The organism is Kocuria rosea subsp. polaris, assembly GCF_001483755.1.
GTDB lineage: Bacteria > Actinomycetota > Actinomycetes > Actinomycetales > Micrococcaceae > Kocuria > Kocuria cellulosilytica.
Genome location: NZ_LQBK01000039.1, coordinates 1 through 57,267 on the forward strand (window position 1 = coordinate 1; position 57,267 = coordinate 57,267).

At 73.6% G+C, this 57,267-nt stretch carries 45 protein-coding genes (1 of these 45 only partly in view); 28 read left to right on the forward strand and 17 right to left on the reverse strand.

The features are described 5' to 3' along the window. Window positions 1-203: 203 nt before the first annotated feature. Window positions 204-1,559 carry a glucose-6-phosphate dehydrogenase gene (locus AVL61_RS14605; RefSeq protein WP_058875060.1) on the reverse strand — a complete coding sequence of 452 codons (1,356 nt, stop codon included), beginning with the start codon at window positions 1,557-1,559 and terminating at the stop codon, window positions 204-206. Between the two features lie 116 nt (window positions 1,560-1,675). Between AVL61_RS14605 and AVL61_RS14610 the strand changes: the two genes are divergently transcribed. After that, window positions 1,676-3,757, forward strand: coding sequence for a glycoside hydrolase family 15 protein (locus tag AVL61_RS14610; protein WP_231738432.1), 2,082 nt, complete (start codon window positions 1,676-1,678; stop codon window positions 3,755-3,757). A gap of 10 nt (window positions 3,758-3,767) precedes the next feature. Next, window positions 3,768-4,661 (forward strand): fructosamine kinase family protein, encoded by an 894-nt coding sequence (locus tag AVL61_RS14615; protein WP_058875061.1) that lies wholly within the window; start codon window positions 3,768-3,770, stop codon window positions 4,659-4,661. Between the two features lie 40 nt (window positions 4,662-4,701). Here the strand turns inward: AVL61_RS14615 and AVL61_RS14620 are convergent, their stop codons facing one another. Then, on the reverse strand, window positions 4,702-5,628 hold the full coding sequence (locus tag AVL61_RS14620; RefSeq protein WP_058875062.1) for a TspO/MBR family protein: 927 nt from the start codon (window positions 5,626-5,628) through the stop codon (window positions 4,702-4,704). A gap of 212 nt (window positions 5,629-5,840) precedes the next feature. On the opposite strand from AVL61_RS14620, the gene AVL61_RS14625 reads away from it, so the two are divergent. After that, window positions 5,841-7,124: a saccharopine dehydrogenase NADP-binding domain-containing protein gene (locus AVL61_RS14625; RefSeq protein WP_058875063.1), complete on the forward strand. Its 1,284-nt coding sequence runs from the start codon at window positions 5,841-5,843 to the stop codon at window positions 7,122-7,124. 202 nt (window positions 7,125-7,326) lie between these two features. On the opposite strand, the gene AVL61_RS14630 is transcribed toward AVL61_RS14625, so the two are convergent. Next, complete coding sequence (locus AVL61_RS14630; RefSeq protein WP_058875064.1) at window positions 7,327-8,502, reverse strand: zinc-dependent alcohol dehydrogenase; 1,176 nt, start codon at window positions 8,500-8,502, stop codon at window positions 7,327-7,329. Window positions 8,503-8,574: 72 nt separating this feature from the next. Further along, window positions 8,575-9,354 carry a hypothetical protein gene (locus AVL61_RS14635; RefSeq protein ID WP_058875065.1) on the reverse strand — a complete coding sequence of 260 codons (780 nt, stop codon included), beginning with the start codon at window positions 9,352-9,354 and terminating at the stop codon, window positions 8,575-8,577. A 204-nt stretch (window positions 9,355-9,558) separates the two neighbouring features. Here AVL61_RS14635 and AVL61_RS14640 point away from each other — a divergent pair, with 204 nt between their 5' ends. The 7 genes from AVL61_RS14640 to AVL61_RS14670 all read left to right on the forward strand — a co-directional run bounded on the left by AVL61_RS14640 (window position 9,559) and on the right by AVL61_RS14670 (window position 19,488). Further along, the gene (locus tag AVL61_RS14640) at window positions 9,559-11,655 is read left to right on the forward strand and encodes a primary-amine oxidase (RefSeq protein WP_269433320.1); all 2,097 of its coding nucleotides are present in this window, start codon (window positions 9,559-9,561) and stop codon (window positions 11,653-11,655) included. Window positions 11,656-11,658: 3 nt separating this feature from the next. Further along, the gene (locus AVL61_RS14645; RefSeq protein WP_082697196.1) at window positions 11,659-13,257 is read left to right on the forward strand and encodes an APC family permease; all 1,599 of its coding nucleotides are present in this window, start codon (window positions 11,659-11,661) and stop codon (window positions 13,255-13,257) included. Between the two features lie 281 nt (window positions 13,258-13,538). Beyond that, window positions 13,539-13,943: a hypothetical protein gene (locus AVL61_RS18050; protein ID WP_157571454.1), complete on the forward strand. Its 405-nt coding sequence runs from the start codon at window positions 13,539-13,541 to the stop codon at window positions 13,941-13,943. A 79-nt stretch (window positions 13,944-14,022) separates the two neighbouring features. Continuing rightward, on the forward strand, window positions 14,023-15,003 hold the full coding sequence (locus AVL61_RS14655) for an AraC-like ligand-binding domain-containing protein (RefSeq protein ID WP_058875067.1): 981 nt from the start codon (window positions 14,023-14,025) through the stop codon (window positions 15,001-15,003). Between the two features lie 285 nt (window positions 15,004-15,288). Next, window positions 15,289-15,999, forward strand: coding sequence for an alpha/beta hydrolase (locus AVL61_RS14660; protein ID WP_058875068.1), 711 nt, complete (start codon window positions 15,289-15,291; stop codon window positions 15,997-15,999). 64 nt (window positions 16,000-16,063) lie between these two features. Then, complete coding sequence (locus tag AVL61_RS14665; protein WP_058875069.1) at window positions 16,064-16,726, forward strand: TetR/AcrR family transcriptional regulator; 663 nt, start codon at window positions 16,064-16,066, stop codon at window positions 16,724-16,726. 203 nt (window positions 16,727-16,929) lie between these two features. After that, window positions 16,930-19,488: an MMPL family transporter gene (locus tag AVL61_RS14670; protein ID WP_058875070.1), complete on the forward strand. Its 2,559-nt coding sequence runs from the start codon at window positions 16,930-16,932 to the stop codon at window positions 19,486-19,488. Between the two features lie 93 nt (window positions 19,489-19,581). Here the strand turns inward: AVL61_RS14670 and AVL61_RS14675 are convergent, their stop codons facing one another. Further along, window positions 19,582-21,366 (reverse strand): N-acetylglutaminylglutamine amidotransferase, encoded by a 1,785-nt coding sequence (locus AVL61_RS14675; RefSeq protein WP_058875071.1) that lies wholly within the window; start codon window positions 21,364-21,366, stop codon window positions 19,582-19,584. Between the two features lie 134 nt (window positions 21,367-21,500). Here AVL61_RS14675 and AVL61_RS14680 point away from each other — a divergent pair, with 134 nt between their 5' ends. After that, a complete protein-coding gene (locus tag AVL61_RS14680) occupies window positions 21,501-22,988 on the forward strand; it encodes an amidase (protein WP_058875072.1) in 1,488 nt (495 codons plus the stop codon). 151 nt (window positions 22,989-23,139) lie between these two features. Here the strand turns inward: AVL61_RS14680 and AVL61_RS14685 are convergent, their stop codons facing one another. The 5 genes from AVL61_RS14685 to AVL61_RS14705 all read right to left on the reverse strand — a co-directional run bounded on the left by AVL61_RS14685 (window position 23,140) and on the right by AVL61_RS14705 (window position 27,599). Then, on the reverse strand, window positions 23,140-23,784 hold the full coding sequence (locus tag AVL61_RS14685; protein ID WP_082697197.1) for a methylated-DNA--[protein]-cysteine S-methyltransferase: 645 nt from the start codon (window positions 23,782-23,784) through the stop codon (window positions 23,140-23,142). Next, window positions 23,781-24,329 carry an RNA polymerase sigma factor gene (locus tag AVL61_RS14690; RefSeq protein WP_082697198.1) on the reverse strand — a complete coding sequence of 183 codons (549 nt, stop codon included), beginning with the start codon at window positions 24,327-24,329 and terminating at the stop codon, window positions 23,781-23,783. Before AVL61_RS14690 ends, AVL61_RS14685 begins: the two co-directional genes overlap by 4 nt. A 234-nt stretch (window positions 24,330-24,563) precedes the next feature. Continuing rightward, the gene (locus AVL61_RS14695) at window positions 24,564-26,069 is read right to left on the reverse strand and encodes a tripartite tricarboxylate transporter permease (protein ID WP_058875073.1); all 1,506 of its coding nucleotides are present in this window, start codon (window positions 26,067-26,069) and stop codon (window positions 24,564-24,566) included. 1 nt (window position 26,070) lies between these two features. Further along, window positions 26,071-26,643 (reverse strand): tripartite tricarboxylate transporter TctB family protein, encoded by a 573-nt coding sequence (locus AVL61_RS14700; protein ID WP_058875074.1) that lies wholly within the window; start codon window positions 26,641-26,643, stop codon window positions 26,071-26,073. Next, a complete protein-coding gene (locus AVL61_RS14705) occupies window positions 26,643-27,599 on the reverse strand; it encodes a tripartite tricarboxylate transporter substrate binding protein (RefSeq protein WP_058875075.1) in 957 nt (318 codons plus the stop codon). The genes AVL61_RS14700 and AVL61_RS14705 overlap by 1 nt, the downstream gene beginning before the upstream one ends. 319 nt (window positions 27,600-27,918) lie before the next feature. On the opposite strand from AVL61_RS14705, the gene AVL61_RS14710 reads away from it, so the two are divergent. From AVL61_RS14710 to AVL61_RS14725, 4 genes are all read left to right on the forward strand, one after another. Next, on the forward strand, window positions 27,919-28,278 hold the full coding sequence (locus AVL61_RS14710; RefSeq protein WP_058875076.1) for a universal stress protein: 360 nt from the start codon (window positions 27,919-27,921) through the stop codon (window positions 28,276-28,278). Window positions 28,279-28,281: 3 nt separating this feature from the next. Further along, the gene (locus tag AVL61_RS14715; protein ID WP_058875077.1) at window positions 28,282-29,562 is read left to right on the forward strand and encodes an MFS transporter; all 1,281 of its coding nucleotides are present in this window, start codon (window positions 28,282-28,284) and stop codon (window positions 29,560-29,562) included. Between the two features lie 153 nt (window positions 29,563-29,715). After that, window positions 29,716-30,951 (forward strand): heparan-alpha-glucosaminide N-acetyltransferase domain-containing protein, encoded by a 1,236-nt coding sequence (locus tag AVL61_RS14720; RefSeq protein WP_058875078.1) that lies wholly within the window; start codon window positions 29,716-29,718, stop codon window positions 30,949-30,951. Between the two features lie 93 nt (window positions 30,952-31,044). Further along, window positions 31,045-32,676 carry a peptide chain release factor 3 gene (locus AVL61_RS14725; RefSeq protein WP_058875155.1) on the forward strand — a complete coding sequence of 544 codons (1,632 nt, stop codon included), beginning with the start codon at window positions 31,045-31,047 and terminating at the stop codon, window positions 32,674-32,676. Window positions 32,677-32,702: 26 nt separating this feature from the next. Here AVL61_RS14725 and AVL61_RS14730 read toward each other — a convergent pair whose 3' ends face one another. Beyond that, complete coding sequence (locus tag AVL61_RS14730) at window positions 32,703-33,944, reverse strand: glycosyltransferase 87 family protein (protein WP_231738433.1); 1,242 nt, start codon at window positions 33,942-33,944, stop codon at window positions 32,703-32,705. Between the two features lie 46 nt (window positions 33,945-33,990). Then, entirely contained in the window at window positions 33,991-35,298 is a 1,308-nt protein-coding gene (locus AVL61_RS14735; protein WP_082697199.1) for a glycosyltransferase 87 family protein, read from the reverse strand. Window positions 35,299-35,581: 283 nt separating this feature from the next. On the opposite strand from AVL61_RS14735, the gene mptB reads away from it, so the two are divergent. Beyond that, window positions 35,582-37,189, forward strand: coding sequence for a polyprenol phosphomannose-dependent alpha 1,6 mannosyltransferase MptB (gene mptB / locus AVL61_RS14740; RefSeq protein ID WP_157571456.1), 1,608 nt, complete (start codon window positions 35,582-35,584; stop codon window positions 37,187-37,189). Window positions 37,190-37,270: 81 nt separating this feature from the next. Here the strand turns inward: mptB and AVL61_RS14745 are convergent, their stop codons facing one another. Both AVL61_RS14745 and AVL61_RS14750 read right to left on the reverse strand, forming a co-directional pair. After that, window positions 37,271-38,842, reverse strand: coding sequence for a sensor histidine kinase (locus tag AVL61_RS14745; RefSeq protein WP_082697200.1), 1,572 nt, complete (start codon window positions 38,840-38,842; stop codon window positions 37,271-37,273). After that, window positions 38,842-39,591: a response regulator transcription factor gene (locus AVL61_RS14750; protein WP_058875081.1), complete on the reverse strand. Its 750-nt coding sequence runs from the start codon at window positions 39,589-39,591 to the stop codon at window positions 38,842-38,844. The genes AVL61_RS14745 and AVL61_RS14750 overlap by 1 nt, the downstream gene beginning before the upstream one ends. A gap of 330 nt (window positions 39,592-39,921) precedes the next feature. Here AVL61_RS14750 and AVL61_RS14755 point away from each other — a divergent pair, with 330 nt between their 5' ends. After that, window positions 39,922-41,415: a heparan-alpha-glucosaminide N-acetyltransferase domain-containing protein gene (locus AVL61_RS14755; protein ID WP_231738434.1), complete on the forward strand. Its 1,494-nt coding sequence runs from the start codon at window positions 39,922-39,924 to the stop codon at window positions 41,413-41,415. 18 nt (window positions 41,416-41,433) lie between these two features. On the opposite strand, the gene AVL61_RS14760 is transcribed toward AVL61_RS14755, so the two are convergent. Next, window positions 41,434-42,651 (reverse strand): MFS transporter, encoded by a 1,218-nt coding sequence (locus AVL61_RS14760; protein ID WP_082697201.1) that lies wholly within the window; start codon window positions 42,649-42,651, stop codon window positions 41,434-41,436. A gap of 221 nt (window positions 42,652-42,872) precedes the next feature. Beyond that, on the reverse strand, window positions 42,873-44,051 hold the full coding sequence (locus AVL61_RS14765) for an acyl-CoA dehydrogenase family protein (protein WP_058875082.1): 1,179 nt from the start codon (window positions 44,049-44,051) through the stop codon (window positions 42,873-42,875). A 188-nt stretch (window positions 44,052-44,239) separates the two neighbouring features. Here AVL61_RS14765 and AVL61_RS14770 point away from each other — a divergent pair, with 188 nt between their 5' ends. The 9 genes from AVL61_RS14770 to AVL61_RS14810 all read left to right on the forward strand — a co-directional run bounded on the left by AVL61_RS14770 (window position 44,240) and on the right by AVL61_RS14810 (window position 54,808). Continuing rightward, window positions 44,240-45,043, forward strand: coding sequence for an enoyl-CoA hydratase/isomerase family protein (locus AVL61_RS14770; RefSeq protein WP_058875083.1), 804 nt, complete (start codon window positions 44,240-44,242; stop codon window positions 45,041-45,043). Between the two features lie 29 nt (window positions 45,044-45,072). After that, window positions 45,073-46,263, forward strand: coding sequence for a TAXI family TRAP transporter solute-binding subunit (locus AVL61_RS14775; RefSeq protein ID WP_082697203.1), 1,191 nt, complete (start codon window positions 45,073-45,075; stop codon window positions 46,261-46,263). Then, window positions 46,253-48,271: a TRAP transporter permease gene (locus AVL61_RS14780; RefSeq protein ID WP_231738435.1), complete on the forward strand. Its 2,019-nt coding sequence runs from the start codon at window positions 46,253-46,255 to the stop codon at window positions 48,269-48,271. Before AVL61_RS14775 ends, AVL61_RS14780 begins: the two co-directional genes overlap by 11 nt. A 15-nt stretch (window positions 48,272-48,286) precedes the next feature. Continuing rightward, a complete protein-coding gene (locus AVL61_RS14785; protein ID WP_231738436.1) occupies window positions 48,287-49,303 on the forward strand; it encodes an enoyl-CoA hydratase/isomerase family protein in 1,017 nt (338 codons plus the stop codon). Window positions 49,304-49,444: 141 nt separating this feature from the next. Next, a complete protein-coding gene (locus AVL61_RS14790) occupies window positions 49,445-50,326 on the forward strand; it encodes a 3-hydroxyacyl-CoA dehydrogenase family protein (RefSeq protein WP_058875086.1) in 882 nt (293 codons plus the stop codon). Between the two features lie 81 nt (window positions 50,327-50,407). Next, on the forward strand, window positions 50,408-51,622 hold the full coding sequence (locus tag AVL61_RS14795) for a CaiB/BaiF CoA transferase family protein (RefSeq protein WP_058875087.1): 1,215 nt from the start codon (window positions 50,408-50,410) through the stop codon (window positions 51,620-51,622). Then, window positions 51,619-52,122: an acyl-CoA thioesterase gene (locus tag AVL61_RS14800; protein ID WP_058875088.1), complete on the forward strand. Its 504-nt coding sequence runs from the start codon at window positions 51,619-51,621 to the stop codon at window positions 52,120-52,122. Before AVL61_RS14795 ends, AVL61_RS14800 begins: the two co-directional genes overlap by 4 nt. After that, window positions 52,119-53,576, forward strand: a complete 1,458-nt coding sequence (locus AVL61_RS14805) for an MFS transporter (protein WP_058875089.1) — start codon at window positions 52,119-52,121, stop codon at window positions 53,574-53,576. The genes AVL61_RS14800 and AVL61_RS14805 overlap by 4 nt, the downstream gene beginning before the upstream one ends. Then, the gene (locus AVL61_RS14810; RefSeq protein WP_058875090.1) at window positions 53,573-54,808 is read left to right on the forward strand and encodes an acyl-CoA dehydrogenase family protein; all 1,236 of its coding nucleotides are present in this window, start codon (window positions 53,573-53,575) and stop codon (window positions 54,806-54,808) included. Before AVL61_RS14805 ends, AVL61_RS14810 begins: the two co-directional genes overlap by 4 nt. A 189-nt stretch (window positions 54,809-54,997) precedes the next feature. Here the strand turns inward: AVL61_RS14810 and AVL61_RS14815 are convergent, their stop codons facing one another. Beyond that, window positions 54,998-55,927, reverse strand: coding sequence for a LysR family transcriptional regulator (locus AVL61_RS14815; RefSeq protein ID WP_058875091.1), 930 nt, complete (start codon window positions 55,925-55,927; stop codon window positions 54,998-55,000). Between the two features lie 207 nt (window positions 55,928-56,134). On the opposite strand from AVL61_RS14815, the gene AVL61_RS14820 reads away from it, so the two are divergent. Beyond that, window positions 56,135-56,992 carry a hypothetical protein gene (locus AVL61_RS14820; protein ID WP_157571457.1) on the forward strand — a complete coding sequence of 286 codons (858 nt, stop codon included), beginning with the start codon at window positions 56,135-56,137 and terminating at the stop codon, window positions 56,990-56,992. Between the two features lie 244 nt (window positions 56,993-57,236). Further along, window positions 57,237-57,267, forward strand: the start of a protein-coding gene (locus AVL61_RS14825) for a DoxX family protein (RefSeq protein ID WP_058875093.1). Its footprint extends 428 nt past the window's final position; only the first 31 of its 459 coding nucleotides appear in the window; it begins with the start codon at window positions 57,237-57,239; its stop codon lies off the right edge, out of view.

Genomic DNA, 57,267 nt, shown 5'->3' on the forward strand with positions numbered 1-57,267 from the left:
CTTCGAGCCGGTCCGCCTGCTCGGCTCCGCCATCGGCGACCTCTGACCCCTCGGGTGCCGGGGCGTCCCCAGGGCGTCCCGGCACCCCGCGGCCTGTCGCCGGGGACTCCGGCGGAAGTCCCCGGGGGAGACCCCGGCGGGGCGCCCAGCGGGTCCGGGGAGGGATCCCGACGACGGGGAACCGCCGGCCTGCGCGGACCCACTCAGACGGGTCCGGAGCTGCCGGCTGGGTACTCGAGCAGCGGGACCCGGCCGTCCTCGAAGGCGGTCAGCACCTCCTCGACGATGCGCCACCCCTGCTCCGCCGCGTCCCCGCGGACGCTGAAGGTGTGGTCGCCCTCGAGGATGCCCCGCAGCACGCTGCCGTAGGCGGTCAGGCCGGGCCGGGCCATTCCGGACGAGAGCGTCACCCGGGTCATCCCGCGGGAGTCGAAGGGTCCGCCCACGTTGAGCTCCAGGCTCAGCTGCTCCTCCTCGAGACCCATGCGCAGGACGTTCGGCGCCACGTCGCCCGAGTGGGGCAGCTGCTCGTAGTCGTGCGGCGGGCGGCGGAACGTGATGACGATCTCCTGGCGGGGGTTGCCCACCGCCTTGCCCGAGCGCAGGGTGACCGGCACGCCGTTCCAGCGCCACGTGTCGACCTCGAGCACCAGCTGCGCGAACGTCTCCGTCCCGCGCTCCGGGTCCACCCCGTCCTCGCCCGTGTAGTCGGGCAGCTCGCGGCCGTCCACGCTGCCCGCGGTGTAGCGGCCCCGGGCCGCGGCCGCCGCGACGTCGCCCTCCCACAGCTTCGCGGCCCGCAGCACGTGGCTGGTCAGCGTGGGGATCTCCACCTGGTCGAACGAGGAGGGCGGTTCCATCATGACGAGGGCCATGACCTGCAGCAGGTGGGACTGGATCATGTCCCGCAGCGCTCCCGTGGCGTCGTAGAACCCCGCGCGGCCCTCCAGGCCCAGGGTCTCGTCGAAGACGATCTCCACGGACTCCACGTGCTCCCGGCTCATGAGCGGCTCCAGCAGCCGGTTGGCGAAGCGCAGCCCCACGAAGTTGAGCACCGCCGGCATGCCCAGGAAGTGGTCCACCCGGAAGGTCCGCTCCTCCGGGACGAGCCGGCCCACGAGCCGGTTCAGCTCCCGGGCGGTCTCCGTGTCGGAGCCGATCGGCTTCTCGAGGGCCAGCACCAGGTCCTCCGGCAGCTCCATCCCGGCCATGACCTCGCACGCCTGCGCGGTGACCGCAGGCGGCAGGGCGAAGTACAGGCAGACGGGACCCTCCACGCCGTCGAGGAGGCGTTCGAGGTCGCCGGCGTCGGTGACGTCGCCCGGCACGTAGCGGGCGCTGTCCCGCGTGTGCGCGGCGGCGGGTCCGGTCGCGCCGACCGAGTCGAAGGCCTCCGCCACGACCTGCTCCCAGTGCTCCGCGGGCTCCCGGGAGGAGCCGACCACGTCGATCCGCAGCTCCGGCGCCGTGCTCAGGAGCGTGCCCAGGCCCGGCAGGAGCAGGCGGGACGTGAGGTCGCCGGTGGCGCCGAGGATGATCAGGGTCCTGATGCTCGTCATGTCTGCACGGTACCCCGGGAGCCGCGCCTCCCGTGCTGCCGGCCCCGGTCGTCGCCGAGCGACGGTGGCGGGGCCGTGTCCGGCGCACGACGGGCCGCGGCTGGTTGAATGGGTGGATGAGCGACGACGCGACCCTGTCCCCGTCCACCCCCTTGGAGGACTACGCGCTGCTGTCCGACCTGCACACCGGGCCTCTCGTGTCCCGGGACGGCAGCGTCGACTGGCTGTGCTTCCCCCGCTTCGACTCGCCGTCCGTCTTCGCGGCCCTGCTCGGGACGCCCGAGGACGGGCGCTGGAAGATCTCCGCCGTCGACGGCGAGGTCACCTCGCGCCGCTACCTGCCCCGCACCTTCGTGCTCGAGACGACGTGGCGCACCCCCACCGGGACCGTGGTGGTGACCGACTTCCTGCCCCCGGTGGCGGCCCGGGACGACCACCCGGACCACGCCGACCTCGTCCGGCGGGTCGAGTGCGTCTCGGGAACGGTCGAGGTGGAGCACGACCTGCGGATCCGTTTCGACTACGGCCGCGCCCTGCCCTGGACCCGGCGGGTCGACATCGACGGCGAGGGCACGTGCGGACACCTGTCGATCGCCGGTCCGGACGCCCTGCTCCTGACGGGGCCCATGCTGCACCCCGAGGACTTCCCCCGCGCCGACCCGCTCGAGAGGACCGATCCGGAGGAACCGGGGCACGCCGACGACGAGGAGGGCGCTGTCGCCGACCGGCTCGGCGGGCGCTTCCCGCTCTCGGCGGGGGAGTCCCTCGACTGGGTGCTGACCTGGCACGAGTCCCACCACGGGCTGCCCGTCCCCGTGGACCCCGCCGCCGCCCTCGACCGGTCGGTGTCCTTCTGGACCGAGTGGTCCTCCCACGTGAGCACGCACAAGCGCCACGAGCAGGCGGTCCTGCGCTCGCTGCTCGTGCTCCGGGCCCTCACCCACCGGGGCACCGGAGGGATCGTGGCGGCCCCCACCACCTCGCTGCCCGAGGAGTTCGGGGGCAGCCGCAACTGGGACTACCGCTACACCTGGCTCCGGGACGCCGCCCTGACCATCGAGGTGCTCGTCGCCCACGACTTCACCGACGGCGCCCTGCACTGGCGCAACTGGCTGCTGCGGGCCGTGGCCGGGGACCCCGACCAGATCCAGATCATGTACGGCCTGGCGGGGGAGCGGCAGCTGCCCGAGAGCGAGCTGGACCACCTCGGGGGGTACGAGGAGTCGACTCCCGTGCGGATCGGCAACGGCGCCGTGGGCCAGTACCAGGCGGACGTCGTCGGGGAGGTCATGCTGGCGCTCGCCGCCCTCCGGGACGCGGGCGTGGAGGAGGACCGGTGGTCGTGGGGGCTGCAGAAGAACCTGCTGCGCTTCTGCGAGCGCAACTTCGACCGGGCCGGCCACGGGATCTGGGAGATGCGCGGACCCTCCGCGTTCTTCGTGCACGGGCGCGCCATGATGTGGGCGGCCTTCGACCAGGGGGTGCGCGCCGTCGAGGAGCACGGGCTCTCCGGGCCGGTGGAGCGCTGGCGGGAGCTGCGGGAGCGGCTGTGCGCCGAGATCATGGAGCACGGCTTCGACGCGGAGCTGAACACGTTCACGCAGACCTACGAGAACACCGAGGTGGACGCCTCGCTGCTGCAGCTGCCGCACACGGGCTTCGTGGCCTACGACGACCCGCGGATGCTCGGCACCGTGGCCCGGATCGAACGGGACCTGCGGGGCGAGCACGGACTGGTGCACCGCTACCGGACCGCCTCCGGCCTGGACGGTCTCGAGGGCGACGAGTACCCGTTCCTCATCTGCACGTTCTGGCTCGTGGAGCAGTACGCCCGCAGCGGGCGGATGGACGACGCCGGCGAGCTCCTGGAGCAGCTCGTGGGCTACGCCAACGACCTCGGCCTCTACGCGGAGGAGTACGACCCCGCCGGCGGGCGGCTCGCCGGGAACTTCCCGCAGGCCTTCAGCCACCTCGGGTTCATCCGCGCCGTCGACGCCGTGGTGCGGGCGCGGGCCCGCGCCGACGTCGACCCCGGCAGCGCCGCGGAGGAGAACGCGGCGAGGAACCCGGGAGAGAGCGCAGTGAAGGACGCGGTGGAGGACGCGGGGCGTGACGCGGCGAAGGAGACGGCGAAGGACGCGGGGAGGAACGCGCCCCAGGACGCGAGCCACGACCCGCCCCAGACCACAGGGAAGTAGGGCGGACGCCATGAGCACCTCCGACCGGGCGGCCGGCCCGCTGCACGACCTCCCGCACGACCTCGTCGACGGCCTCGGGGTGGAACGGGCGGCGCCTCTCGGCGGCGGCGACACCGCGTCGGCCTTCCGCCTGGAGGCGGCGGGAGGACTCCTGTTCGCCAAGACGATGGCGGACCCGCCCGCCGGGATGATGGCGGCGGAGGTCGCCGGCCTGCACGCGCTGCGGGAGCACGCCCCGGAGTTCCTCGGGGTGCCGGAGGTCGTGCGCTGGACGGACGACGGCATCGTCCTCGAGTGGATCGACGAGGCCCCGGGCCGGCGCCCTCCCGGGACCGAGGAGGAGTGCGGGCGCGGGCTCGCGGCCCTGCACCGTGCGCAGGGCAGGGCCTTCGGCGCCCTGGACCCGGAGCTGCCCGGGCGGATCGGCTCCTTCGGGGTGGACCTGTCCCCCACGCAGGACTGGGCGGGGTTCCTGCTCGAGCGGCGGATCCGCCCGCTGCTGCGGGACGCGCTCGGGGCCGGCCGGATCGACCCGCGCGCCGCGGACCTGCTCGACGAGCTCGCCCCCAGGGCCCAGGAGCTCGCCGGACCGCAGGAGCCGCCCACCCTCGTGCACGGCGACCTGTGGGCCGGGAACCGGCTCGTCGACGCCGCCGGGCGGAACTGGCTGATCGACCCGTCGGCCTACTGGGGGCACCGCGAGGTCGACATCGCGATGATGCTGCTCTTCGGCGGTTTCGACGAGGAGTGCCTGGCCGCCTACGACGCCGAGCACCCGCTCGCGTCCGGCTGGCAGGACCGGGTGCCGTGGTACCAGCTGCCGCCGCTGCTGGTGCACGCCGTCCGGTTCGGCGGCGGCTACGGGGACGCGGCCGTGCGGGCGCTCCTGCGGCTGCGCGGCTGACCGGCGGCGCCAGGACCGGCGGCGTCCCGGAGTGACGGCCTCAGCGCTGCTCGTCCACCGGCCGGGCGGTGTCCGCTCCCCGGTCGGCCCCGTGCTGATCGGCACCGGGCCGGTCTGCTCCCTGCTGGCCGGCATCCTGCGGGAGGTCGGCGCGCCGGCGGAAGTACGCCGTGGCCAGCACCACCAGGATCGCGGCCGCGGCCGCGCCCCAGGCCACGATCATGGACCGCGGCTCGTCCGTGGCCCGGCCGATCGCGATCCAGGACAGCCCCCACGCGGCCGCGGCGGCCACGGCCCAGCGGCCGCCGACCCGCCGCTGGATCGCGGCGACGACCACGGCGAGCACGAGCACGACGGCGACGCCGATCCACTCGGCGCCCCGGCCCTCCTGCGACACGCCCGAGGCCACGAGGGCGGCCGCCACGTTGGCCGCCGTCGCGACGGACACCCAGCCCAGGTACAGACCGAAGGTGCCGTCGACCACCACCAGGTCGAGCGGGCCGCGCCGGCCGGGGACGCGCGTCAGGCGGTCCACCAGCAGGCCCAGGATCAGGACCAGGGCGACGATGACCCCGACGCTCGTCCAGATCCAGCCCTGCTGGGTGACCAGCAGCCAGCCGGCGTTGAGGAGCATGGAGGCCGCCGCGAGCCCGCCCGTGGCCCGCGCGCGGCGGTCCGTGGTCCGGGAGGGCAGCCACTGCCAGACGGTGTAGGCGAACAGCCCCAGATAGATCACCGACCAGATCGAGAACGCCGTGCCGGCCGGCGCGAGCAGGGTGGCGTCCGCGGAGAGGCTGCCGCCGGAGGACTCCTCGACCCGGGTGCCGAAGACCCCGATCCCCACGAGGGTGCCCAGGAGGCACGCGATCTCGCTGACGGTGACCACGACCTGACGGACGCGGTCCGCGGTGGTGGGCCGCGGGTCGGTACGGCGGGTGCCGGCGGGGGAGGCAGGGGTGGCGGTCACGGAAGGGCCTTTCTCGAGTGGCGCCGGTCGAGCGGCGATGGCCGAGGGAGCGCAGGTGGTGGAGCGCAGGTGGGCGGAGTGCGGATCCTTGACCGCCACGGTAGGCCCTGGACCTGACCGCCACCAGGGACGGAGCGGCGCTGGGCGCTCCTGGCGAATGCTCCCGCTCCCGCTCCCGCCCGGCCGCCCAGCCGGTCCCCTAGAGTGGCCGGATGAAACCCCACGAGAACTCCCGGCCCGTCGTGGGCCTGCTCGGCGCCACCGGCATCACCGGTCGCACGGCGCTGGCCCATCTCCTGGCGCGGGCGCCCGAGGCGGGGGTGGACGTCGTCGTCGGCGCCCGGGACCCCGAGCGCGTGCGCGCCCTGTGCGCCGAGCGCGACCTCCCCGTCCCCGAGGTCCTGCACGCCGACATCGCGGACCCCGGCTCCCTGCGTGCGTTCGTCCGCCGGGCCGACGTGCTGGTCGATCTCGCCGGACCCTACACGCGGCTGGCGCCCCCGGTGCTCGCCGCGTGCGTCGCGGAGGGCACCCACTACGTCGACGTGACGGGCGAGTCCCAGCTCGTGCACCGGACGGACCGGGAGCTGCACGGGGCCGCGCGGGCCGCCGGGGTGGCCCTGGTGCACACGGCCGGCTTCGAGGCCCTGCCCGCCGACGTCCTCGTCGACGCCGCCCGCCGGCACGCCGCCGCCCGCGGCGAGACACTGCGCACCGCGGACCTCGTGACCTCCGTGCGCACCCCGCCGGGGACCGGGTTCTCGGAGTCGGTCTCGGGCGGGACCGTGCAGAGCCTCGTCGAGGTGCTGCGTGACCCCGACCCGGCCCGCACCGGGGACGTCGCCGCCCGCCTGCCGGACCCCGCGCCCGGCAGCGGGACCGCCGCGGACCCCGACGCCGTCCGTGCGTTCAGTCCCCTGCGCCTGCGCGCCCGGACCGCCGACGGCCGGGTGCTCGCGGCCATGAGCCCGCTCGCGGCGATCAACCCCCCGGTGGTGCACCGCACCCAGGCCCTCAGCCCCGTCCCGGGGGCCGCCGCCCGCCCCGTGGCCTTCCGCGAGGCCATGGCCGTCGGCCGCTCGGGCGGGCTCCGGGGCGCCGGGCGCCTCGCCGCGGCGCAGGCGGTGGCCGCCTTCCAGGCGCTCGCCGGGCTCGCCACCGGCCTGCCGCACCCGGTGCGCGCGGGGCTCGCCGGCGTCCTGTCGGGAGTCCTGCCCCAGGTCGGCACGGGCCCGGTGGGCGACGTGCTCACCGGCTGGTCCTGGACCACCCGCGGCACGTTCACCACCCACGAGGGGAGCAGCTTCCCCGGCGTGCTGGAGGCGCAGGGCAACCCCGGCTACGGCACCACCCCGTGGCTGACCACGGAGCTCGCCCTGCGCATGGCGGTGCACGGCGTCCCGGACGCGGCCCTCGGCTCGTCCACGCCCGCCCTCGCCCTGGACGGCGACCTCGACGCCCTGCTGCCCGCCCGGGTGCGCATCACGGTGGGCTGAGCAGGTCGAGCTGAACTCGGTGGGCTGAACCGGGCGAACTGGACCCGGTGGGTTGCACGGGTCGGGCTGAACAGGGCGAGCCGAACTCGTGGGCCCGGCGCGGCCGGCCGGGCACTGCCGGTGAGCGCCGGGGGCCGGGCACGCGCCGGCCCCCGTCCTTCGCGAGGAACGGGGGCCGGCGGCACGTCCGCGATGGGCGGGGCTACGGCTTGAGCACCACCTTGATGCAGCCGTCCTCCTTCTTCTGGAACTTCTCGTACATCTCGGGCGCCTGCGCCAGCGGCACCTGGTGGGTCGCCAGGTCGAGCACGCCCAGCGGGTCCGAGGGGTCGTCCACGAGCGGCAGGAGCTCGTCGATCCAGAACTTCACGTTGCACTGGCCCATGCGCATCTGGACCTGCTTGTCGAACAGCGTGAGCATCGGCATGGGGTCCTTCATGCCGCCGTACACGCCGCTGAGCGAGATCGTCCCGCCGCGCCGGACGGCGTCGATGGCGGTGTACAGCGCGTCGAGCTTGTCCACCCCGGCCGTCTCCATCGCCTTACGGCCCAGCGGGGACGGCAGCAGTCCCACCGCCTTGTGCGCCACGCCGGCCACGTGGGAGCCGTGCGCCTCCATCCCGACCGCGTCCACCACGGAGTCCGGACCGCGGCCATCGGTGAGGTCCTTCAGCCGCTCGGCCACGTCGCCCGAGGAATCCAGCGTCTCGATGCCGTGGCGCTCGGCCATCGCCCGGCGCTCGGCGACCGGGTCCACCGCGAGCACGCGGTAGCCCAGGTGCCGGCCGATCCGGGCGGACATCTGGCCGATCGGCCCCAGGCCCAGCACGGCCAGGGAGCCGCCCTCCGGGGGAGCGGCGTACTTCACGGCCTGCCACGCGGTGGGCACCACGTCGGAGAGGTACAGGTACCGCTCGTCCTCACCGGTCTCGGGGACCTTGATGGGCCCGTAGTCGGCGTGCGGCACCCGGAGGTACTCGGCCTGGCCGCCCGGCACCGAGCCGTAGAGCCGCGAGTAGCCGAGGAACGCCGCGCCGCTGTTGTACTCGCGGACCTGCGTGGTCTCGCACTGCGACTGCAGCCCCTGGTTGCACATGAAGCAGTGCCCGCAGGAGACGTTGAACGGGATGACCACACGGTCCCCGGCCTTGATGTGGGTGACGGCCGAGCCGACCTCCTCGACGATGCCCATCGGCTCGTGGCCGATGATGTCGCCCTTGTCCATGAACGGGCCCAGCACCTCGTACAGGTGCAGGTCCGACCCGCAGATCCCGGACGAGGTGATCCGGACGATCGCGTCCGTGGGCTCCTGGATCTGCGGATCCGGGACCTCCTCGACGCTCACGGAGCGCTTTCCCTGCCATGTCAGAGCCTTCATCGATCCTCCTTCTCAGGGCCGTCCCCTCCGGGCCGGATGGACAGCCTGCTGATCTGTTCGGTCGGCCCCAGCCTACTCGGCGCTCTCCCGGCCCGCATAGTGGCCGGTCCCGGACCCCGGTGCGGACCCCGGTCCGGGCTGCGAGGCAGCCTCTGATCCGGCCGCGGCCTCGCCCCGGAGGAAGTACGCCCCGACGGAGCCGGCGAGGGTGGCGAAGACGGCCACCGAGTAGAGCGCCAGCACCACCTCCAGCACGCGGGGGAAGCCGCCCTGCGCCCCGAGCTCCCGGCCCGTGACCGTGGACATCGCCGCGTCGGAGAGCGCCGGGCCGTACTCCGCGTAGTGGCCGAGGACGTACAGCAGCTGGCTGGAGACCAGCACCACGACGCCGGTGACCGCCGCGAGCCAGCCGATCCGGCTGGACAGCAGCTTCCCCGCGGAGCGCGAGCCGCGCACCCCGGCCGAGAGCACGCTCCCCGCCCGGGTGAGCCGGGTCAGCCGGAGCAGCCGGGCGGCCTGCAGCGCGCGGACGAAGCGCAGGAAGGGCAGCAGCAGGAACAGCACCTGCCACCAGTTGCGCTTCCAGAACCGGGCCGAGAACCGGGCCACGTAGGCCCGGAGCAGGAACTCCCCGACGAACACGGCCCAGAAGAGCCAGCCGACCACGTTGAGCAGGGCCACGAGCCCCTCGTCCTCGGCCAGCAGCTGGCCCAGCACCACGAACAGGAACAGGACGCCCAGCACGCCCATCGGCCGGTCGAGCCGGCGTGCGAGCCCCTCCGCCAGCCCGAGCTGCTCCTCCTCGTCGACCGGCCGCCGGTCCGCGCGCCGGGCGCTGTCCTCCCGTTCCACTGCTGTCCTTCCCGTCGCGCCGGCTTTTCCCTGGGCCCACGGTAGGCCACGCCGCCCGGAACGCGGTTCCCTTGACCGCCCGCGCACGCCCGTTGACGGCGCGTGCAGTGAACGCCTCGGGCCCGCTCCCGGGGCTGTGTCCGCGCTCACACTGATCGTGTTCCCACCCGGGGTCGCACCCGTTCCCGCCGAAGGAGTACCACCGTGCAGCAGACCGCTCTCACCACCTCGCCCTCCGAGCTCGGGGTCACCCACCCGCTCGACATGCTGACCGCCGCCGAGATCTCCGCGGCCCGCGCCGTCCTGGAGCAGGCCGGCCTCCTGCGCCCGTCCACCCGGTTCCCCCGGGTGATGCCCGTGGAGCCCCCGAAGTCCGTCGTCCTGGCGCACACGGACGGCGACGACTTCGACCGGTCGCTCGACATCACGCTGCTGGACACCGACACCGCCGAGACGCGGCGCGTGCTCGTCTCCGTGACCGCCGGTGCGGTCCTCTCGGTCGAGACCCTGCGGACGGGGGAGCACCCCTACGGGCAGGCGCAGTACATGTTCGAGGAGTACGACCGCGCCGCGGAGATCGTGATGGCCGATCCGCGCTGGCAGGAGGCCATGGCCCGCCGGGGGATCGAGGACACCACGCACACGTTCGTGGCCCCGCTGGCGCCCGGCTTCTTCCCGCGGGAGGACGAGACGGGCAAGCGGGTCATGCGCTCCCTGACCTTCCACCGCCGCTTCGAGGGCGACAACCCGTGGGGCCACCCCGTCGAGGGGCTCATCGTGCACATCGACCTCACGGCCGGGGAGGTCATCCGGGTCGAGGACGACGGCGACGTGCCCGTGCCCATGGCGGACGCCAACTACACCCCCGAGCACGTCGGCCCGGCCCGGACCACCCTCAAGCCCCTCGACATCGTCCAGCCGGAGGGCCCGTCCTTCCAGGTCGACGGCACCCACGTCACCTGGGAGAACTGGAAGCTGCGCATCGGCTTCAACGCCCAGGAGGGCCTGGTGCTCAACCAGGTCACCTTCCGCGACGACACCGGGGAGCAGCCCGAGGACCGCTCGGTGCTCTACCGCGGCTCCGTGCCGGAGATGGTGGTGCCCTACGGGGACACCACGAACACCCGCTTCTGGATCAGCTACTTCGACGCCGGGGAGTACCTGCTCGGCAAGAACGCCAACTCCCTCAAGCTCGGCTGCGACTGCCTGGGGGTCATCAAGTACTTCGACGCGTTCGTGGCCGACGACGAGGGCCACCCCATGGAGATCCCGCACGCGGTGTGCATGCACGAGGAGGACTACGGCGTGCTCTGGAAGCACACCGAGTTCGGGGAGGCCCCGCAGGTGCGCCGCTCCCGCCGGCTGGTGATCAGCTACTTCGCGACGATCGGCAACTACGAGTACGGCTTCTTCTGGTACTTCTACCTCGACGGCTCCATCCAGGTGGAGGCCAAGGCCACCGGCATCGTCTTCGCCGGCGCGTGCGAGCCCGGGAAGCCGAACCGGCACTCCAACGAGATCGCCCCGGGGATCCAGGCGCCGGTGCACCAGCACATCTTCTGTGCCCGTCTCGACGTCGCCGTCGACGGGACGGAGAACTCCGTGCAGGAGGAGAACCTGGTGCGCATCCCCATGGGCGAGGACAACCCGTACGGCAACGCCTTCACGTGGTCGCGCACCGACGTGACCCGCGAGTCCGAGGGCGTCCGGGACGCGAACGCCGAGACCGGGCGCAAGTGGTTCGTGACCAACCCCAACCGCCGCAACCACGTGGGCGAGCCCACCGCCTACCACCTGATCCCCATGCCGGGCCCGCGGCTGCTCGCCGCCGAGGGCTCCTCGGCCTGGAAGCGGGCCCAGTTCGCCACCCACCACCTGTGGGTGACCCCCTTCGACGAGGACGAGCGCTTCCCCGCGGGCGTGTACCCCAACCAGCACGCCGGCGGGGGCCTCGGCGAGTGGGTGCAGCAGGACCGCTCGCTGGAGAACACCGACGTGGTGCTGTGGCACACCTTCGGGCCCACCCACATCCCGCGCACCGAGGACTGGCCGGTGATGCCCGTGGACTACTACGGCTTCTGGTTCAAGCCCTACGGCTTCCTGGACCGCAACCCGGCGCTCGACCTGCCGGACTGGTCCACCGCCGGCGGCACGTGCTGCGGCACCGAGGTGGGCCACGCCGATCCGGTGCCCGCCACGGAGGGCGCCCACGCCATCACGGGCCACGACCACGGCGGCGTCCACCCGGGCCGGGAGCACGGCAGCGCCCGCCCCGCCCACGACTGCGGCTGCGAGGGCTGAACCGTGAGCACTGACGTGAACCGCAGCGACCGGGCCGCCGAGCACGGCCACCTCACCGAGAGCACGGGCCTGGAGCGCCGGACGCTGACCGTCCCGTCGCTGGTCTTCCTCATCATCGCGGCCTCCGCGCCGCTCACCGTCCTCGCCGGCGGCGTCCCGTCCACGTTCGCCGTGACCGGCTTGCTCGGGGTGCCCCTCGGGTTCCTCGTCCTCGGGGTGATCCTCGCCCTGTTCGCCGTGGGCTACGGGGCGATGTCCTCGCGGATCACCAATGCCGGCGCCTTCTACGCCTACGTGGCCGACGGGCTCGGCGCCCGGCAGGGCATCGGGGCCTCCTGGCTCGCCCTCATCAGCTACAACGCGATGCAGATCGGGCTCTACGGGATTTTCGGCTTCGTCCTGTCCTCCTTCCTGGAGGCGCGCCTCGGGCTCGCGGTGCCGTGGTGGGCGGCCGCCCTCGCCGGGCTCGTCCTCGTGGGGCTGCTGGGGGTCAGTCGGGTCGACCTCTCCGCGAAGGTCATCGCGGTCCTGGTCACCCTCGAGTTCCTCGTGGTGATCGTGGTCGACGTGGTCTCCCTGGGAGTGGCGCCGGAGGGTCTCAGCGCCCAGCCCCTGATGCCGTCCGAGTTCTTCACCTACGGGATCGGCGCCGTGCTGTCCTTCGGCATCGCCGCGTTCATGGGCTTCGAGTCCGCCGCGATCTACAGCGAGGAGGCCAAGGACCCCGCGCGCGCCGTTCCGCGGGCCACGTTCACCGCGGTGGCGATCATCTCGGTGTTCTACGCCGTCTCCGCGTGGGCCCTGGCCGTGGGCGTCGGCCCGGGCGGGATCGTGGCCGCCTCCCAGGAGTACGGGCCGGACCTCGTGTTCGTGTTCCTGGGCGAGCACGGCGGGGTGCTGCTCGCGGACATCGCCCAGGTCCTGTTCATCACCAGCCTGCTGGCCGCGCTCATCGCCTTCCACAACGCGGTGGCCCGGTACTTCTTCTCCCTGGGCCGCGAGAGCGTGCTCCCGCGGTGGCTGGGCGCCGTCGGGCAGCGCAACCACGCCCCGGTGGCGGGCTCCCTCGCGCAGAGCGCGCTCGCCGTGGTGCTCGTGACGGTCTTCGCGATCGCCGGGCAGGGCTCCGAGCTCGGCCCGCTCTTCCCGGTGCTGACCCTGTTCACGTGGCTCGTCAACGCGGGGGCCTTCGGGCTGATCTTCCTGCTGGCCATCACCTCCCTGGCGGTCATCGGGCACTTCCGGCGGGATCCGGACGGGCAGTCCGCCTGGGTGCGCTGGATCACCCCCGGACTGTCCGCGGTGGGACTGGGAACGGTCTTCCTGCTGGTCCTGGTGAACTTCGACGTGCTCATCGGCGCCGAGGGGCCCAGCCTCCTGGCCGTCGTCATGCCGGCGATCATCCTGGCCGCCGGGCTCGCGGGCCTGCTCTGGGGCGAGTACCTCCGCCGCCGCCGGCCCGAGGTGTTCGCCGGGGTCGGCTCGGGCCGCGCCGTGGAGGGCGGCGGGTCCGTGGCACCGCCGGAGACTCCGGGGGAGTCCGCGGCCTCCGAGCAGTCCGGGGCGCCCGAGGCGGCCGGCGTGGCCGGGGACGCGCGGTGACCGTCCTGGAGCCGGCGGGCGGGATGCCGGAAATGCACCGGGCACCGGGTCGGTCGGTCGGGCAGTCCGGGGAAGCGCCCCGTGGGGTCGACCTCCTCCGGGCACCGGACCGGTCGGCCGGACGCTCCGGGGAAGCGCGTGGCGGGGCCGACCTCCTCCGGGCACCGGGCCGGCCGGGCGGGCAGCCCCGGGAGACCCGCCGCGGGACGGACCTCCTCCGGGCACCGGGCCGGTCGGGCGGGCAGCCCCGGGAGACCCGCCGCGGGACGGACCTCCTCCGGGTGCTGCTCGTGCTGGGCGTGGCCACCTCCGTCGCCCTGCACGCGCAGATGGCCCTCGCCGGTGCCCACGGGCCCGGGTGGTCGGTGCTCATGGGGGTCATGGCGCTGCTGTGCCTGTCCTGCCTCGCCGGGCTCGTCCGGGCCGGCGACCCCGCCGGCCCGGTGCGGATGACCATGGGCATGGCCCTCGCGATGGCGCTCGGCCACGTGCTGCTCCTCCCGTTGCTGGCCGGAGGGACGCACGGCGCCCACGCCCACCACGGGGGAGCGGCCCCGGTGGAGGCCGCCGCCGGGGCGGGCCACGGCGGCATGCTCCTCGTGGTGGGGGTCGAGCTCGCCGTGGCGGCCCTCGCCGTCGGCTGGACGCGACGACACAAACAGCGAATTACCTACCAACCGGTCTAATATGGCGATCCAGATGTGATGCCAGTCACGGTGCGGGCCCCGGTGGTCCGCACCGTGCCGGACAGGGAGGGATCGAGCGATGGGGCTGACGCCGGCCGGACCGGGACGGACCGCGACGAGCCCTGAGCTCGTGGAGTCCATCCGGGACTGGTCGCGTCTGACCTCCCGCTCCTTCGTGCCCCTGAGCTGCACCACCACGGCCGCCCGGACCTTCCGGGCGGGGATCGTGGGCCGGGAGGCGGGGAACCTGCACGTCTCGCACCTGCGGTTCTCGCCGCACGCGGTCGAGCGCGTTCCCACCGGGCCCGGGGACACCGGCGGCGGGCGCTTCAAGGTGAACCTGCAGCTCGAGGGGCGCTGCGTCGTCGAGCAGGACGGCCGGCGCAGCGTTCTGAACCCCGGGGACCTGACCCTCTACGACACCTCCGAGCCCTACCGCCTGGAGTTCCCCGAGGAGTCCCGGCTGCTGGTGCTGATGTTCGACCACCGCGTCCTCGACCTCCCGCCGGCCGCCGTCGCGCAGCTGCGGGCCTGCCGGCTCGGCCCCGAGGGCGCCGTGCACGACATGGTGGCGTCCTTCCTCGCGTCGATGGCCGAGCACATGGACGCGCTGACCGGGATGAACGGCCAGCGGCTCGGCAACTCCGCCCTCGACCTGCTCACCACGTCCTTCAACCTCGAGCTCGACGACCAGGTGGCGGCCTCCGCGCACGAGAAGGACCGGCTGCGGGCCCGCGTGCACGACTGGGTCGAGGCCAATCTCGGCCGGCCGGACCTCGACCCCACCACGATCGCCCGGGCGCACTACATCTCCGTGCGGCGGCTGCACCAGGTCTTCCAGGACGAGGGCACCACCGTCTCGACCTGGGTCCGCACGCGCCGGCTCGAGCGGTGCCGGCGCGCGCTCGAGGACCCCATGAGCGCCGGGGTTCCCGTGGCGCGGATCGCCGCCCGGTGGGGCTTCCCCGACGCCGCCCACTTCTCCCGCGTGTTCAAGGCCGCCTACGGCGTCTCGCCGTCCGCGGCGCGCGCCCGGGCCCTGGCGGACCCGCCCGCCTGACATCGGGGCAGGACGCCCGTGCTGCCGCCCCGTCCTGCCGCCCGGGCCGCACGGGGGTCCTGCACCGCGGCAGCCGGTGCCGCGGTCCGTGCGGGGCGTGGCATCCGGGAAAGCCTCGGAGAACGGGGTCCGGGCGGCCCCCGATGTCCCGACCATGGACCTCGTGCGGCACGGAGCATCGGGCGTAGGGTCGCCTCCATGACGACTCGGCGGGCGCTCCTCGCCGCCGGCGCCCTCCTGGGGCTGACGGCAGCGGTTCCCGCCTGCACGGGGACGAGGACGCCGATGCCACCGGACGGAGACAGCGCGCGGCAGGGCCGCGCATCCCTGTCGGCCCGCCCCGGTGCGGGCGAGCCCACCGGGCCGGCCGACCCGGGCGAGCGCGAGCTCGGCGTGGCGGACGAGCGGGACGCCCTGCTCTACGTGCCCCCCGGGGCGGAGGGGTCCGTGCCGCTCGTCGTGTCGCTGCACGGGGCCGGCGGCAGCGCGCGCGGCGGGCTCGACCTGCTGCGGCGCGCGGCCCGCGAGCACGGGTTCGCCGTGCTCGCCCCCGCCTCCCGAGGGACGACCTGGGACGCGGTCGGCGGCGACTACGGCCCCGACGTCGCCGTGCTCGACCGCGCGCTGCGGCGCACGTTCGAGCTCGTGCCGGTGGATCCCGGCCGGGTTTCCGTCGCAGGTTTCTCCGACGGCGCCTCGTACGCCCTCGGTCTGGGGCTCGCCAACGGCGACCTGTTCGGCGGCATCGCGGCGTTCTCCCCAGGCTTCGTCCCGCCCGCCGAGCGGGTGGGGAAGCCGCGGGTCTTCGTCTCGCACGGCGTCGCGGACGAGGTGCTCCCGATCGGCCGGACCAGCAGGCGGATCGTGCCCGCGCTGGAGCGCGACGGCCACGACGTCACGTTCGTCGAGTTCGACGGCGGCCACACTGTGCCGCCGGACGTGGTGGGGCGGGCAACCAACGCGCTGGGATGGTCCGGGACTCCAGGTGCACCCTGATGTGGTCCACTGCACTCGGTGCAACGTTGCACGGAGTGCACTCTTGCACCTAGTGTAACGAACTATGACGAATCTGCCCGCCGAACCGGCCCAGGACCGCCCCCCGGAGGACCGGCGGGAGGCGGTGAAGTACCACAACCGCCGCTCGATCATCGACGCCGCCGCGGCCCTCGCCGCGGAACGGGGAGTGGGACGCTTCACCGTCAACGACCTCGCCGAGCGGGCCGGGGTCTCCCGGCGCACGATCTTCAACCACTTCGCCTCCGCGGACGACGCCGTCTACGCGCGCTTCACCGAGCTGCTCGGGGTGTTCGTCGACAACTTCGCCCGCGTCGTGGAGGCCACCCCGCCGCCGGCGAGGCCGAGCCCCGGCGCCGTCCTCGAGCAGCTGGCCGACGTCATCGAGCGCACCGAGCTCGTTCCGGCCATGTGCCACATCGCCCGGCTCATGGGCGCGAGCGAGGACAGTCCCACCACCGCGGTGTGGGCGCACGAGGTGTTCCAGACCCTCACCGCCCGGCTCGCCGCCGAGATCAGCGACCGGGTCCCCGGCGCGTCCGCCTTCACCGTGGACCTGCTCGCGAGCCTGCTGCTCCACGCCCTGGCCGTGGCCTTCGAGAAGTGGGCCGAGGAGACCGGTGCGGTGGACACCCCCGACAGCCGGATGACCTGGCACCGGCTGCTGCGCACCGCCGTGGACCGCCTGCGCCACGGGTTCGCCGACTGACCCGCACGCGCGGCCCGCGCTCCCGGCAGGGCGTTCCGCGCCCGACCTCCCCGGAACACCGCCCCCGGCACGATCTCCGGCGCACGAGTTCCCTCGAACGGCGCTCCTGAACACGGCGCTTTTGACCACGACGCTCCAAGCACGACGTTCCAGACACGACGCGTCCGACACGACGCTCCGGACACGACCGACAGAGAAGAGACATGGCACATCTGCTGTACCGACTCGGGCGCTTCGCCGCCCGCCGCGCCTGGGCCGTGGTCGCGGCCTGGGCGGCGGTCCTGCTCCTCGCCGGAGGCGCCTTCGCGGCCTTCGGCGGCCAGCTGACCAACGCGATCACCGTCCCCGGCACCGAGACCCAGCGCCTCGCCGACCGCCTCCAGTCCGAGCTGCCCGACGCCGGCCACGGCACCGGACGGATCGTGTTCCAGACCGAGGACGGCGAGCCATTCAGCGCGGACCAGCGCGAGCAGATCGGCGAGGCGCTCGCCGCCGCGCAGGCGTCCCCGGGCGTCGACGGCGTCCTGGACCCGTTCGCCGCGCAGGACGAGCGCGAAGAGCAGGAGCAGCAGCTCGCGGACGGGCGCGAGCAGACGGCCGACGGCCGGGCGCAGCTCGACGCCGCCGAGGACACGCTCGACGAGAACCAGCAGAAGCTCGACGACGCCCGCGAGCAGGCCGAGCGGGCCGACGCCCCCGACCGGGCCCTGGACGAGCTCGACGCCCGCCAGGACGCCCTCGACGACGCCCGCGCGGAGCTCGAGCAAAACCGCGAGCAGCTCGAGGCGGGGCTGCCCGAGCTCGACCGCGGCGAGCGGATGATGGCCCTGGCCGAGGAAACCCGCACGGTCTCCGAGGACGGCACCACGGCGATGGCCGTGGTGACCTTCACCGCCGAGCAGCAGGCCGTCACCGCCGAGGAGAAGGAGGCCCTGCAGGCCGCCGTGGACGGCACCGAGCTCGAGGGCGTGCAGGTCGAGTACTCCCTGGAGATCGCCCAGGACATCTCCCAGCTCTTCGGCCCCGCCGAGGTCATCGGCGTGGTCATCGCCGGGATCGTGCTGCTGGCCATGCTCGGCACCCTCGTGGCCGCCGGACTGCCCATCCTGATGGCGCTCACCGGGGTGTCCGTCGGAGCCCTGGGCGTGCTGTCCTTCTCCGGGGCCGTGGACATGATGTCGGTGACCCCGATGCTGGGCGTCATGCTCGGCCTGGCCGTGGGCATCGACTACTCGCTGTTCATCCTCAACCGGCACCGCCAGCAGCTGCTGGCCGGCACGGAGCTGCACGAGTCCATCGGCCTGGCCACCGGGACCTCCGGCAACGCGGTGGTCTTCGCGGGGCTGACCGTCATCATCGCCCTGGCCGCGCTCAACGTCACCGGCATCCCGTTCCTGGGCGTCATGGGCACCGCGGCGGCGGTCTGCGTGGCCGTGGCCGTGCTGATCGCCGTGACCCTCACCCCGGCGCTGCTGTCCCTCGTGGGCGAGCGGCTGCTCTCCGCCCGCGCCCGGACCCGCGCGGCCCGCCGGCCCGCCCACCTCGGGGAGCCCCGCCCCGGCGTGGCCACCCGCCACCCGGTGCTGACCCTCGTGGCCGGCGTGCTCGCGCTCGTCGTCGTCGCCCTCCCCGCGGCCTCGATGCGCCTGGGCCTGCCGGACGCCTCCTCCGAGCCCGAGGACTCCACCCAGTACCGCACCTACCAGGTCCTGGACGAGAAGTTCGGCGCCGGCACCAACGGCCCGCTGCTCGTGGTCGCCGACCTGCCGGAGGGCACGGACGGGTCCGGGGCCGCGGAGCTCCAGCTCACCGTGGGCGAGGAGCTCATGGCGCACGACGACGTCGTCGCCGTGGTCCCGGCCGGGCTGTCGGAGGACCGCCGGACCGCCGCCTTCCAGGTCGTGCCCGTGGACGGCCCGGCCGCCGAGTCCACCGAGGAGCTCGTCGGCGACCTGCGCGCGCTGTCCCCCGCCCTGGAGGAGGAGCACGGCGTGCGCATCGGCGTCACCGGCCAGACCGGCGGCAACATCGACGTCTCCCAGCTGCTGGCGGACGCCCTGCCGCTGTACCTCACCGTGGTGGTCGGGCTGTCCCTGTTGCTGCTGGTGCTCGTCTTCCGCTCGGTCCTCGTGCCGGTCGTCGCGACCGCCGGGTTCATGCTCTCCCTCTTCGCCGCCTTCGGCGCGGTGGTGGCCATCTACCAGTGGGGCTGGCTGGGCGGCGTCTTCGGCGTGCACGCGCCCGGGCCGGTGCTCAGCTTCCTGCCGACCATCCTCGTGGGCGTGCTGTTCGGCCTGGCCATGGACTACCAGCTGTTCCTGGTCTCGGGGATGCGCGAGGCGTTCGTGCACGGCCGCTCGGCGCGGGCCGCCGTGCAGGAGGGGCTCCGGGCCGGGCGGGCCGTGGTCACCGCCGCGGCGATCATCATGATCTCCGTGTTCGCCGGCTTCGTGTTCTCCCACATGGCGATGATCCGGCCCATGGGCTTCGGCCTCGCCTTCGGCGTGCTCGTCGACGCCTTCGTGGTGCGCATGATGCTGATCCCCGCGGTCATGCACCTGCTCGGCGACAAGGCCTGGTGGCTGCCCCGCCGGCTCGACCGGATCCTGCCGAACGTGGACGTCGAGGGCGACTCCCTGCGCCGGGACCGCACCTCTGCTCCCGCGGATCCGGCCGCCGCGGCCGGTCCGAGCGGCTGGGGCGAGGCCGAGCAGGGCCCGGACGCCGAGCGCGAGCTGGTCGGCGCCGGCCGGCGCGACTGACGCGGCGCCGGGAGCTCCCGGCGCGAGCGGCGCGCCCCTCCACCCGCACGGGACGGAGGGGCGCGCCGTCGTCGTGTGCCCGGGGCCGGGCCGTCAGGAGATGCCGTTCTCCTGCAGCCACATCTCCAGCAGCCCCAGCTGCCACAGCACGTTGGAGCGCAGCGGCGTGTGGTGCCGGTTCGGGTCGGCCAGCAGGGACTCCACGACCTCCGAGTTGTAGAGCCCGCGCCGCACCGCCGCCGGGTCCGTCAGGGCGGCCTCGACCCGGTCCAGGGTCCCGCCCTCGAGGGTGCGGATCGCCGGGACGGGGAAGTAGCCCTTCTTCCGGTCGATCACCTCGTCCGGGACGATGCCGCGCGCCGCGCGCTTGAGCACGCCCTTGCCGCCGTCGGCGAGCTTGAGCTCCGGGGGGATCCGCCCGGCGAACTCGACGAGCTCGTGGTCGAGGAACGGCACCCGCGCCTCGAGGCCCCAGGCCATGGTCATGTTGTCCACGCGCTTCACGGGGTCGTCCACGAGCATCACCGTGGAGTCGGTGCGCAGGGCGGCGTCCACGGCCGTCTCCGCGCCGGGGCGGCCGAAGTGGCGCTCGATGAACGCCGTCGGCGCGTCGTGGGTCGCCATCCACTCGGGGGAGAGGACCTTCGCGAGCCGGGACCACGGGCGGTCGAAGAACGACTCGGAGTAGGTCTTCCGGGCGTCGTCGCGCGCGACGTCGGCCAGCGGCGGGTACCAGTGGTAGCCGCCGAGCACCTCGTCGGCGCCCTGACCGGACTGCACCACCTTGACGTGCTGCGAGACCTCCTCGCTGAGCAGGTAGAACGCCACGCAGTCGTGGCTGATCATGGGCTCGCTCATCGCGGCCACGGTCCGGTCGATCGCCGGCACCAGGCGGGTGTCGTCGATCGCGATCTGGTGGTGGTCGGTGCCGAAGCGGCGGGCCACGAGGGACGAGAACTCGAACTCGTCCCCGGACTCCTCGCCCCGGGACTCGAAGCCGATGCTGAACGTCTGCAGGTCCTCCTGCCCGCTCTCCGCGAGCAGGGCCACCACGAGGCTCGAGTCGATCCCGCCGGACAGCAGCACGCCCACCGGCACGTCCGCCACCATGCGCCGCTTCACCGCGGTGCGCAGCCTCTCGACGAGCCCGTCCTCCCAGTCCTGCTCGGACCAGCCCGAGCGGTCCTCGTCGCGGGTGAACTGGGGGTTCCAGTACTCGTGGTCCGAGGCCGAGCCGTCGGGCTCGACCGTGCGCACGGTCGCCGGCGGCAGCTTGCGCACGCCCTTGAGGATGGTGCGCGGGGCCGGGACCACCGAGTGGAAGGTGAGGTAGTAGGACAGGGCGGTGCGGTCGATCGAGGTGTCGACGTCCCCGGCCGCCAGCAGCGCCTGCACCGTGGACGCGAACCGCAGCCGGGCCCCCGTGTGGTCGACGTAGAGCGGCTTGATGCCCAGCCGGTCGCGGGCCAGGACGGTGCGCCCGCTGGTGTGCTCGGTGATCGCGAAGGCGAACATCCCGTGGAACCGGTAGACGCACTCCCGGCCCCAGCGGTGGTAGGCCTTCAGGGCGACCTCGGTGTCCGAGGTGGAGAAGAACTCGTAGCCCATCCCGCGCAGCTCCTCGCGCAGCTGCCGGTAGTTGTAGATCATGCCGTTGAACACGATCGACAGCCCCAGCCGGGAGTCGACCATCGGCTGCCCGCCCGAGGGGCTCAGGTCGACGATCTTCAGGCGGCAGTGGCCCATGGCCACCGGCCCCTGGGCCCAGGCGCCCGAGCCGTCCGGGCCGCGGCCGGACTGGGCGCACGTCATGCGGTGGATCGTGCCCGGGTCCGCGGCGGCGCCGTCGAACCGGATCTCACCGGCGAGACCGCACATCAGCGCTCACCTCCGCTCCGGGGCCGGGACGGGATCGGGAGGAACGGTCCGTGGAGGGAGAGCATCCTCCAATGCTACGGGGGCACGCCGCCGGATGCCCGGCCCGGGCCCGGGCGTCGCCGTACGGTGACCGTATGACCAGCGGCCCCGGCAGCCTCAGCGCCTCCAGCGACGCCAGCGACCTCACCGACCTCTGCCGGCTCCCGGCCCGGGACCTCGCGGCGGCCGTGCGGGACCGCACGGTCTCCGCGCGGGAGGTGCTCGACGCGCACTTCGCCCGGATCGACGCCGTGAACCCCGCCGTGAACGCCGTGATCACGCAGGTCCGCGAGCAGGCGTACGAGGCCGCGGCCCGCGCCGACGAGCTCACCGCCGGCACGCCCGCGGACGAGCTCCCGCCCCTGCACGGGGTGCCGATGACGCACAAGGACACCCACGCCACCGCGGGGATCCGCACCACCTCCGGCTCCCCGGTGTTCGCCGAGCACGTCCCGGCGCACGACGACCTGATCGTCGCCCGGTTCCGGGCGGCCGGGGTGATCAGCACCGGGAAGAACAACGTGCCCGAGTTCGCGGCGGGCTCCCACAGCTTCAACGAGCTCTTCGGCACCACGCACAACCCCTGGGCGCTCGACCGCAGCGCGGGCGGCTCCAGCGGCGGGGCGGCCGCGGCGATCGCGTCCCGGATCCAGCCCCTGGGGGACGGCTCGGACATGGGCGGGTCCCTGCGCAACCCGGCCGCGTTCTGCAACGTCGCCGGGTTCCGGCCCTCCGCCGGGGTCGTGCCCTCCGCTCCCGCCGGCCACGCCTGGGCGTGGCTGGGCCGCTCCGGTCCGCTGGCCCGCGGCGTGGACGACCTCGTCCTGGCCATGTCCGTGCTGGCCGGTCCCGATCCGCGGATCCCGCTGGACTGCCCGGTGCCGCGGACGGGCTTCCGGGCGCTCGCGGCCGAGGGCCTGCCCGATCCGGCAGCCCGGCCCCTCGCGGGGGTCCGGATCGGGCTGAGCACGGACCTCGGCCTGGGCGTCCCCGTGGAGCCGGAGATCGTGCAGGTGCTGCTCGACCGGGCGCGGGTGTTCGAGGAGCTCGGGGCCGTGGTCGAGGAGGCCGTCCCGGACCTGCGCGAGGCCGACGAGGTGTTCGACACGACGCGGGCCTTCGACATGGCCGTGAACCTGCGCACCGTGGTCGCCGAGCACCGGGAGCTCGTGAAGCCGGAGATCGTCTGGAACGTGGAGCGGGGCCTGGCCCTGACGGCCGGGCAGCTCATGGACGCCGCCCTGGCCCGCACCCGCCTGCACGAGGCGGTGCGGGCGTTCTTCGACCGGTGGGACGTGCTGCTGACGCCCACGTCCCAGGTGCTGCCGTTCCCCTCCGAGGAGCGCTGGCCCCGCTCGGTCGCCGGTATGCCGATGCAGACATATGTCGAGTGGATGCGCTCGGCGAGCCTCGTCTCGGCGACCGGGTGCCCGGCGGTCTCGGTGCCGGGCGGCTTCGGCCCCGGTGGCCTTCCGGTCGGGCTGCAGCTCGTCGCGGCCCACGGGCACGACGTCGAGCTGCTCCGGACAGCCCGCGCCTACGACCACGCCACTCGGTACGGGGACCTCGAGCCGCCGCTCTGAGCCGCAGGCCCGGGACGTGCCTGCGCACCGCGTCCCCGGGGCACGCCCTTGTGCCGCGCCGACGGCTCCGGACGCCGGCCTGCGGTGCCGGGCCGGGACGCTCCGCCGCGCGGTCCGTCCGGGGGCGGCTCCGAGGTCCGCCCCGGTGTCCTCAGGCCGCCGCCTCCAGCTCGAGGAGCGCCGACTTGGCCGCCGGCCCGCCGATGTACCCGCCCAGGCCGCCGTCGCCCCGCAGCACGCGGTGGCAGGGGACAACCACCGGCAGCGGGTTCGAGGCGCAGGCGGTGCCCACCGCCCGCGCGGCCTGCGGGCGTCCGACCGAGCGGGCCACCGCGCCGTAGCTCTGCGTGCTGCCGTAGCCGATCTCGGGCAGGTGCTCCTGCACCAGGCGCCGGAACCCGTGCGAGAGGGACCGGTCCAGGGGCAGGTCGAACCGGGTGCGGGTCCCGGCGAAGTACTCCTCGAGCTGCCGCACGGCCGGTGCCAGACGGGCCGGGGCCCGCAGCACCCGCGGGCTGATCCGGCGGGCCAGGTCCGCGAGGACCTGCTCGTGGTCCTCGCGGGCGTAGGCCACCCGGACCAGACCCTGCTCCGTGGCGGCCAGCAGCAGCTCGCCCACGGGGGAGCCGACCGTCGTGTACGCCACGTCGAGGAGCCCGGCCGCGGCCGCCCCGTCCTCCAGGCGCCGGTGCAGCCGCCGCAGCACCGTCTCCGGCACGGGGGTGCCGGCGCGAAGGCTGCTCAGGGGTGCGCGGTGACGGCTGTGCAGGGGTGCGGGGTGCGGTGCGGTGGTCATCGGTCGTCTCCTGTCCGGTCGGACGGCGTGCGGATCCCGGGGCGGGTCCCGGCAGAGGTCTCGGCGAGGGTCTCGGCGAGGGTCCTGCGGAGCGTGGCCAGGCCGTCGGCGGCGGCCCGGCGGGCGGCCTCCGGGGTGCCGCCCAGCAGCTCGGCGATCTGCCGGTAGGGCAGTCCGCGGAGATGCCGGTAGGCGAGCACGCGCCGCTGCTTGGGCGGCAGGGCGGCCACGGCCGCCCAGAGCGGGGAGTCGTGCTCGTGCGGGTCGTCCCGGTGCGCAGGGGGTTCCGGGAGCGAGGCCATGGGCACCGCCGCCCGGGACCGGGCCCGGACGACGTCGACGGCCTTGCGGTGGGCGATCGTGACCAGCCACGCCTGCACGTTCGCCGTGACCGGCAGCTCCGGATACGCGCGCAGCGCGGCCAGGAAGGTCTCCGACCAGGCGTCCTCGGCGTCCGCGGAGCTGTTCAGCACGGCGCGGCAGACCCGCCACACCACGGGGCCGTGCCGGGCCACCAGCGTCTCGAAAGGCTCTTTCGTGTTCATCACCCCGTAGACGGACGCGCCGGCCGGAACGTGAGATCGGTGCGGCGGTGCTTCCCATCCTGCCGGACACCACGCCCGCCGGGTGCTCCGCGGGCGGCGACGTGCCCCGGCCCCGTGCCGTCGCGTCGGCGGCCGCGGACCGGTGCGGCGGCGCGGGGTCCGGCCGGACGCGCGGCAGCGCCCCGCCCCGGGGTTCTCCGGGACGGGGCGCTGCGGGCGGAACGGGACCGGGGGCTACACGTCTCGGCGGGCGCGGTTGACGATCTTGGACCGGACGGTCAGCGCCAGCACGATGAACAGCAGGCCGTAGAGCACCAGCGGGATGGGCCCGGTCACGAAGATCGAGTAGTCGCCGTTGGAGGACAGCAGGGCGTCGCGCATGCTGGTCTCGGCCAGCGGGCCCAGCACCATGCCGATCAGCAGCGGGGCCACCGGCACGCCGTGGCGGCGCATGATGAAGCCCAGCACGCCCAGCCCGAGCAGCAGCAGCAGGTCGAAGACCGCTCCGGAGGTGGCGTAGATGCCGAGTCCGCAGAACACCATGATCCCCGCGTAGAGGTACTGGCTGGGGATCAGCAGGAGCTTCGCCCACAGCTGGGCGAAGGGCAGGTTGATGACCAGCAGCACGACCATCGCGATGAAGAAGCTGGCCAGCAGGGCCCACACGAGCTCCGGCGCCCGGTCGAACAGCAGCGGACCCGGCTGCAGGCCGTACTGCTGGAACGCCGCGAGCATGATCGCCGCGGTCGCGGAGACCGGCAGCCCGAGGGCCAGCAGCGCACCCATCGCGGTGCCGGTGGTGGCGTTGCCGGCCGCCTCGGGGGCCGCCAGGCCGCGGATCGCGCCCTTGCCGAACGTGGGGTTGGCGCGGCGGCGGTCGATGCGGCGCTCGAGGTCGTAGGACATGAACGTCGGCACCTCGGCGCCGCCCACCGGGATCACGCCGAAGGGCAGGCCGATCGCGGTGCCGCGCGCCCACGCCGGAGCCGCCTCCTTGAACTCCGCGCGGGAGAGGAAGGGACGCCCGGTGACCTTCATCTGGTGGGCGACCGGGTCGCGGCGGATCCGGGACGCCACGTGCAGGACCTCGCCGAGGGCCAGGATCGCCACGGACACGGTCACCAGGGAGATCCCGTCGAACAGGTTGGCGGAGCCGTAGGTGAAGCGCTCCGAGCCGGAGATCGCGTCGATGCCCACGGTCGCGATGCCCAGGCCCAGGACCAGGGAGACCAGGCCCTTGACCGCGGAGTCGGAGACCACCGAGGACGTGGCGACGAAGGCGAACAGCGCCAGGGCGAAGAACTCCGCCGGGCCGAAGTTCGCGGAGAAGTCGGCGAGCCGGGGCGCCAGGAAGACCACGACCACCGAGGCGACCATGCCGCCGATGAACGCGCCGATGGCGGCGGTGGCCAGGGCCTGCGGCGCCCGGCCGTCCTTGGCCATCTTGTGGCCCTCGAACGTGGAGGCGATCGCCGAGCCCTGTCCCGGGGTGTTCATCAGGATGGCCATCGTCGAGTCGCCGAACAGGCCGCCGAAGTAGACGCCGGCGAAGAGGATGAACGCCGCGGTGGGGTCCAGGGCGAAGGTCATGGGCAGGAGCAGGGCCACGGCCATCGAGGAGCCGAGGCCGGGCAACACGCCCACGGCGGTGCCGAGGAGGCAGCCCACCACGACCCACAGCAGGTTCATGGGGGTCAGCGCGCCGGCGAACCCCTCCATCAACAGATTGAGTGCGTCCATGTCAGAAACCGCCTCCCAGGATGCCGGACGGGAGGTTGAGCCCCAGGCCGACGGTGAATGCCAGGTAGATCGCGCTGCTCACGAGCAGGGCGAGCGAGATGTCGAAGAGGGGCCGGCGGCTGCCGAAGCCGCGGGCCACGGCCCAGAACAGCAGGGCGGCGGCCAGGATCCAGCCCAGCACCTCGAGCGTCAGGGCGAACGCCAGGAACCCGCCCGCGGACCAGGCCACGGCGGACCAGTCCGAGTGCGTGCGCCAGGTGCGGGCCGAGAGCTCCTCGGGGTGCTCCGGGGTGCGCAGGTAGTGGAGGACCAGCAGGGCGGCCAGGACGTAGCCGGCCACGGTCAGGATCAGCGGGTAGAACGTGGGGCCGGGGAAGTCGGTGCCCTCCGGGATCTCCATGGTCAGGGCGCCGATCAGCAGGTAGGTGCTGAACGCGGCCACCACCGCGGGCACCACGAGGCCGCTGCGGCCGCTCCACCAGGTCGCCGGGGTCTCCGGCTGCTCCCACGGGGGCTGGACGTCGGTCCGGTGCTCTCCGGCGGTGCCGGTGTGCGAGGACGTGGGTGTGCTCATCAGGAAATCTCCTCCACCAGCTCGGCGATGCGCTCCTGCTCCGAGGCCATGAACGCGTCGAACTCGTCGCCCGCGAGGTAGACCTCGGTCCACTTGTTGCGCTCGACGGCCTTCTGCCACTCCGGGGTGGCGACGGACTCCTCGAGCAGGGTCCGCAGCTCGGCGAACTCCTCGTCGGTGATCCCGGGCGGGGCCAGGACGGCCCGCCAGTTGGCCAGGTCCACCGCGAAGCCCTGTTCGGTGAGCGTCGGGATCTCGACGCCCTCCAGGCGCTGCGGGGCGGCCATGCCCAGTGCCTTCAGCCGGCCGGCCTCGATCTGGTCGGCCACGTCCATGTACCCGGAGGTGGCCGCGTCCGCGGTGCCGGTGATCAGGGCCTGGGTGGCCTCGCCGCCGCCGGACTTCGGGATGTAGGTGGTCTCCGAGGGCTCGATGCCGGCCTCGAGCGCGAGCTCGGTCATCACGAGCTGGTCGAAGGTGCCGCCGCCGGTCCAGGCGACCTCGGCCGGGTTCGCCCGCCAGGCCTCGACGAGCTCGTCGATCGTCCCGTACGGGGAGTCGGCGGGGACCACCACGACGTCGTACTCCTCGACCACCCGGGCGATCGGGCGCACGTCGTCGTGCGTGACGGCCGAGTCGAGCTGGGCGACACCGGCGACCAGGCCCGCACCGGTGACCATCAGGGTGTTGGCCTGCCCCTCCATGGTGGAGAGCTGGCCGAGCCCGATGGTGCCGGCCGCGCCGGGGATGTTCACCACCTGGGTGTTGTTGACCAGGCTGTTGGCCCGCATGGCCTGCTGCTGCTCCCGCATGAACGTGTCCCACCCGCCGCCGGCGCCGGCCGGGGCGATCAGGGTGAGGTTCGAGCGGACGTCCGAGCCGGCCGTGGCCGACTGGAACGAGAAGAAGGCGGCCACGCCGATCACGGCGGCGGCGAAGAGGCCGTAGACCGTCATGGCGACCGGGTGCCGGCGCCGGGTGCCCGGCTGGGCCTGGTCTGGTGGTGAGCTCACGGGAATCCACTTTCCTGGGTCGTGGGGTGCGGGTGCATGGCTCTGTCCGAGCCGCTGCACCGACGATAAGTGACCCGGATCACGCGCCGGCCGTTGATCGCCCTTTCGTGCGTAGTGATCGTTGTGCTGGTTCTGCGCATTCTGCTCACGCCGGCAGAGACGCTCCTCACACGTTCGGCCGTAGGGTGGACCTCGTTTTGTCCCTCGATCTGCTCCGGCCGATCTGCCCGTCCGACATCCCCATCCCACCGCGGAGGCTCCCATGACCGTCGTCGTTGCCCGAACCAGCACCCCCGAGGGCGAGGCCGCGCTCGCGGCCGCGGTCGAGGAGGCCGGACGCCGCCAGGAGGAGCTCCTGGTCTTCAACCTCGAGGGCGCCCAGCTGGACCCCGAGACCGGTGAGCTCGACGGCGTGCCCGTCACCTTCCGGACCCCCGACACCCGCAACCGGGACGCCGTGGGCGAGCTGCTCGACGCCGCGGAGCAGGTGGACGCCTCCGCCGTGGTGATCGGCGTGAAGCACCGCAGCCCCGTGGGCAAGCTGCTGCTGGGCAGCGCGGCCCAGCAGATCCTGCTCGAGGCCAACGCCCCCGTGATCGCGGTCAAGCCCCGGCGCTCCTGAGGCGTGGCCGCGACCGCCCCGGGGGCCCGGTCCGGGGCCTGGCTGTGGTTCCTCGTGGCCGCGGCCCTGCTCACGCAGACCGCCCTGAACCTGGTGCGCCCCGTCACCACCTACAAGCTGCTGTCCCTGGACGCGGACTCGGTGACGGTCGGCCTGGTCACGGCGGCCTACGCGGTGCTGCCCCTGGTCACCGCCATGTGGCTGGGCCGGATGACCGACCGGGTGCGGGACCTGCGGACGATGGTGGTCACCGGCGCCCTGATCCTGGCCCTCGGTGCCGTGGCGCTGGCCCTCGCGCCCAGCGTGGCGCTCGTCGCCGTGGCGAGCGCCCTGCTCGGCATGGGGCACCTGGTGTTCACCATCGCGGGTCAGTCGGCGGTCGCCCGCTTCTCCCCGCCGGACCAGCTGGACAAGGGCTTCGGCTGGTTCACGGCCGCGTTCTCCGCCGGGCAGCTGGTGGGCCCGCTGCTGGCCGGCGTGCTGCTGGGGGCGGGCGGGGACGTCGCCTCGCCGGAGCGGGTCGCCGACATCACGCTGTCCCTGTGGATCGGGGCCGGTCTCTCCCTCCTCGTGGCGCCGGTCATGCTCGTGCGTCCGCGAGCCGGCGGATCCGCGGCCGGCTCCGCCCGCCGGCGCGCCCGGGACGACGACGACGCCGCTGCCGCGGAGCAGGCCGCTCCCGGCACCGACGAGCTCGAGGTGGTCCCGGGGGCGGCGCCGCGCGCCTCCATGGTGCGGATCCTCCGGGTCCCCGCCGTCCCGTCCCACATGCTGGCGTCCCTGGCCCTGCTCGCGATGCTCGACATCCTCACCGCCTTCCTGCCCCTGGTGGGGGAGCGGGCCGGGGTCTCCCCGGCGTGGATCGGCGTCCTGCTGGCCGTGCGCGGCGGCGCGTCGATCCTCTCCCGGGTCCTGCTGCCGTGGCTGGCCCACCGGATGTCCCGGCGCGTCCTGCTGCTGGTCAGCCTCTACGGCGCCGGGTGCGCCCTGGCCGTGCCGCCGGCCGTCATCACGGTGCCGTGGCTCGCCGCCCTGCTCCTCTTCGTGGGCGGCTTCTGCCTGGGCCTGGGCCAGCCGATCACCATGACCCTGGTGTCCACCGCGGTGCCCGCCGCGTGGCGGGGCTCGGCGCTCGCCGTGCGGCTCGTCGGCAACCGCGCGGGCCAGGTGGCCATGCCCCTGCTCGCCGGCCTGGTGGCCGCGCCGCTCGGACCGGCCGGGGCGATCTGGTTCACGTGCGCGGTGCTGCTGGTCAGCGGTCTGGAGAAGACCGTGCGGCGCTGACCGGGCGGGCCGGGCCGTGTCGACAGCCCCGGCACAGGAACGCCACAAGAGCGGCACAATCCGGCCTGGTCAGCTGGAGGACGAGAAGGACCGATGGGTCCGGACCGGCGGGCGGGAACCCGCCGGTACGTCCGACAGAAGGAACGCGCCGCCATGGTCAACGTCCACCGTCCTGCCCCCCGTGCAGGAACCGCCGAGGAGGGCCCGGCCCTGCCGCTGGTCCGCCGGCGCCGGCTGACGGGGGTCGACGCCGCCCGGGGCCTGGCCCTGGTCGGGATGATGTCGATCCACATCCTGCCCGCGTGGGACCCCGAGAACTACGGTCCCACGCTGCAGTGGGAGCTGTTCGCGGGCCGCGCCGCGGCCCTGTTCGCGCTCCTGGCAGGGGTGGGCCTGGCCCTCTCCTCCGGCGGGCGCACTCCGCACCGGGGGCGGGCGATGACCGCGGACCGGGTGGGACTGCTGGTGCGGGCCGTGCTGATCACCGTGCTGGGGCTGCTGGTCAACGAGGTCATGCCGGCGGATCCGCCCGCGTACGGGATCCTCGTCTACTACGGCATGTTCTTCCTGCTGGCCATCCCCTTCCTGCACCTGCCGGTGCGCGCGCTGCTCGGCCTCGCCGCCGCGGCCGCCGTGCTGGGGCCCGTGCTGATGCAGTCGCTGCGGGGGGTGCTGCCCGCGTTCGAGGTGTACAACCCGACGTTCGCCGACGTGCTCGCCGAGCCGGGGACCGTCCTGGCCCAGGTGCTGCTCACCGGCACCTATCCCGCGGTCCCGTACCTGGCCTACCTGCTCACCGGCCTGGCCGTCGGCCGGCTGAACCTGCGGGCCGCGCGGGTCCAGGGCCGGCTGCTGTGGGCGGGGCTCGCCCTGGCCGTGGGCGCGTGGCTGGTGTACTGGGTGCTGATCCTCCAGGGCGGGGGCTACGACCAGCTCATGAGCTCCACCCCGTGGCTGAGCGAGGACCGGATCGACGAGATCATCGTCTGGGGCCCGGACCCGGTGCTGCCCGACACCTCCTGGTGGTGGCTGCTGGTCCCCGGTCCGCACACCAACACCCCGGTGGCGATCCTGCAGGACCTCGGCTCCGGCACCGCCGTGCTGGGCGCCCTGCTCCTCCTGGCGCGCCGGGCCGGCTCCTGGCTGCTGCCGCTGAGCGTGATGGGGTCGATGACCCTGACCCTCTACTCGGCGCACCTGCTGGCCCTGGCCGCCATGCTCCACTACGAGGTGCCGCTCCTGTGGTTCCTCATCCACGTGACGGTCGCGGCGCTGTTCGCCGTGGCCTGGCAGCGCTCCTTCGGGCGCGGTCCCCTGGAGCGGGTCGTGGCCCGCGCCGCGAACGCCGGCCGCGATCTCGCCCTGCCCGGACGACGGTCCCGCCGGTGATCCTCCCGTGGGCGGTCCGCGCGACGACCCTCGTCAGGGGCGGAAGACGTCAGGCCGACAACCCTGCTTTCACGCGAAGATAGAGTCGTGGGCATGGCCGCACAGCAATCAGCACGCACCTCCCCGAGCGTTCTCGACGGGCCGACCCCGGAGGATGTCGTGCAAGAGGCCACCCGGCGGCGGACGTTCGCGGTGATCTCGCACCCGGACGCGGGCAAGTCGACGCTCACGGAGGCGCTGGCCCTGCACGCCCACGTCATCGCCGAGGCCGGTGCCACGCACGGGAAGGCCAGCCGGAAGGCGACCGTCTCGGACTGGCTGCAGATGGAGCAGGAGCGGGGGATCTCGATCAGCTCCGCCGCCCTGCAGTTCACGTACCGGGACACCGTGTTCAACCTGCTCGACACCCCCGGCCACGCCGACTTCTCCGAGGACACCTACCGGGTGCTGGCCGCGGTGGACTGCGCGGTGATGCTCATCGACGCGGCCAAGGGCCTGGAGACCCAGACCCTGAAGCTCTTCGACGTCTGCCGCCGGCGGGGCCTGCCGGTGATCACGGTGATCAACAAGTGGGACCGCCCGGGCAAGGACGCCCTGGAGCTCATGGACGAGGTCCAGCAGCGCACCGGGCGGGTGCCGGTGCCGCTGTCCTGGCCGGTGGGGCTGTCCGGGGACTTCCGCGGCACCGTGGATCCCCGCACCGGCGCCTACACCCGGTACCGGCGGGTGGCCTCCGGCGCCGCTCTGGCCGAGGTGGACGTGTTCGGACCCGACGAGGCTGCTCAGCTCGAGGGTGCGGCCTGGACGGAGGCCGTCGAGACGGCCGAACTGGTGGCCGAGGGCAACGGGGCCTTCGACGCCGGAGCGTTCCTGGCCGCAGAGGCCACCCCGGTGCTCTTCGCCGCCGCCGCCCTGAACTTCGGGATGGCCGCCCTGCTCGACGTCCTGGTCGACCTCGCACCCCCGGCCGGTCCCCGGGCGGACGCCGACGGTGCCCTGCGGCCGGTGGACGCGCCGTTCTCCGGATTCGTGTTCAAGCTCCAGGCCGGGATGGACCGCGCCCACCGGGACCACGTGGCGTTCCTGCGGGTCTGCTCCGGGGTATTCCAGCGCGGAATGGTGCTCACCCACGCGGCCACCGGCAAGCCCTTCGCCACCAAGTACGCCCACCACGTGTTCGGCCGGGACCGGGAGACCATCGAGACCGCCTTCCCCGGGGACGTGGTGGGCCTGGTCAACGCCTCGGCCCTGCGGGCCGGGGACAGCGTCTACACGGGGACCCCGGTGGTCTTCCCGCCGATCCCGCACTTCTCCCCTGAGCACTTCCAGGTGGCCCGGGCGGCGGACGCCGGACGGGCCAAGCAGTTCCGCCGCGGGATCACCCAGCTCGAGCACGAGGGCGTCATCCAGGTGCTGCGCTCCGAGGCCCGCGGGGACCAGGCGCCGGTGCTGGCGGCGGTGGGGCCGATGCAGTTCGAGGTCGTGGCCGATCGGATGGACCGGGAGTTCGGCGCCCAGGTCCGGCTGGAGCCCCTGCCCTACACCCTGGCCCGGCGGGTGGTCGCCCCGGACCCCGACGCCCTCAACCGCATCCCGGGCACCGAGGTGCTCCGGCGGGCCGACGGCGAGCCCATCGCCGTGTTCACCGACAAGTGGAAGCTCGGCCGGGTGGCCACCCACGCTCCTGAGGCCGCCCTGGAGCCGATCGGCGGAGCCCTCGACTGAGCGTCCTCGGTGGGGCACCCGCCGGCTCAGGCGTCGAGGGTCTGCGGCACCGGCTGGACCCTGCGCCCCAGCGCCGCGACGCGCTGAACGGACCAGCTCAGCAGGACGACGAGCAGCACGTTGCGCGCCGTCAGGACGGCCGCCATGGCCGGGTGGGCGTGGATGAGCGGGGTGTAGAAGAGCGGATAGATCACGAACGTGGTGACCGCGATGCCCATCAGCAGCGCCGCCGGCGTCCGCCACCGCTGCCGGTCGTGCACGAGCCCGGCGACGACGACCGGGGCGAGCCAGATCATGAACTGCGGCGAGCCCACCTTGTTGAACACGATGAAGATCGTGGTCAGCATCAGCGCGCCCTCGTAGAAGAGCTCCTCGCGCTCGGCCCCGCGCCGCAGCGCGCGGACGAGCAGGGCCGCACCGGCGAGGACGGCGAGCACGAGCAGGGGCTGCATGAGGAGCGCGACGAGCTCGGTGCCGGGGCCGTGGACCTCCGTGGAGTTGATGGCCACGTTGTCGGCCATCCGCGACCCGGCCACGCCGAAGACGCTCAGCCACACCCACGGGGTGGAGAACGTGGCCTCCAGCTGCATGCCGCGCTCGCCCTGGTTGACCAGGAAGTCCGCGATGTGCCGCAGGCCGCCCGAGAGGTGCGTGCCCAGCACCACCGCGGCCGTGACCCCCACCCCGGCGGCCACCACCCGGACGCGCTGCCGGCACGCGATGACCAGGGCGAGCACGAGGGCCGCCGGCCACACCTTGATCCACGTGGCGATGCTCAGGAGCACGGAGCCGAGCACGGGCCGCTCGGACGCGTACAGGAGCCCGACGAGCACGATCGGGGCCGCGATGCCCTCCACCCGGGCGAAGCTCAGGTAGCCCAGGAACACGGTGAAGAACAGCCACCACCAGGCGGGGGCGATGCCCTGCTCGCCCCGCCGGCCGCGGGTGAGGCAGAGCAGGCCCACGGCGTTGAGCACGGTGATGATCAGCGTCCAGACCAGCAGGTAGGGTCCGTGGCCGGCGATCCCGGCCAGGTGGATCGGGATCTGCGCGAGCACCGGGTACACCCACGGGCTGATCCCGTCCCCGGCGTCGGTCGGGTCGTACCCGGCCATGGCCCACCGGCGGTACTGCTCGGTGTCGCTGAAGGCCTCGCCGTGGACGACGAAGGACATCATCCAGCCCAGGAAGTAGAGGTGGACGACGGCGAAACCCCACCACACGCCGGCCGGGCGGGAGAACCAGGCCACGGCGCGGGCGGGCAGCACGGCGTCCCGGAGACCGGTCAGCCGGTCGAAGAAGGCGGCGGCGATCTCAGGACTCCTTCGCGGCGAGCACCGGGGCCGGCTGCGGGGTGCCCAGCTGGTACAGGCGGCGCGCCGACCACCACAGCAGCACCACCAGCAGGGCGTTGCGCAGGGTCAGCACCAGGGCCATCACCGGGCTGTTGTGGCTGAGCTCGTAGTAGAACAGCGGATAGACGAAGAACGTGGCCGCGGCGACGGCGATGAGCATGGCTGCCGGCACCCGCCACGCCTGCCAGTGGTGGGTCAGTCCCACGGCCACGGCCGGAGCCAGCCACACCATGAACTGCGGGGAGCCGACCTTGTTGAACACGACGAAGACGGTGATCATGGTCAGCGATCCGGCCAGCAGCAGCTCGGTGCGATCCGTGCCGCCGGCCCGCTCGCCGGTGCGGAGGCCCCTGACGATCAGCACGGTGACCCCGGCGGCGGCCAGCAGCAGCAGCGGCTGCATCAGCACCGCCATCGTCGCCGCGCCGGGACCGTCGACCTGCATGGAGTTGATCTCCGTGTTCATGTACATCCGGGACCCGCCCAGGCCCAGCACGGACGACCACAGCCACGGGGTGGTGAACGTGGCCTCCAGCTGCATGCCGCGGTCCCCCTGCTGGGTGAGGAAGTCGAAGAGCCTCGGCAGCGCGCCCATGGCGGTGGCGACACCGGCCGCGGCCGCGCTGACCAGCATCCCCGTGACCACGACCGCCACCCGTCGGCGGGCCACGGTGACGAGCGCGAGCACGACGGCCGCCGGCCAGACCTTCATCCAGGTGGCGACGCTGAGCAGGGCCGAGGCGGCCACCGGGTGCGCCGCCCCGTACACCAGGGCGACGAGCACCAGCGGGGCCGTGAGCCCGTCCACGCGGGCGAAGCCCAGCCACCCCATCAGGAAGACGAAGCCCAGCCACCACCACGCGGCCGGGTGGGCGCTCCGGTCGCGGCCCCAGTCCGTCAGCTTCCCCACGGCCCAGCCGTTGAGCACGGTGATCATCAGGACCCACAGGACGAAGAACGGTCCCGGACCCGCGGCGCCGGCCAGCGCGATGGGCACCAGCGCCAGCACCGGATAGACCCAGGGGGTGGGCTCCCCGTTCAGGTTCTGGTCCTCGAAGCCGGCCTCGGCCCACGCGCGGTAGATGTACGTGTCGCTGAAGGCGGCGCCGGACAGGGACAGCTGCAGGGCGAACACCAGGAACACCAGGTGCACCCCGACGAAGACGGTGAGCAGTCCGCGGGGGGACCTCCACCAGGCCCGCCGGCGCCCGGATGACGGGCGGTCACGGAACCGGGTGCGCAAGCTGGAGGTCGTGTCGGACGACATGGGGCAGTCCTTGTCAGGTGAGCGGAGGAGCAGGGGCGGAGTCGGCTCGGGCGCCGCGGCCGGGACCGTTGCCGGTCCGGTTCCCCGGAGCACCAGTGTGCCCGAGCGCGGTGCCGGTGCGGCGGCAGGCCGGTCCCCGGGGAGAGGACGTGGCGAGAACTTCTGACACCTGGGCGAGGACGCCAGGGTGAAAGGGGGCGCGACTGCTAGGATCGGCGTTCTGGAGAGCGTCCCGCGCACCTGTCCGCCCGGCCATCGTACACTCAGGGGATCAGCGAACGTCATGATGTCAGGGGGGTCGGATCCGGAGGCGCCGCGGGGCCCTGGCGGCCGGACCGCGGAACCGATCGCCTCCGCCGGCGCGGTCTCCCCCGAGGGATCCGGCACCCACCGGCACCCTCGAGCACACGTCGCCGTCCTGCAGGGGCTCATCGGCTCCGTGATGATGCTCGTCGGATCGGTCGGCACCGGCTGGATCGCCAACGGTTCGCCCATGGTCCGCCATCCACTGGTCATCGCGCTGCGGGTCGAGGGATGGGGCGTCTACACCTGCACCGTGCTGCTGACCGCGGGCGCCATGCTGCTGGTGCGGTCCTGGCTCCGGCTCGGGCAGCGGCTCCAGGGCTGGCCGGCCGGCGCCCACCGCTCCGTGGTGCTCGCGGTCTGCGCCTGGTCGCTGCCCCTGCTCTTCGCCGTCCCCGTCTACTCCCGGGACGTGTACGCCTACATCGGGCAGGGCCGCCTCATGCTGGCCGAGCAGAACCCGTACACGACCGGCATCTCCGCCCTGGAGAACTGGTTCATGCTGGGGACGGACCCGGCGTGGGCCGAGGCCCGGACGCCCTACGGGCCGTACTTCCTGTGGTCGGCACGGGCGATCGTGGGCCTCACGGACGCGCACCCGGATCTCTCCGTGCTGCTCTTCCGCCTCCTGGCCTGCGCCGGTGTCCTCCTCTGTGCGGTGTACGTGCCCAAGCTCGCGCGGCTGCACGGGACCGACCCGGCCCGTGCCCTGTGGATCGCGGTGGCCAATCCGCTGTTCCTCATCAGCTTCGTGGCGAGCGCGCACAACGACGCCCTGATGCTCGGGCTGGCCGTGGCGGGAACGTACTGCGCGGCCACGGGCCGGCCGGTCACCGGTGTCCTGCTGGTGACGGCGTCCATCGGCATCAAGCCGATCACCATTCTGCTGCTGCCGTTCATCGGGCTCCTGTGGGCGGGGCCGGGAGCGTCCTGGCGGCGGAAGTTCGCCCTGTGGGCGGCCACGGCGACCCTCAGCTTCGGGCTGCTGGTGCTGAGCGGCATCCCCCAGCAGCTGGGCGTCGGATGGGTCTGGGCCCTGCTCGACCCCACCCCGGGGTTCACTGGCTACTCGCCCTCGGGGTTCCTGAGCCAGCAGGTCCGCGGCCTCGCGGACGCGGTCGGCCTGCCGGGCGCGGCGATGGCCCCGGTGCTGCGCGACGTCCTGCAGTACGCCGCCATCGGCCTGGTGCTGCTCCTGATGTTCCGCGGCGACGACCACCGGGTGGTCCGCCGGCTCGGCCTCGCGTTCGCCGCCGTGGTGCTGCTCTCCCCGATCATCCAGCCCTGGTACATCCTCTGGTTCCTCCCCTTCCTGGCCGTGACCGGCATCAGGGACAACTGGCAGATCCGCACCCTGTACGTGGTGCTCACCTTCTTCGTGATCTTCGGCGCCCAGGACCAGCTCTCCGTGTGGCCCTTCCTCGAGCTGGCGGTCGACGCCTCGACGATCGCGTTCGTGACCGCCCTGCTGTTCACCGCCTACCTGATGCTCCTGGATCCCCACACCCGCCACCTGCTCGTCCACGGCGGTCCGACGGGCTGGCTCCGCCGCCGTCGTCGCCGGGAACGGGGCGTCCGCGGGCGCTGAGCGCGGCGGGACCGGGGGAGTCGCCGGGGATTCGCCGGGGAGCGGGGCCGGCCGGCGCGTCGTGAGCGGCGGCCGGCAGGGTCAGCCGGCGCCCAGCGGGAGCCGGACGGTGAAGAGCGTGCGGCCCGGGCGGGACTCCACGTCCACCGTGCCGCCGTGGGCCTGCACCACCGAGCGGACGATCGACAGGCCCAGCCCGGTGCTGCCCTCCCGGGTCCGCCGGGAGGTGTCCAGGCGGCTGAAGCGCTCGAAGAGCCTGGCCTGGAACTCCCGCGGGATGCCCGGGCCCTCGTCGAGGACGGAGGCCTCCGCCCAGCCGTCCGCGGTGGCGCGCACGGCGGCCGTCACCGCGGTGCCGGGCGGGGTGTGCTTGCGGGCGTTGGAGAGCAGGTTGGCCAGCACCTGGTGGAGCTGGGCGACGTCGGCGCGCACGGGCACCGGCTCCTCCGGCACGTCCAGGGCCCAGGCGTGGTCGGGGCCGGCGGCCGAGGCGTCGGTGAGGGCCTCGAGCACGAGCTCGCCCAGGTCCGCGTCCCGCAGCTCCGGGGGGCGGCCCTCGTCCAGGCGGGCGAGCAGCAGCAGGTCCTCGACCAGGGCGGTCATCCGCAGCGTCTGCTGCTCCACGCGGGCCAGTGAGGCGCGGCCGGTGCCGGTCAGGGGCTCGGTGAGCTGCAGCATGTCCGTGTAGCCGCGCACGGCGGCCAGGGGGGTGCGCAGCTCGTGGGAGGCGTCGGCCACGAACTCGCGCAGCCGGGTCTCGGAGCGCTGGCGCGCGGCCAGGGCGGAGTCCACGTTGTCGAGCAGGGAGTTCAGCGCGTGCCCGACCTCCCCGACCTCGGTGCCGGGCCGGGCGAGCTCGGGGGGCACGTGCCGGTCGGCGAGGGAGACCTCCCCGGAGGCCAGGGGCAGCCGGGCGACTCCGGAGGCCGCGGCCGAGACCCGTTCCAGCGGCCGCAGGGCACGGCGGACGACGACGGTGCCGACCGCCGCCGTGGTCAGCAGCGCGAGCACGCTGCCCACGCCCATGGTGGTCACGAGCTCCGTCACGGTGTCGTCGACCGAGGCCGTGGGCAGGCCGGTGACCAGCACCTGGCTGCCGTTCCGCGCGTTCCGGGCGACCGACTCGACGCGGTACTCGCCCACGGACAGGGCCACGTCCGTGAGCCGGCCCTGCTCCGTGCCCGTGGAGCGCCGGCGGTCCCCGAAGCCCCGCTCGTCCGGGCTCCCGGCCGCGAAGACGCCCGTCTCCTGCAGGGCGGCGACGTCCTGCTCGGGAAGCGGCGCGGGCTCCCCGGACCCGGTGCGATAGGACGCCCTGACCACCTCCTCCTCGTGCAGCACGGCCACCAGGATGCCCACCGGCTGGCCGGGGGCGTCGAGGGGGTCCCGTTCCAGGGCCGGGTCGCCCCGGGTGAAGGTCAGCGCCCGCCCGGTCGCCTGCCGCAGCGAGCCGTCGAGCCGCTCCACGAGGTCCTGACGGGTGAGCTCCACGATGGTCGCGCCCAGCACGAGCAGGACCACCGCCAGCAGGACGAGCACCCCGGCGATGAGCCGGGTGGCCAGACGGGTGCGTCGTCGGGCCGGTGGCGATGCCGGCGACGAGGCCGGCCGCGGGTCCGGCGGGCGGTGCGTGGACAGCGGGCCGGGCGGCATCAGGACGCGGGTTTGATGACGTACCCGGCGCCGCGCACGGTGTGGATCATCGGGGCGCGGCCGGCGTCGATCCGCTTGCGCAGGTAGGAGATGTAGAGCTCCACGATGTTGGCCTGGCCCGAGAAGTCGTAGTGCCACACGTTGTCGAGGATCTGGGCCTTGGACAGGACCCGGCGCGGGTTCTCCATCAGGTAGCGCAGCAGCTCGAACTGGGTGGCGGTCAGCTCGATCGGCTCACCGGCCCGGGTGACCTCGCGGCTGTCGACGTTCAGGACCAGGTCCCCGACCACCAGGGTGGCGCTGTCCTGCGCCGCGGCCCCGGAGCGCTGCACCAGCCGGTGCAGCCGGATGAGCACCTCCTCGATCGAGAAGGGCTTGGTCACGTAGTCGTCCCCGCCCGAGGCCAGGCCCTCGATCCGGTCGGCCACGGTGTCCTTGGCCGTGAGGAACAGCACCGGCACCTCCGGGTAGGACCGGCGGATTCGGGCGAGGACCTCCAGGCCGTCCAGCCCCGGCAGCATCCGGTCCAGGACCAGCACGTCCGGGGCGAAGTCGCGCGCCTGGGCCACGGCGTCGAAGCCCTCGTGGGAGATCCTCGCCTCCCACCCGCACATCCCCGTGCCCATGGCCACGAGGTCGGCCAGCGCCGGCTCGTCGTCCACGACCAGCACCCGGATCGGCGAGCCGTCCGGGTGGGTCAGGCGGGGCAGGACCTCGGCGAGGACGGAGAAGCTGGAGGAGTAGGACATGGGAGCTCCCGGTGCCGGGCGGACGTGACACTGTCACTGTTCCCCACCAGATTAGGCGCGCGTCCTGTGGAGGCTGTGCGGAGCCTGTGCCGTGGTGCCACCGCGCACGGCAACGGCGGGTGCGCCGGCACAGCCGCGGCACAGACGCCGGACGGACAGGCGCCGGCCCGGGCGCGGACCCGCGTCACAGATCCGCGGCACAGGAGAAGCACAGCGATCCGACAAGCCGGGCACATGTGCACGAGCAACAGTGGAGTGCGCACCGGCCCGCCAGGCGGGCCCGGCGGGCAGGGGGCCCGTCGTCGCACCGCGCTGAAGGGGGCCGCCGCCATGACCGATCCCGGGAACCGCCCGCCGAGGAGCGTGCCGTGGGCGCAGGCCTCCGGGCAGCGGCCGGGCGCTCCTCGCACGGACGCGACCCGGGGCGGCCGTCCGGCCCGGAACGCCGCGGTGGACCCGGCGGCGAGCTCCGCGGTAGGGCCGGGGGCGGGCTCGATCGTGGGCCCGGCCGCGGACCCGGCGGTGGGCTCGACCGCGGGCCCGGCCGTGGACCCGGCCGTGGACCCGGCGGTGGACCCGGCGGTGGACCCGGCGGTGGACCCGGCGGTGGGCTCGGCCACCGGGGCCGCCATCACGGCTGCCGCGCCGGGCAGGCGCCGCCTGGTGGGGGTGGACGCCGCCCGCGGCCTGGCCCTGATCGGGATGATCGCCATCCACATCCTGCCCTCGTGGGATCCGGAGACCTTCGAGCCCACGGCGCAGTGGACGGTCTTCGCCGGACGCTCCGCGGCTCTGTTCGCCGTCCTGGCCGGCGTGGGGCTCGCCTTCAGCACCGGCGGCCGGACGCCGCACACCGGCCGGGCGCTGACCGCCGACCGGGCGGGCACGGCCGTGCGCGCCCTGCTGATCGCGGGCCTGGGGCTGGCGATCAACCACGTGCTGCCCGGCAGCACGCTCGACGAGGTCCCGGCCGTCAACATCCTCGTCTACTACGGGGCCTTCTTCCTGCTGGCGATCCCCTTCCTGCGCCTCTCCGCAGGGGCCCTGTTCGCCTGGGCGGCGTGCTTCGCCCTCGCCGGTCCCGTGCTCGTGCACCTGCTGCGGGACGTGCTGCCCGCCGTCGAGCGCTACAACCCGGACTACCTCGACCTCGTCAGGGACCCCGGGGCCACCGCGGCCCGGCTGCTGCTGACCGGGACCTTCCCCGCGCTGCCGTACCTGGCCTATCTGCTGACCGGCCTGGCCATCGGCCGGCTCGACCTGGCCCGGCTCCGGGTCCAGGTCGCGCTGGTGCTGGGCGGGACGCTCCTGGCCGCCGGGGCCTCGCTGACTTCCTGGGCGCTCGTCGACCGGGCCGGCGGCTTCGAGCACCTGGTGGCGCGCACTCCCGGCCTGGACGCGGAGCTCGTCACCGACGTCATCGTGTGGGGACCCGAGCCGACGCTGCCCACGACCACGTGGTGGTGGCTGGCGGTCGGCGGCCCGTACACCAACACCCCGCCGGCCCTGCTGCTGGGGCTGGGCTCGGCGGTGGCCGCGCTGGGCGTGTTCCTCCTGCTGGCCCGCCGCTCCGCGTCCTGGCTGCTGCCGCTGAGCGCGATGGGCGCGATGACCCTCACCGTGTACTCCGCGCACCTGCTGGCCCTCGCCGCCGAGGTGCACTACGACCAGCCGCTGTGGTTCGTGGTCCACGTGGGTGTGGCCGCGGCCTTCGCGCTCCTCTGGCGCCAGGCCATGGGGCAGGGGCCCCTCGAGCGGCTGGTGGCGGGGCTGGTGCGCGGCACCCGCCGGCGCGTGCTCTCCCGGGAGCACCGCACGGACTGAACGGGCCGCGGGGAGGGACTACGGCGTGCTGGGGACGGCGTGCCGGTGCCGGTGCGCCGCGTAGCCCAGGATGAGCAGGCCGGCCACGGCCAGGCCCACGCCCACCCAGGCGGGGGAGCGGTAGCCCCAGCCGGCGGAGATGACGATCCCGCCGAGGAAGGCGCCCATGGCGTTGGCCAGGTTGAACGCCGCGTGGTTCATGGCGGCGGTCAGGGAGGGGGCGTCCTTCGCCTCGCGCAGCAGGCGCACCTGGAGGGAGGTCGTGAAGATCGAGCCCATGATCCCGATCCACAGCGCCCCCAGGACGGCCGCGGCGGGGACGTGGACGAACAGGGCGAAGAACGCCAGGGCCACGCCGGACACGGCGCCGGCGCCGAGGGCGGTGCGTTCGATCGAGCGGTCGATGAGCGGGCCGGCCAGCAGGGAGCCCAGGGTCATGCCCACGCCGAACACGGCCAGCACCCACGGCACGGTGCCGATGTCGAGACCGGTGAGCTCGGTCAGGGTCGGGGAGATGTAGGTGTAGACCGCGAACATGCCGCCGAAGCCGATGGCCCCGGCCAGCAGCGTGAGGGCCACCTGGGGCCGGGCGAGGGCGCGGACCTCCTGGGCCGCCGAGGCCATGCCCTCGTTGCGGGTGCGCGGCACCCAGAGGGCCAGGGCCCCGATGGTCAGGGCGCCCAGGAGCACCACCAGGAGATAGGCCGAGCGCCAGCCGAGGGCCCCGCCCAGGGCCGCGGCGAACGGCACGCCCACGATGTTGGCGATGGTGAGCCCCAGCATCACCCGGGCCACGGCGGTGCCGCGCCGTTCGCGGGCCACCAGGGAGGAGGCCACCACGGCGGCGACCCCGAAGTAGGCGCCGTGGGGCAGGCCGGCGAGGAACCGGGCGGCGTAGAGCCACTCGAGGGACGGCGCGGCGGCCGAGAGCCCGTTGCCCAGCACGAACGTGAGCATCAGCGCCAGCAGCAGGGTCTTGCGCTCCATCCGGGCGGCGAGGGACGTGATGAGCGGCGCCCCGACCACCACGCCCAGGGCGTAGAGCGAGATGGACTGGCCCACGGCCGGGATCGAGGCGTCGAAGTCCTCGGCGATGAACGGCAGCAGGCCCATCGAGGCGAACTCGGTGGTGCCCACGCCGAAGCCGCCCATCGCCAGGGCGAAGATGGCGAGGCGGGTGCCGGCGGGGCCGGGGGCATTGACCACCTGGAGCAGGGCGGTGCGGGGTGCGGGCACGGCGGGTCCTTCCGGGAGGGCGCAGGGACGGGGAACGAGCACGTCGTCGAGCCCGAGCAGAAGAAAGGGGGTGACTTTTGATGCTACGCGGGTTCGCCCCGGTCTCCCATGCCTCCCGGTGTGATCTTGATCAGGTCCTGTCGCGCCGGCGGTGCTCCACGGCGCCGTCCCCGAGCCTCTGCGGCCCGGCCGGGTCCCTGCGCCCGGGGACGGGTGCGGGCTCAGCGGAAGGCGGAGTGCCCGGTCAGCTGCTGGCCCAGGATGAGGGTGTGCACCTCGTCGGTGCCCTCGTAGGTGCGCACCGACTCCAGGTTGTTGGCGTGGCGCAGCGGCGAGTGCTCGAGCGTGACCCCGTTGCCGCCGAGCATCGTGCGCGCCTGGCGGCACACCTCGATCGCGATCCGGCAGTTGTTGAGCTTGCCCACCGAGATCATGTGGTTCTCCAGGCGGCCCTCGTCCTTGAGCCGGCCGATGCGCAGCGCCAGCAGCTGCCCCTTCTGGATCTCCAGGGCCATGTCCACCAGCTTCGCCTGGGAGAGCTGGTAGGCCGCGAGCGGCTTGTCGAACTGGATGCGCTGCTGGGAGTAGGCCAGCGCGGCGTCGAAACTGTCGCGGGCGGCGCCCAGGGCGCCCCACACGATGCCGTAGCGGGCCTCGTTGAGGCAGGAGAACGGTCCCCGCAGGCCGGGGTGGTGCGGCAGGAGGGCGTCGGCGGGCAGCCGGACGTCCTCGAGGGCGATGTCGCACTGGATGGAGGCGCGCATGGACAGCTTCGGCTCGATCGGGACGGCGGTGAACCCGGGGGTGTCCGTGGGCACGAGGAAGCCCCGGACGCGCTCCTGCCCGCTCTCGTCGACGGCCTTGGCCCAGATCACGGCCACGTGGGCGATCGAGGCGAGGCCGATCCAGCGCTTGGCGCCGTTGAGCACCCACTCGTCGCCCTGGCGCACCGCGGTGGTCGCCATGGTCGAGGGATCCGAGCCGGCGGTGGGCTCGGTGAGGCCGAAGCAGCCGATGATCTCGCCGGCGGCCATGCCGGGCAGCCAGCGCTGCTTCTGCTCCTCGGAGCCGTGCTTGGCGATCGCGGACATCGCCAGCGAGCCCTGCACGGAGACGAACGTGCGCAGTCCGGAGTCCCCTGCCTCGAGCTCCTGCATCGCGATGCCGTACTGCACCGCGGACTTCCCCGCGCACCCGTAGCCCTGGACGTGCATGCCGAGCAGCCCGAGCTGCGCCATCTCGGGGACGATCTCCTGCGGGAAGACGGCGTCGGCGTACCAGCCGGCGATGTTCGGCCGGATCCTCCGGTCCACGAACTCCCGGACGGCGTCCCGGGTCTCGAGCTCCTCGGCACTGAGGTCTGCTTCGACGTCGAGCAGGTCGGTCGCGGCGGGGTTCATGGGTCCTCCTGGGGTTCGGGTGCTCGGATGCCTCCGACGAGGATGACGCATTCGTGAGCTGCGCAACACGGTTCGCCCGACAATTGAGTTATAGGTATCACTGACTGCCAGATTAGGTATTTGAGGTTTCACAGTGGGTCGTGGAAATGTGATCTGCACGACATCCGCTGACTTCCCGGAGGACCCCTGTGACCCGTTCGTCCCCCACCGCCGCCGACGGCCCGCCCCGGGTGCGCATCGAGCGCACCGGCGCCGTGGCCGTGGTGACGCTCGACGACGAGCCCCGCCGCAACGTGCTCGGCCACGAGCTGCGCACCGGGCTGCGGGCCGCCCTGGCGGAGCTCGCCGCCGACCCCGGGACCGGGGCCGTGGTGCTCACCGGGGCGGGACGCTGCTTCAGCGGCGGCGGCGACCTCGCCGCGATGCCGCCCGCCGGTCCCGCCGAGTCGGCCGCCCGGATGAGCCAGGTGGCCGGGCTCGTGCAGGAGCTCGCGTCCCTGGCGAAGCCGGTCGTGGCCGCGGTGACCGGGCCCGCGGCCGGTGTGGCCGTCGGCCTGGTGTGCTGCTGCGACGTGGTGGTGGCCGGTGGGAGCGCACGGTTCCTGTTCCCGTTCACCCGCCTGGGCCTCGCCCCGGACGGCGGGCTGGTGCACTCGCTGGTCCAGCGGGTGGGAGCGGCCCGCGCCCGGAGGATCCTGCTCGAGGCCGCACCCGTGGACGCCGGCGCCGCCCGGGACGCCGGCCTGGTCGACCACCTCGTGCCGGACCCGGACGTGCTCGGCACCGCGGTCGCGCACGCCGCCGAGCTCGCCGGGCGGGCCCCGCTCGCCGTCGCGGCGGTGAAGCGCGGGATCCGCGAGGCGTCGGGCTCGCTCGAGGACGCCCTGACGTTCGAGCGGGACCACCAGCCGGTCCTCTTCGGGACCTCCGACTTCCTGGAGGGCAAGCAGTCGTTCTTCGACCGGCGGCTCCCCTCCTTCTCCGGGCGCTGAGCGCCACCACCGCACGTCGAAAGGCCATCATGAGGACAACGACAACACGGCTCGCCGCCCTGGGCGCCGTCGCAGTGCTGGGCCTGACCGGCTGCGCCGCCGCCGGGGGCAGCGAGCCGGTGGGCCCCAACGGCCTGCCGCAGCAGCTCGTGTGGTCCACCTACAACGTGGGCACCGGCACCTACAACGATCTCGCCGCCATCGCGAACACCCTCACCAACGAGGAGGGCGTGCAGGTGCGGCTGATGACCGCCGACACCGGCATCGGCCGGCTGGCCCCGCTCGTGAACGGCACCGTGGACTACGCGCGGGCCGGGGACGAGTACTACTACGCCTTCGAGGGCGACTACGAGTACGCCAGCGAGGAGTGGGGTCCCCAGGACCTCCGCATGGTGTGGGCGCCGCCCGGCAACTACGGGATGCTCGTGCGCGAGGACAGCGGCATCGACTCCTTCGCGGACCTCGAGGGCAAACGGGTCCCCCGGCTGACCGCCAACACCTCCATCAACAACAAGATGGAGGGCTTCCTCAACTACGGCGGTCTCACCTGGGACGACGTCGAGCAGGTCCCGATGGCCTACGGCGAGCAGATCGCCGGGCTCGAAGCGGGACAGATCGACGCCCTGTACCAGAACGTGGTCGGCTCCAACATCAACGAGCTGGCCTCCAGCACGGAGGTCCAGTGGCTGAGCTTCGACGACCCGGACCCGGCCCGCTACGAGACCTGGGAGGAGCTGATGCCCATGGTGACGGTCGGCGAGATCACGAGCGGCGCCGGGCTGGAGGAGGGCGAGAGCGCCCGGGTCCTCGAGTACACGATCCCGCTCACCACGACCGCCGACCGCGACGCGGACGAGGTCTACCACCTCGTGAAGGCGATGGTCGAGAACTACGAGCACTACGAGGGCACCACCCCGGACACGAAGCAGTTCTCCTTCGACGCCGTGCTGAAGGAGCCGCTGGTGGTCCCGTTCCACGAGGGGACCGTCCGCTACTTCGAGGAGCGCGGTGTGTGGACCGAGGAGCTCGAGCGGAAGAACGACGAGCTCGTCGAGCGCGGCGAGCGCATGCAGGAGGCCTGGCCCGGCGTCGTCGAGTCCTCCGCCGACGAGGAGCTCGAGCGGAACTGGACGGAATGGAAGCAGAACGAGCTGGACGGCCCGCAGAACGGCCAGGAGAACGGCCAGGAGAACGGCGAGGGGAACGACGATGAGAACTGAGACCCGGGTGACCCCGTTCTGGCGGACGGTCGTGATCGCGCTGACCGTGCTGGGCGTGCTGCTGGCCATGAACCAGGTGTTCTTCTGGAACGTAGGCGGGCTGTCCCTGCTGACCAACTCCTACCTCTACCTGATCCTGGCGGCCTTCCTGCCGGTGGTGTTCATCGTCAACCCCCTGCGCAAGGTCCCGCTGGCCCAGCAGGTGGAGGCCCAGCAGGAGCCCGGTACCGGCGGCAGCACCGCGGCCGGCGCGGGCCGGGAGCGCCGGGTCCAGTGGTTCGACGTCCTGCTCATGGTCGTCTCCGCGGCGGTGTGCACGTACTTCGCGGCCAACGGGACCCGGATCAAGAACTACGGCTGGGAGTTCATGGCGCCCACCACCGCCACGGTCGCCGCGTTCGTGCTGTGGCTCGTGGTGCTCGAGGCCCTGCGCCGCACCGGCGGGCTGACGGTCACCGTCATCGCGCTGCTGTTCTCCCTGTACCCGCTGGTCGCCGAGAACCTGCCGATCGGCGTCCTGCAGGGCGTCACCTACGACCTGCCGACCCTGGCCCAGGTGCACATCATGGGGGCCGAGGGCGTCCTGGGCCTGCCCATCCAGACCGCGGCCACCATCCTGATCGGCTTCCTCGTCTTCGGGGTGGCCCTGCAGCACACCGGCGGCGCGGACTTCTTCCACAACCTCTCCATGTCGATCTTCGGCCGCTACCGCGGCGGCGCGGCGAAGGTGTCCGTGGCCAGCAGCGCGGCGATGGGCATGATGAGCGGCAGCGCGGTCTCCAACGTCCTGACCACCGGGCCGATGACCATCCCGGCCATGAAGCGCTCCGGGTTCAGCTCCACCTACGCGGGCGGCATCGAGGCCACGGCCTCCTCGGGCGGATCGATCACCCCGCCGATCATGGGCACCGCGGCGTTCCTCATGGTCTCCTTCGTGGGAGTGCCCTACACGGAGATCCTGGTGGCGGCCACCATCCCCGCGGTCCTCTACTTCCTCGGCATCTACCTGCAGGTGGACGGCTACGCGGCCCGCAACGGGCTGCGGGGCGTGTCCGCGGACCTGCTGCCGCGGACCCTCGCCACGCTCGTGCGGGGCTGGCCCTACGTCCTGGCCCTGGGCCTGCTGACCGGGCTGCTGTTCCTCACGGACTCCGAGACCCAGGTGCCGTACTGGGTGATCCTGGTGCTGCTGATCGTGGCCGTGCTGCGCCCGGGCCAGAAGTTCGGGCCGCGGGAGTTCACCGACTTCCTGGTGGAGTGCGGCCGGACGCTGAGCAACATCGTCGGGATCATCGCCGGTGTGGGCCTGATCGTCGGCGGCCTCACCGCCACGGGCGTGAGCCTTTCCCTGGCCCGGGAGCTGGTCTCCCTGGTGGGCGACAACGTGGTCCTCATCCTCGTCGCCGGCGCCGTGACCTGCTTCATCCTCGGGATGGGCATGACGATCTCCGCGGCCTACGTGTTCCTGGCGATCGTCATGGTCCCGGCCGTCATCGACCTGGGGGTCAACCCGCTCGCGGCGCACCTGTTCGTCATCTACTGGGCGTCCGTCTCCTACATCACCCCACCGGTGGGCCTCGCCGCCTTCGCCGCGGCGGGTCTGGCCAAGGCCCCCGCCATGGCCACCAGCGTGGCGGCCATGAAGCTCGGCGCGGTGAAGTACATCGTCCCGTTCGGCTTCGCCCTCAACCCCGCCCTGGTCGCCCAGGACTCGCCCGGCCGGATCCTGCTGGCGTTCGCGCTGAGCATCGTGGGGGTCTACGCCCTGGCCTCGGCCATCGAGGGCTGGACGGTCGGCTTCGACCGCCGGATGCCCGCCCTGTTCCGGGCGGCGGCCGCGGTCGGCGGGTTCCTGCTCTTCCTGCCCACCCCGATCACCGCCGTCCTCGGCCTGGCCCTCGTCTCCGGGAGCGTGCTGCTCACCTTCCTGACCGTGCAGGCCGGGCCCGCGGACGACGACGACACCGCTGCCGCGCACGCCCCCGAGCCCGCCACCGCGACCGTCTGACCGGAAGGACCCGACATGACCGACAGCACCGGCACCACCACTGCCGCCACCACGGCCGGCACCACGACCGGCACCACTGCCGACAGCACAGCCGGCACCGCCACCGCCGACAGCACGGCGGGCACCACCACTGCCGACAGCACAGCCGGCACCGCCACCGCCGACAGCACGGCGGGCACCACCACCGACAGCACGAGCGGCGCCACCGACGCCGTCACCACGGCCGGCACCAGCACGGGAACCGTGGTCGACACGGGGACCGGCACCGTCACGGCCGAACTCCGCGGCAGGGTCGCGGTCGTCACCGTGAACCGCCCCGAGGTGCGCAACGCCCTGAACTTCGGGGTGCTGGACGGGATCGAGGCCGCGCTCGACGCGTTCGAGCGGCGGGAGGACGTCGGCGCCGTGGTCTTCACGGGCGCTGGGGAGAAGTCCTTCGTGGCCGGCGCGGACATCTCCCAGCTGGTCGGCTACACGCTGCGGGACGGGCTGCGGGCCCGGATGCAGCGCCTCTACGACCGGGTCCAGGACCTCGAGCTGCCCACGATCGCCGCGGTCAACGGCTTCGCGCTGGGCGGGGGCAACGAGCTGGCGATGTCCTGCGACATCCGCATCGCCGCCGGGAACGCCCGGTTCGGGCTGCCCGAGACCAACCTCGGCATCCTGCCCGGCGCCGGCGGCACCCAGCGGCTGTCCCGGCTCGTGGGCCTCGGCCGGGCGCAGGAGATGATCCTCACCGGCCGGATCATCGACGCCGAGGAGGCGCTGCGCATCGGGCTGGTGACCAGCGTGGTCCCCGCGGAGGAGCTGATGGGCGCCGCGCTCGCCACCGCGGAGACCATCCTCGCCAAGGGCCCCCTGGCCGTGCGGCTGGCCAAGCTCGTGGTGCGCAACGGCGCCGAGACGGACCAGCGCACCGGGCTGCTGCTCGAGCGGCTGGCCCAGTCCCTCCTCTACGCCTCCGACGAGAAGGCCGAGGGCGCGAGCGCCTTCCTGGAGAAGCGCCCCGCCCGCTTCCGCGAGCAGGACTGAACCGCCGGGTGCGGGCGGCTCCCCGCCCGCACCCGGCGGCCACCCCGCAGGGCCGTCGCCCCGCAGCGACTTCGCACCACCGCCCGAGACCTTCGCACGACCGCCCCCAGACCTTCGCACCACCACCCCGAGGAGCAGAGCATGAATTCCCAGCCGAGCATCGACGCCGTCCGCGACGTCCTGATCGTGGGATCCGGTGCCATGGGCACCCAGATCGGGGCGGTCTTCGCCCTCGCCGGCTACACCGTCACCACGAGCGACCTCGACCCCGCCGCCCTCGAGCGGTCCCGGGAGGAGGTGCGCCGCCGGCTCGGCCGGCTCGCCGAGAAGGGCAGCAGGAGCCGGGAGGAGGTGGACGCCGCCCTCGCCCGGATGGCGTACACGACCGACTCGATCGAGGCGGCGTGCTCCACCGACTTCGTGCTCGAGGCCGCTGTGGAGCGCCTCGACATCAAGCGGCAGCTGTTCGCCGACCTCGACGAGGCCGCGCCCGAGCACGCCGTCCTCGCGACCAACTCCTCGACCATTCCCTCGTCCCTGCTCATGGACGCGACCGGCCGGCCCGACCGCGTGTGCAACATGCACTTCTTCAACCCGGCGCTGGTCATGGCCTGCGTCGAGGTGGTGCGCAACCCGCAGACTTCGCACGCCACCGTGGAGACCACCGTGGAGCTGGCCCGCCGGCTCGGCAAGCAGCCCGTCCGGCTCCAGCACGAGGTCCCCGGCTTCGTGGCCAACCGCCTCCTCGGGGCCCTGCGGGACGAGGCCCTGCGGCTCGAGGCGGACGGCGTGGCGAGCTTCGAGGACATCGACGTGGCGGCGCGGACGGCGCTGGGCCACCCGATGGGCCCCTTCGAGCTGATGGACCTGGTCGGCATCGACGTGTCCTACCTGATCCGTCTCGCGGAGCACAAGCAGAGCGGGGACCCCGCGGACCTGCCGCACCCCTCCGTGGAGAAGCTCTACGAGCAGGGCCGGTACGGCCGCAAGACCGGCCGCGGCTGGTACGAGTACGCCGGCTGAGCCCCGGACCACCACCGGGCCGCGCCCCGGACGACCTCCGGGCCGAGCACCGGACGAGGAACGACGACGAGGAGAGAAGACATGAGCCAGTTCGAGGACGCCCACGCCCTGCAGGAGATCTTCGGCCGCCCGGGCACGGGCCCGCTCGCCGGGGTGGTGGTGGCGGATCTCAGCCGCGTGCTCGCCGGCCCCTACTGCACCATGCTGCTGGCGGACATGGGCGCGACCGTCATCAAGGTGGAGAGCACCGCCGGGGACGACGCCCGCGCGTGGGTCCCGCCCCACCGGGACGGCGAGAGCACCTTCTTCCTCTCGGTCAACCGCAACAAGCACTCGATCGCCCTGGACTTCTCGGACCCGGCGCAGCTCGAGGTCGTGGAGCGGATCATCGCCCGCGCGGACATCCTGGTGGAGAACTTCAAGCCCGGCGGCCTGGCGCGCTACGGCCTCGACTACGAGAGCGTCAGCGCCTGGCGCCCGGACCTCGTCTACGCCTCGATCACCGGCTTCGGCACCGCCGGCGGCGCCGACCTGCCCGGCTACGACCTGCTGGCCCAGGCCCTCTCCGGGATGATGAGCCTCACCGGGAGCCAGCACGGCGAGCCGTACCGGGCGGGCGTGGCCCTGTTCGACGTGATCACGGGCCTGCACGCCGCCACCGGCATCCTGGGCGCGTTCCACGAGCGGCAGTCCTCCGGGGCGGGCCAGCACGTGGAGCTGAACCTGCTGACCTCGGCGCTGTCCGGGCTGGTCAACCAGTCCGCCGCGTACGTGGCGGGCGGCAGCGTCCCCACCCGGATGGGCAACGAGCACCCGAGCCTCTACCCCTACGAGCCCTTCCCCACCCGGGACAAGGACATGGTCATCGCGGTGGGCAACAACGGGCAGTTCGCGCGGCTGTGCCGGTGCCTCGGGGCGCCCGAGCTCGCCGAGGACGACCGGTTCAGTACGGTGTCCGCGCGCAACGCCCACCGGGTGGAGCTGCGCCGGCTGATGGTCGAGCGGCTCGCCGCCCGGGACGCAGAGGACTGGTTCGAGCTGCTCAAGGCGGTCAAGGTGCCATGCGCCCCGATCCTCGGAGTGGACGAGGGCGTCCGCTTCGCCGAGGGCCTCGGCCTGGACCCGGTGGTCCTGGCGGGAACGGGGGACCGGGAGATCCCCACGGTCCGCCACCCGGTGGACTTCAGCCGCACCCCGGTCGACTACTCGCAGGCCCCGCCCCGGCTCGACGGCGACCGGGACCGCGTCCTGGCCTGGCTCGAGCGCGGCGAGCCCGCGGTCCGGCAGGCGTCATGAGCGCTGTCGGCCCCGTCGACCCCGTCGGCACCGTCCACACCGCCGTGCTGCCCGTGCGCTGGTCCGACCAGGACCTCAACCGGCACGTCAACAACGCCCGGGTGGTGACCCTGCTCGAGGAGGCGCGGCTCTCCGCGATGGCCGCCTGGCTGGGACAGGACGGTGTCCCGGACCCCGCCCGGCCGCGCGTGGTGGTGTCCCTGGCGCTGGACTACCTGCGCTCCATCGACCACGGCCCCGAGCTCACGGCCCGGGTGCGGGTCGCCCGGGTCGGCCGGTCGTCCTGCACGGTGGCCTACGAGCTGGTCCAGCACGAGCAGGTCGCGGTCCGCGCCCGGACGGTGCTCGTGCAGACGGATCCCGCCACGGGCCGCTCCACGCCGCTGCCGGACCGGGTCCGGGCCGCCCTGGCGGGCGTCGTCGTCCCGGAGCCGGAGCCGGAGCCGGAGCCGGAGACCGAGCCGGAGACCGAACCGGGCTCCGTGACCGTGCGTGCATGACCGCGTTCCGGAGGGGGCGGGCCGGCCTGCGGGCGCGGCGGATCGCGTACCCGGCGCTGCTGGCCACCACGGCGCTGGGCACGATGTCCTCGAACGTGATCAACGCGCCGCTGTACGTCATCCAGACGGACCTCGGCATGACGGCGCAGCAGTCGGTGCTGGCCGTGAGCGCCTTCACGGTGGCGATGGCCACGGCCGTCCCGCTCGCGGGGTGGCTCGGCGACCGGCTCGGCGTCCGTGCCTTCCTGCTCGCGGCGCTGGGGGTCATGGTCCTCGCGGAGCTCACGGCCGCCGCGGCGGCGGGCATGGAGGCGCTCGTGCTCGCCCGGATGGTCCAGGGCGCGGCGTGCAGTGCGATCCCGCCCTGCGTGCAGGCGGCCCTGGTCAGCACCTGGCCGGAGCGCACCGCGCAGACGATGGGGGCGTGGGCCTCGGCCATCGGCGTGGGGCAGGCTGTGGGCCCGCCCTTCGGCGGCGTCCTCACCGAGGCCCTGGGCTGGCGCTGGGTGTTCGTGGTGCACGCCGGGCTGGTGCTCGTGCTGATCCTCCTGCTCGCGGTGTTCATGCCCCGCATCCGGCGGCGGCGCCCGCCGATGCACGTGGCCGCGATGGCCTGGCTCGTGGTCGGCGGCGGGTCGACGGCCGCCGCCGTGCTGCTGGCCGGGCAGTCCGGTCCCTGGTCCTGGGCGGCCGCGAGCGCGGTCTCCGCGGTGCTCGGCTGGTGGCTGTTCGCCCGTCTCTCCCGGCGGCGGTCCCGGCGGGCCGCGGGGGACGCGGCGGCACCCCGGCCCCTGCTGGACCCGGCCCTGCTGCGGGACCCCGCCTATCTCACCGCCGCGGCCGGAGCGGGGCTGGCCATGGGCTCCATGGCCGTGGCCATCGTGGCCGTGCCCCTGTTCCTCGGCTCGGACCTGGAACTGGGGCCCGCCCGGATCGGGGCCGTGGTCCTCACCCTGGCGCTCGCCATGACAGCGGCGGGGCCCGTCGCGGCCCGGGTGGGCCGCCGGCACGGCAGCGGGGTCCAGCTGAGCCGCGGCGTCCTGATCCTCGTGGTCGCCGCCCCGGTGGTCACCCTGGCCATGGTCTCGTCCGGCCTCGGCGTGGCCCGCTGGGTGATCGTCTCCCTGGTGGTCCTCGGGCTCGTGCTCGCCGGGACCGGGATCGCCTTCGCCCAGAGCGCGGCGGCCACGGAGCTCGTGCTCTCGCCCGCCGGGGGCTCGGGGACCGCGATCGGCATCCACAACCTGATCCGCTTCCTCTCGATGGCCGTGGGCTACTCCGGGGTCTCCCTGGCGTGGGCCACCGGCGCCTCGATCCTCGTCTTCCCCGCGGTCGCCCTGACCGCGCTGGGCCTGCTCGCGATCCTGCGAGCCACTCGCCGGGAACTCCCGGCAGCACCGACCGCACCGACCACCGCGGGTCCTGGGACCCGCCGACGAAAGGACCGACCATGACCACCACCGCGAGCGCTCCCTCGACCGAGGCGCCGGCCGCCGTCCGCGCGGGAGCCGCGACCTCCGACTACTTCCGGCTCGACGACGACCTCACCCCCGAGGAGGTCGCCGTCCGGGACCGGGTGCGGGACTTCGCCCAGCAGCGCGTGCTGCCCGTGATCAACGACTACTGGGAGCGCGCCGAGTTCCCCTGGGAGCTGCTGCCCGGCCTGGCCGAGCTCGGCATCATCGGCACCACCATCCAGGGCCACGGCTGCCCGGGGATGTCGCGGAGGGCCGCCGGCATGGTGGCCCGGGAGATGGCCCGGGCCGACGGCAGCATCAACACGTTCCTGGGCGTGCACGGCAACCTGTGCATGGGGGCGCTGAACATGCTCGGCTCCGAGGAGCAGAAGGACCGCTGGCTGCCGGCCATGGCCCGGCTCGAGAAGACCGGGGCGTTCGCGCTCACCGAGCCCGAGCACGGCTCCGACTCGGTGGCCCTGGAGACCTCGGCCCGCCGCGAGGGCCAGGAGTGGGTGATCGACGGGCACAAGCGGTGGATCGGCAACGGGGACGCGGCCGACGTCGTCGTGCTCTTCGCGCGCAATGCCGAGGACGGGAAGGTGAACGCCTTCGTCGTGGAGAAGGACGACGACGGGAACCACCCCGCCGGCTACCGGCCCGAGGTGATCACGGGCAAGGTCGGCAAGCGGGCCATCCAGCAGGCCGACATCGTGCTCGAGGGCCTGCGGGTGCCGGACGCCAACCGGCTGGAGCACTGCCGGTCCTTCAAGGACGTCTCCCGGGTCCTGCAGGCCACCCGCGGCGGCGCCGCCTGGGAGGCCGTGGGCCACGGCATGGCGGCCTTCGAGATCGCCGCCGACTACGCCGCCCGCCGGAAGCAGTTCGGCCAGGCCATCGGCGGGTACCAGCTCGTCCAGGCCCGGCTGGCGAACATGCTCAGCGAGCTCACCACCATGCAGCTGCTGTGCGTGCGGATGGCCGAGCTCGCCGACCGCGGCCAGCTGTCCAACGCGCAGGCCTCGATGGTGAAGATGGCCACCGCGCAGAAGGGCAAGTGGATCTGCAACGAGGCCCGCGACCTCCTGGCGGGCAACGGGCTGCTGCTCGAGAACCACGTCATCCGGCACATGACGGACATGGAGGTGGTCTCCACCTACGAGGGCACCGACTCCATCCAGGCGCTGCTGGTGGGCCGGGACATCACCGGCATCTCGGCCTTCAACTGAGCGCCGGCCCCTTCCTGCCCTGCCCTGTCCCGTCCCGACCTGTCCCGCCGCCGCTCCCGCCCCCGCCGCCGAACTCACCGGTTCGGCCCGAGAAGCACGGACGAACCGCCGCGTCTCGGGGAGAACCGGTGAGTTCGGCGATCTAGGGGAGCCGGGCGAGCCGGCGCTCCGGGCGAGCCGGGGGAGGCGTCAGGGGGTGCTGGGGGGCAGGGTGGGCAGGGGGCCGTCCGGGGCGGGGAACACCGTCTCGGAGATCTCGATGACCGACTGCAGGGCCGGGCTGGCGTCCCCGTGGCGCCAGATGAGGCGGACCTCGACCGGCTTCTGCTCCTGCGTCAGCGGCTTGTAGACCACGCCGCGGGACGGCACGTTGTCCCGGACGCTGGAGAGGATCAGGGAGATGCCCATCCCGGCGCCCACGAGGACCACGAGCGTCCAGGAGTCCGGGGCCACCTGGACCACGCGCGGGACGAAACCCGCGTTCATCGCCAGCGTGTTGAGCCGGTTGGGCAGCGTGGCCCCTGCCCCGCCGGGCAGCACGATCCACGCCTCCTCCGCGAGGTCCTCGGCGTCGACCGTCTCGCGGTCGGCCAGCGGGTGGTTCTCCGGGAGGGCGACGAGCAGCTCCTCGAGGGCGACGAGCCGGGAGCTGATCTCCGCGGGCAGGAAGTCCCACCGGCCGATCACGAGGTCGAGGGAGTCGTCCAGGACCTTCTCCAGGCCCAGGTAGGAGAACTGCGAGCTGTAGAGCTCCAGGCTGATCCCGGGGCGCCGGCGCCGGACCTGGCGCGCCAGCTCCCCCACCGCCTGGTTCACGGAGGCCCCGGCGAAGCCGAGCCGCACCCGGCCGATCTCGCCCTCCTGCGACTTGCGGACCACGTCCTTGATCCGCCGCGCGAGCATGACCAGTTCCCGGGCCGGCTCCAGCAGGGCCTCGCCCTGCGGCGTGAGGGTCACGTGGCGGGTGTTGCGCTCGAACAGGGTGGCGCCCAGCTCGGCCTCCAGCTGCCGGATCAGGCGGCTCAGGGGCGGCTGCGCCATGTGCAGGCGCTTCGCCGCGCGGCCGAAGTGCAGCTCCTCCGCGACGGCGAGGAACGCCTGGGCCTTGTGGACTTCCATCCGGCCAGACTAGGTGCTGCTCCGAGAGGCCTGCACGGGAGCGGTTTCGTCGCAATTGTCATTTGTGGGGCTTGCCCGCCCGTCCGTGGCATGCTTCCTCTCGTTATGAGGTTCGTCATGCTCCGGAAACACTCCGTGTCCGGTGCAGCAACACGGACTTCCTACAGTCGGAGCAGTACCGCTCGCCCCGCCCCCAAGGAGCAGCCCATGACTGAGCACGCCGGACCAGGATCCGCTCCCGTGCTCCCGCACGCGCGGCGACCGGCCCTCCGGGTGGTGGGCGGCACGGCCGTCGAGCCCGCCCGCCCCGAGTCCGTCCCCGCCGCGCCGGACCCGGCCGAGGAGGCGCGGGCGCGCGCCGCGGCCGCGCGGGCCGCCCACCCGTCCTCCGGCCTCGGCGTGCCGGGCTTCCGGCGCCCGCAGCCGGCCGCGCCCTCGGACCAGGAGAACCGTCCGGCGCCCCTGCCGGAGGAACCCGGCACGCCCCCGGCAGCGCGGCAGCCCGACGTCCCGGCCCTCGACGGGGCCGGTCCGCACGTGGTCACGGGACCGGTCCTGCTGCCGGCGGCCCGGGCCGGGGACGTGCTCAAGGTCGAGGTCCTCCACGTCCTGGACCCCGAGGCGTCCCCCGGGCCGCTCGGCACCGGGTGCACCGCCTACCTGCCGGTCCGCGCGGACGGCGCCGTCTTCTGCCCCCGGGAGCTCCACCGGGCCCTGGGCGCCGCCGGCCAGCCCCTGTCCGGCACCTTCCGGGTGAGCGTGTGCCGGACCGGCGCCCAGGGCGTGCCCGCCGTGGCGCACCGGCAGCCGTTCGCCGAGACCGACGAGCACTGGATCGTCGTCGGCCGCTCGGGCACGGACGACGTCGACGAGCGGACGTTCTGCCTGACCGCGGCCATGCACCGGGCCGTGAGCGCCGGGGTGGACTTCCTGGCGCGGGACCGCGGCATGGACCGGCCCATCGCCCACGCCTACCTCTCGAGCACCGCGGAGTTCGCCGTCACCCGGCTGGAGGACAGTTCCGCGGGCGCCCACGGCCGGATCCGCAAGGCCGACTTCTGCTGACCGTCCCCCGCGCACGGGGCCTCGGCCGCCCCGGGCAGATCGATGTGCATTCGTAATCGTCATATTTCGCATGCAGTGCGCTGGACCCCCCGGTAACCCCCTACTGTGGGTGACGCAGGTCACGCGGGCGTCCGTGCGCGGTCCCGACAACGAGGTCGGGCTGTCTGCCGCCGGTAGCACCACGGCCGGGGCGCCCGGTGACCTGTCCAAACCTCCGGCGGTCCCGCACTGCTAGCCTCCGGGCATGACACCGTCCTCCCGGGCCGCCGCCCCCG

What these genes read in the sequence shown, in the direction of transcription:
- AVL61_RS14655 (WP_058875067.1), top strand. Translation starts at nt 14,023, where the DNA reads ATGGGGCTGACGCCGGCCGGACCGGGACGGACCGCGACGAGCCCTGAG.
- AVL61_RS14710 (WP_058875076.1), top strand. Translation starts at nt 27,919, where the DNA reads ATGACCGTCGTCGTTGCCCGAACCAGCACCCCCGAGGGCGAGGCCGCG.
- AVL61_RS14785 (WP_231738436.1), top strand. Translation starts at nt 48,287, where the DNA reads ATGACCGACAGCACCGGCACCACCACTGCCGCCACCACGGCCGGCACC.
- AVL61_RS14615 (WP_058875061.1), top strand. Translation starts at nt 3,768, where the DNA reads ATGAGCACCTCCGACCGGGCGGCCGGCCCGCTGCACGACCTCCCGCAC.
- AVL61_RS14675 (WP_058875071.1), bottom strand. Translation starts at nt 21,366, where the DNA reads ATGTGCGGTCTCGCCGGTGAGATCCGGTTCGACGGCGCCGCCGCGGAC.
- AVL61_RS14660 (WP_058875068.1), top strand. Translation starts at nt 15,289, where the DNA reads ATGCCACCGGACGGAGACAGCGCGCGGCAGGGCCGCGCATCCCTGTCG.
- AVL61_RS14690 (WP_082697198.1), bottom strand. Translation starts at nt 24,329, where the DNA reads ATGAACACGAAAGAGCCTTTCGAGACGCTGGTGGCCCGGCACGGCCCC.
- AVL61_RS14630 (WP_058875064.1), bottom strand. Translation starts at nt 8,502, where the DNA reads ATGAAGGCTCTGACATGGCAGGGAAAGCGCTCCGTGAGCGTCGAGGAG.
- AVL61_RS14765 (WP_058875082.1), bottom strand. Translation starts at nt 44,051, where the DNA reads ATGAACCCCGCCGCGACCGACCTGCTCGACGTCGAAGCAGACCTCAGT.
- AVL61_RS14680 (WP_058875072.1), top strand. Translation starts at nt 21,501, where the DNA reads ATGACCAGCGGCCCCGGCAGCCTCAGCGCCTCCAGCGACGCCAGCGAC.
- AVL61_RS14605 (WP_058875060.1), bottom strand. Translation starts at nt 1,559, where the DNA reads ATGACGAGCATCAGGACCCTGATCATCCTCGGCGCCACCGGCGACCTC.
- AVL61_RS14745 (WP_082697200.1), bottom strand. Translation starts at nt 38,842, where the DNA reads ATGCCGCCCGGCCCGCTGTCCACGCACCGCCCGCCGGACCCGCGGCCG.
- AVL61_RS14810 (WP_058875090.1), top strand. Translation starts at nt 53,573, where the DNA reads ATGACCACCACCGCGAGCGCTCCCTCGACCGAGGCGCCGGCCGCCGTC.
- AVL61_RS14795 (WP_058875087.1), top strand. Translation starts at nt 50,408, where the DNA reads ATGAGCCAGTTCGAGGACGCCCACGCCCTGCAGGAGATCTTCGGCCGC.
- AVL61_RS14780 (WP_231738435.1), top strand. Translation starts at nt 46,253, where the DNA reads ATGAGAACTGAGACCCGGGTGACCCCGTTCTGGCGGACGGTCGTGATC.
- AVL61_RS14775 (WP_082697203.1), top strand. Translation starts at nt 45,073, where the DNA reads ATGAGGACAACGACAACACGGCTCGCCGCCCTGGGCGCCGTCGCAGTG.
- AVL61_RS14755 (WP_231738434.1), top strand. Translation starts at nt 39,922, where the DNA reads ATGACCGATCCCGGGAACCGCCCGCCGAGGAGCGTGCCGTGGGCGCAG.
- AVL61_RS14800 (WP_058875088.1), top strand. Translation starts at nt 51,619, where the DNA reads ATGAGCGCTGTCGGCCCCGTCGACCCCGTCGGCACCGTCCACACCGCC.
- AVL61_RS14815 (WP_058875091.1), bottom strand. Translation starts at nt 55,927, where the DNA reads ATGGAAGTCCACAAGGCCCAGGCGTTCCTCGCCGTCGCGGAGGAGCTG.
- AVL61_RS14790 (WP_058875086.1), top strand. Translation starts at nt 49,445, where the DNA reads ATGAATTCCCAGCCGAGCATCGACGCCGTCCGCGACGTCCTGATCGTG.
- mptB (WP_157571456.1), top strand. Translation starts at nt 35,582, where the DNA reads ATGATGTCAGGGGGGTCGGATCCGGAGGCGCCGCGGGGCCCTGGCGGC.
- AVL61_RS14720 (WP_058875078.1), top strand. Translation starts at nt 29,716, where the DNA reads ATGGTCAACGTCCACCGTCCTGCCCCCCGTGCAGGAACCGCCGAGGAG.
- AVL61_RS14610 (WP_231738432.1), top strand. Translation starts at nt 1,676, where the DNA reads ATGAGCGACGACGCGACCCTGTCCCCGTCCACCCCCTTGGAGGACTAC.
- AVL61_RS14705 (WP_058875075.1), bottom strand. Translation starts at nt 27,599, where the DNA reads ATGACGGTCTACGGCCTCTTCGCCGCCGCCGTGATCGGCGTGGCCGCC.
- AVL61_RS14685 (WP_082697197.1), bottom strand. Translation starts at nt 23,784, where the DNA reads ATGACCACCGCACCGCACCCCGCACCCCTGCACAGCCGTCACCGCGCA.
- AVL61_RS14625 (WP_058875063.1), top strand. Translation starts at nt 5,841, where the DNA reads ATGAAACCCCACGAGAACTCCCGGCCCGTCGTGGGCCTGCTCGGCGCC.
- AVL61_RS14735 (WP_082697199.1), bottom strand. Translation starts at nt 35,298, where the DNA reads ATGTCGTCCGACACGACCTCCAGCTTGCGCACCCGGTTCCGTGACCGC.
- AVL61_RS14820 (WP_157571457.1), top strand. Translation starts at nt 56,135, where the DNA reads ATGACTGAGCACGCCGGACCAGGATCCGCTCCCGTGCTCCCGCACGCG.
- AVL61_RS14670 (WP_058875070.1), top strand. Translation starts at nt 16,930, where the DNA reads ATGGCACATCTGCTGTACCGACTCGGGCGCTTCGCCGCCCGCCGCGCC.
- AVL61_RS14695 (WP_058875073.1), bottom strand. Translation starts at nt 26,069, where the DNA reads ATGGACGCACTCAATCTGTTGATGGAGGGGTTCGCCGGCGCGCTGACC.
- AVL61_RS14725 (WP_058875155.1), top strand. Translation starts at nt 31,045, where the DNA reads ATGGCCGCACAGCAATCAGCACGCACCTCCCCGAGCGTTCTCGACGGG.
- AVL61_RS14700 (WP_058875074.1), bottom strand. Translation starts at nt 26,643, where the DNA reads ATGAGCACACCCACGTCCTCGCACACCGGCACCGCCGGAGAGCACCGG.
- AVL61_RS14805 (WP_058875089.1), top strand. Translation starts at nt 52,119, where the DNA reads ATGACCGCGTTCCGGAGGGGGCGGGCCGGCCTGCGGGCGCGGCGGATC.
- AVL61_RS14750 (WP_058875081.1), bottom strand. Translation starts at nt 39,591, where the DNA reads ATGTCCTACTCCTCCAGCTTCTCCGTCCTCGCCGAGGTCCTGCCCCGC.
- AVL61_RS14665 (WP_058875069.1), top strand. Translation starts at nt 16,064, where the DNA reads ATGACGAATCTGCCCGCCGAACCGGCCCAGGACCGCCCCCCGGAGGAC.